Consider the following 57,671-nt stretch of genomic DNA (forward strand, 5'->3'; position numbering starts at 1 on the left):
TACAATGCGCAGGTTGGTGAGACTTACGCCATGATAAAAGCGTTAAATAAGCTGACAGGGTTAGGTATGCCTAAAACAGTAGTAATAGCCTAACAACTAGTCATTTTAGGCGCGTTTTTAACTAAAACCGAGTAAGGAAACAAAGCCTGGCTTTGTATGAAGTATGTTTGGCCGCCACTTGTTGTTCTGCTCGATGAGCGTCAAAAAGAAATCGCACAAGGGTTACGCCATACAGAAGATGCGGCTAAGGAACGTGCCTTGGCTCGCGCTAACTGTGATCAACTTATTGAACAAGCAAAAAAAGACGTCAATAAGATGATTGAACAGGGCCAAAAACGTCGAGCACAGTTAATTGAAGAGTCTGTTAAAGAAGCTGAAATCGAAAAAGCTCGTGTGATTGCTCAAGGTGAACTTGAGATCGAAAGTGAGCGTAATCGTGTGCGACAAGAGCTTAAAGCGGAAATGTCGGATCTGGTAATTCAAAGTGCTCAAAAGCTGATTAATAAGAATTTGGATACGGATACCAACCGTCAACTTATTGATCAGATGATCAAAGATATCTAACGCCTTAGGGGAGCAAAATGTCGGATATTCAAACCATTGCTTACCCATATGCCAAAGCGGCCTTTGATTTTGCCAAAGAGAATGGGTCGCTTGAAGAATGGAAAACCGCGTTGGTATTGGTTGCTGATGTTATTGAGCAACCAGCCTTAATCAACCAAGTAAAAGCGCTCGACCAAGGCGGTAAAGCCGAAGCGGATAACTTTATTCATTTATTGTTCTCTGTTTGTGAGGGGTTTATCGATGAGCATATGCAGAACTTGATCAGGGTGATGGCTGAAAACCAACGTCTTATTGTCATGCGCAGCGTCGCCGAGGCCTTCTCTGAGCTCAAAGATGAAAGTGATTTGAGACTCGATGCAATTGTGTATTCGTCTGAGCCATTGGAGTCAGACCAACTTGAAGCTCTGACCAAGTACCTTGAGAAGAAGCTGGCACGACGTATCACATTATCGAACGAGATCGACGCCGATCTTCTCGGTGGCATTGTAGTAAAAGCTGGTGAGTTGGTTATTGATGGCTCGCTTCAGAGCTCAATCCAACGTCTCGCGACCAGCTTGAACGTGTAGTAGGAATTTAAGATGCAACTAAATTCAACAGAAATTAGCGACCTAATAAAACAACGCATTGAAACCTTCAATGTAAGTACGCAAGCGCGTAATGAAGGCACCATAGTGTCTATCTGTGATGGCATTATCACCATCAACGGTTTGGTCGACGTCATGCAAGGCGAGATGATAGAGCTGCCTGATAATCGCTATGCTCTAGCACTCAACCTTGAGCGTCATTCCGTTGGGGCAGTAGTCATGGGCCCTTATGCCGACCTGAGTGAAGGAATGACAGTCATGGGCACTGGCCGTATTCTGGAAGTGCCTGTGGGTCCTGAATTACTTGGCCGTGTGGTGAATACCCTAGGCCAACCCATTGATGGTTTGGGTCAAATCGACGCAAAACAATATCACGCTGTTGAAATCATTGCCCCAGGTGTCATCGACCGTAAATCCGTTGATACGCCAATCCAAACCGGCTACAAAGCTGTCGATTCAATGGTGCCAATCGGTCGCGGTCAGCGTGAACTGGTTATTGGTGACCGTCAAACGGGTAAAACTGCACTCGCGATTGATGCGATCATCAACCAAAAAGACTCGGGCGTAAAATCGATTTATGTCGCGATAGGCCAAAAAGCGTCAACCATTGCTAACGTTGTTCGTAAACTTGCTGAACATGACGCATTGAAAAACACTATCGTGGTTGTGGCATCCGCATCAGAATCAGCGGCACTGCAATATCTTGCGCCGTACGCGGGTTGCACTATGGGTGAATACTTCCGTGACCGTGGTGAAGATGCACTGATTGTTTATGATGATCTGTCTAAACAAGCCGTTGCTTACCGTCAAATCTCATTGCTGCTCAAACGACCACCTGGCCGCGAAGCCTTTCCTGGTGATGTATTCTACCTCCATTCACGTCTGCTAGAGCGTGCTGCACGTGTAAACGAAGCGTACGTGGAGCGCTTGACTAATGGTGAAGTGAAAGGAAAAACGGGGTCACTGACTGCGTTACCTATCATCGAAACTCAAGCTGGTGATGTATCAGCGTTTGTGCCGACCAACGTTATTTCAATCACTGATGGTCAGATCTTCCTCCAGACTCAGCTATTCAACTCAGGCTTACGTCCTGCGGTTGATCCAGGTATTTCGGTATCTCGTGTTGGTGGCGCGGCGCAGACCAAGATCATTAAAAAACTCTCCGGTGGTATTCGTACCGCACTTGCTCAATACCGTGAGCTGGCAGCTTTTGCTCAGTTTTCATCGGATCTTGATGATGCTACTCGTCGTCAAATTGACCACGGTGAACGTGTGACTGAATTAATGAAGCAAAAGCAGTACGCACCAATGTCTGTTGCCAAGCAATCAGCCGTGATCTTCGCAGCAGAACGCGGTTATTTAGATGCTGTTGAGTTGGCGAAAGTCGGCGCGTTCGAAGAAGGCCTTATCGCTTACGCGAAAATGAACTTCTCTGATTTGTTAGATGAGATCAATGCAAGCGGTGATTTTAACGACCAGATTGAAGCTCAGCTTACCAAGCTTCTTGACGAGTTTATTGCTCTCAAATCTTGGTAGTGGCGTCATTCTCTAATAGTTAAAAACGGAGCTTACCATGGCCAGTACAAAAGAAATTCGCACTAAGATCGCCAGTATTAATAGTACTCAGAAGATTACTAGTGCGATGCAAATGGTAGCCGCCAGTAAGATGCGTAAGGTTCAGGAACACATGCAGAAGAACCGTCCTTATGCAGAAAGTATGCGGCGCGTAATCGGCCATATTTCGTCGGGTACGCTTGAATACAGTCACCCGTATTTAGAAGAACGCGAGGTCAAACGAGTCGCTTACATCATTATCTCGTCAGATCGGGGTTTATGTGGTGGCTTAAACAATAACCTATTTAAGCGTGTGCTTTCTGAGATGACAGAGTGGCGCGATAAAGGTGTTGAGGTTGACGCGACTTTGGTTGGCTTAAAGGCGATTAACTTCTTTCATCGAGTAACGAATGTGGTTGCTCAGGCATCGGGGTTAGGCGATCAGCCTAAAGTGGAAGATTTACTCGGCACTGTGCAAGCAATGCTTGAGCATTATAACCAAGGCCAAATTGACCGCTTGTACATCGCATTCAATGAGTTTGAAAACACCATTGTTCAGTCACCATCGATTAAGCAGCTATTGCCTTTTCCAATCGATGAGAGTGCCAAAGAGGCGAAGAAGAAGTCTCGTTGGGATTACATATACGAACAAGAACCGCGAGTCATTTTAGATGAGCTGATTCAACGTTATATCGAATCTCAAGTTTATCAAGGTACGGTTGAAAACATCGCTTGTGAACAGGCGTCGCGAATGGTGGCGATGAAAGCAGCAACAGACAATGCTTGGCAGCTTATTGATGATCTTCAGTTGGTTTACAACAAAGCAAGACAAGCGGCTATCACTCAAGAGTTGAGCGAAATTGTGTCGGGCGCGCAAGCGGTATAGTAAGAATTCTGAGGTATAGAATGAGTATTGGTAAAATTGTAAAAATCATTGGCGCTGTCGTTGACGTTGAATTCGAACATAACACGGGCCCACGCGTTTATGATGCGCTGCGTGTCGTTGATCAAGAGTTCTCTTCATTGGTTCTTGAAGTGCAACAGCAACTGGGTGGCGGCATTGTTCGTTGTATCGTAATGGGCTCATCTGACGGTCTGCGTCGCGGCTTAAGTGTTCAATCAACAGGTGAGCCAATTACGGTGCCTGTTGGTGAAGAAACCTTAGGTCGTATCATGAACGTGCTGGGTGAACCGATTGATGAATGTGGTCCCATTGGCGAGAAAATGAATTATGGTATTCACCGCTCAGCACCGAGCTATGAAGAACAATCGAACTCTTCTGAATTGCTCGAAACCGGCGTAAAAGTGATTGATTTGGTTTGTCCTTTTGCAAAAGGCGGCAAAATTGGTCTGTTTGGTGGTGCTGGAGTTGGTAAGACGGTAAACATGATGGAGCTAATCAATAACATTGCAAAAGCTCACTCAGGTTTGTCGGTTTTCACTGGTGTTGGTGAGCGAACACGTGAAGGTAACGACTTCTATTATGAGATGAAAGAAGCGGGCGTTCTCGATAAGGTTGCGATGGTTTACGGTCAAATGAACGAGCCACCGGGTAACCGTCTACGTGTCGCGCTGACTGGGCTTACCATGGCGGAGCGTTTCCGTGATGAAGGCCGTGACGTGTTGCTATTCATCGATAATATCTATCGCTACACCTTAGCTGGGACAGAAGTGTCGGCATTGCTTGGTCGTATGCCTTCTGCGGTTGGTTATCAGCCAACACTTGCCGAAGAAATGGGTGTGCTTCAAGAGCGTATTACCTCAACCAAGACAGGTTCTATTACCTCCATCCAAGCGGTATATGTACCAGCTGATGACTTGACTGACCCTTCACCGGCAACCACGTTTGCTCACTTAGATGCGACAGTTGTATTGTCGCGTAACATCGCCGCGCTCGGTCTTTATCCGGCGATTGATCCATTGGATTCGACGTCACGCCAACTTGATCCAATGATTGTTGGTCAAGAGCACTACGATGTGGCGCAAAATGTTCAAATGACGCTACAACGTTACAAAGAGCTGAAAGATATCATTGCTATTCTCGGTATGGATGAGCTGTCCGAAGAAGATAAGCAGTTAGTATCTCGTGCACGTAAAGTGGAACGTTTCCTGACTCAGCCTTATCACGTCGCGGAAGTGTTTACTGGGCAGAAAGGCGTGTTTGTGCCATTAACAGAGACCATTAAGGGCTTTAAAGGGTTACTCGCAGGTCAATATGATGACATCCCTGAGCAAGCATTTTTGTACTGTGGTTCAATTGATGAAGTGCTAGAAAAAGCGAAGTCGCTATAAGGCGCTAGGAGGTCATATGGCTATAGCCGTTAATGAAAATACCTTTGAGCTGCAAATTGTCAGTGCAGAGGGAACCCTGTTTTCAGGCCCCGCTCATGCGCTAGCGATATCGGGTGCCAGTGGTGAGTTAGGTATTCGCCCGCAGCACTCGCCGCTTATCAGCAAAATAAAACCTGGTATTGCCAGCTTTGTCTCTGACATTAAAAAAGAACCGAGCATTTTATATATCTCGGGTGGCATGGTCGAAGTACAGCCTGACGTGGTCACCGTGTTAGCTGATACGGTTTTGCATGGTGAAGATATCGATCAGGCACGGGCAGAGGCTGCGCGACAAATGGCGCTTGAAAATATCAGTAAGCATCAAGAGGGAGGCTTGAGTTTCGAGCAAGCACAGCTAGAACTGAATAAAGCACTGGCTCAATTACGAGCGGTAGAATTGGTCGGTCGTTTGAATCGTCATTGATCAGGGAGTAAGGGAGCATAACTAATCATGCTCCCTTACTTTGATTTGTGTCTAATGATCTCGCTTACCCCTCAAAAGAGATGATTTTGTCGCTTTTAGTTCTAATGTTTTTCGTTATGATGGATTCGTCGGAAATATTATTTAGGGATGAAAATGAACAAGATACTGGTCGTTTGTATGGGGAATATCTGCCGTTCTCCAACAGGGGAAGCCATTTTACGGGCTAAGTCGGAACAACTGAATATTCCAGTTGTGGTCGACTCAGCAGGGACGATTGGTTATCACCAGGGGAATCCACCGGATTCGCGTGCAAAAGCCGCTGGTGAGAAGCGCGGTTACTCGTTTAAAGGTATTCGTTCGAGAAAGGTAGTTTCCTCTGATTTTGAAGAATTTGACCTAATTTTAGCTGCAGATAGAGACAACTTATCGGACTTAGAGGCTCAGTGCCCGCAACACCTCAAGTACAAGCTAAAACTGTTTTTGGAGTTTGGTGATTCAGGCTACGACGAGATACCCGATCCCTACTACGGTGGCGATAAAGGGTTTGAACTGGTGTTGGATCTGATTGAAGAGGCATCAGAGCAAGTATTACGCTCCCTCTGATGCTAGAAAGGTCTTTAGGCTGCCATTACTCGGCCGCTGAAATAGTCATTGGAGACTATGTACTCAGTGTTGCGAATGAGTTCATCCTGAATCTCTGCCCAGTGAGTATTGTCGTGCTCTAAAGTCGGTACCACTCCGCCAACACGGATATTGAATGGTGTGAGTTCTTTGGCCCAACTTTGAGTAAATCCTGCCACCATGGAGGTTGCGTTATCAAATCCAGATAAGTCCTGATATTCAGGATGAGAAATGACATTGACGATAACGCCATTCTTCTTTTCTTTACGCATTCTCTCTGCGGTCGCCTGACCGAAGCTAAACATGGTTGCGGCCATTAAAGACAGACGCTGCGTGAAGACATCACTCGCTTGTTGATCAAAAATATTCGGCATCGCTTGCGCGGTCAGTGTATTGATCAATACGTCGGGGGAACGTTTTAAGCGTTGATCCATAAACTCAAATAAATCTTGAATCGATTGCAGTGAATGATCCGAAACTTTGAACTGATAGACTTGTTCAGAGATCTCGCGACATAGTTGATAAGTGTGCTGCAACTGTGGACTACTTTTATCACACAACACGACTGTCGCCCCTAGTGAAGCGAAGTGGTAAGCAAGTGTACTTCCTACCTGCGAACCGGCGGATGTCACTAATACTACAGCACTTTTAATATCCATTGGCTTACCCCCATAAGCTATGTCAGCGTGAAAACTTGTCCACATAGCATGGTAGATTAACTGTTATTGAGTTGTGAATAAGGTCAAATAACTGGCCGGATTGTATGACAACTTATGAATCTTTGGCCTTATTCACATTATCGAGCAGCCTTGCTAACAAAGTCCGAAAAATGAGACGGCTAAAGTGTGATCTTAAACGATCATTAGGCCTGGGTTTGGATCTGGAAAGTGCGTTGAGCTTTGATTAACTGATTATATAAATCGATCGGCATCAACTCTTTGGGCTCTTTTTCTCCCATCGCTCGACGCTGGTGGCCGGATAGGTTGTGGTAAACCTCTTCAGGAAGACCATGAGTGTCTTCTGGCAGATAGGTAAGCGCATCGGGTGTTAGATAATGGCTGAGCTTTGCACTTGGTAGGCCTGAGCTGTGAAACAAACAGGCTTGCTGCGCCGATATATCGTATGAGCTTTGATCTGAGCGTAATGGCTGAGGGGATTGGAGTTCGAATCGTTTACGAAGGGCTTGTTCTGTGGTGTCAATGTCATCGACTTTCTCGACAGGAGTATTGTCGCGAACATCATTTGAGAACATAGACAAAATTAGCGCAAAATCAGCACGACGACCTTCATGAACGGCGTGGTTAATCCCCGTGCCGAACCCAAGCTCGTTAATAATGGCTGCTTTGTCTAAAGTATGGATTTGCATATTGCCCCTCGTATGATGCTTTTATAGCGACGTATGGGCAGAAAACTTTAGATAAATCAGCAGCAGAAATGAAAAAAGCCAGCTAAGTGCTGGCTTTTTATACGACTAAATTTTAAATCCTATAGGGAAGGATTATTTAGCTAGGTTCTCTGCAACGAAGTCCCAGTTAACTAGAGCCCAGAATGCGTTCATGTAGTCTGGACGTACGTTACGGAAGTCGATGTAGTAAGCGTGTTCCCACAGGTCAACTGTTAGAAGTGGAGTAGTGCCTTCTTCAGTTAGAGGAGTTGCTGCGTTAGAAGTGTTAACGATTTCTAGAGAACCGTCAGCTTTCTTAACTAGCCAAGTCCAAGAAGAACCGAAGTTGTTGATTGCAGAATCAGTGAACTTCGCTTTGAACTCTTCGAAAGAACCGAAAGCAGCGTTGATTGCGTCTGCAACTGCACCTGTTGGCTCACCGCCAGCTTTTGGCGCTAGACAGTGCCAGTAGAAAGTGTGGTTCCAGATTTGAGCTGCGTTGTTGAATACGCCGCCAGTAGAAGTCTTAACGATCTCTTCTAGAGTTTTACCTTCAAACTCAGTACCTGGGATAAGACCGTTTAGCTTAACAACGTAAGTGTTGTGGTGCTTACCGTGGTGGAAATCTAGAGTTTCTGCCGAGATGTGTGGTTCTAGTGCGTCTTTCGCGTAAGGAAGAGCTGGTAGTTCAAATGCCATTGCTCGATTCTCCATTTATATGAAAGGGGAAGACCCTTTCGATTGCTTCCAGTGATATTTATTATTCATGGCTCGCGCAATGCCAACCATGGTCAATTTGCTGACTTGTCATCTAGTTTATCAAGTTTTTACTTTATTAAAAGCGCTGACGGTAAATTTCTATCTGAAAAGACAACAAATTCTTGATGACGGTTGCTGCCATTGCACACAAATTATAACCATACATATTATATGCTTTTTATTCTGTGCTAATGGTTTAGAATATGCAGAATATTTGCAGTAACTCCATTAAAGAGGAAGCAATGGAAACTATCGATAAAATCAAACAGCAAATCGCAGAAAACACGATCCTTCTATACATGAAAGGTTCACCAAAACTACCTAGCTGCGGTTTCTCTTCTCAAGCTGCTCAAGCACTTATGGCATGTGGCGAGAAGTTCGCTTATGTAGATATCCTACAAAACCCAGATATTCGTGCAGAGCTTCCAGCTTACGCACAGTGGCCAACATTCCCTCAACTTTGGGTTGAAGGTGAACTAATCGGCGGTTGTGACATTATCATCGAAATGTTCCAAAAGGGTGAGCTTCAGCCACTAATTAAAGAAGCTGCTGAGCGTGCAGGTTCTGACGAAGAGTAATCGTCACAAAATTTAAAGATACTGTTTAAATTTACAGTTTTTCTTGATTTCTAAGGGCCACATTCGATAATGTGGCCCTTATTGTATCTAGCTGATTTTACTTTATGTCTCGTCTATTTATTGCTGAGAAACCTAGCCTAGGCCGCGCGATTGCTGCGGCATTACCCGGACCAAAGAAAAACGACCAAGGTTTTATACGTTGCGGCAATGGTGATGTGGTGACTTGGTGTATTGGTCACTTGTTAGAGCAAGTAGAGCCTGATGTGTATGACGAGCGTTATAAAAAATGGAATCTCGCTGACCTACCGATTGTCCCACAGCAGTGGCAACTTAGACCGCGCAAGTCCGCGAGTAAACAGCTTACGGTAGTACGAAAGCTACTCAAAGAATCCAATCAAATTATTCATGCCGGAGACCCTGATAGAGAAGGGCAGCTGCTAGTGGATGAAGTTCTCGATTACTGCAAAGTCAGCAAAACCAAGAAAGAAGCCACTCAACGTCTGTTGATTAGCGACCTTAACTTACCTGCGGTGAAACGTGCGCTTAATCAGATGCGCAGCAATCGTGACTTTATCCCTTTGTCCGTTTCGGCGTTGGCTCGCTCTCGTGCTGACTGGTTATATGGCATGAACATGTCGCGTGCCTATACCTTACTGGGGCAAAAAGCAGGCTACCAAGGAGTGCTTTCGGTTGGTCGTGTGCAAACACCTGTATTGGGCTTGGTGGTTAGACGTGACGAAGAGATAGAAAACTTTATCCCACGTGACTACTTTACCTTGCATGCGCTAATCCCTTATCAAGATGGTAACAGTGCTTTTGATATCCGTGCTCGTTGGAAGCCAAGCGAAGCTTGTAAACCCTATCAAGATGAAGAGGGCAGAGTACTCAACCGCAAACTGGTCGAGAATGTGGCTAACCGCATCGCTAATCAGCCAGCGACGGTCGTTGAGTCAGAACAAAAGCAAACTAAGCAATCCGCACCTCTGCCTTACTCACTCTCTGCACTGCAAATTGATGCGGCTAAGCGTTTTGGTATGAGCGCACAACAAGTGCTAGATACTTGTCAGTCTCTGTATGAAAAACACAAGCTGATCACTTACCCGCGTTCCGATAGCCGTTATTTGCCAAAAGAGCATTTTGCTCAAGCAGGCAGCGTCTGTGAGGCGATTGCTAATAACGCCAATGAGCTAAGTCAGGCTGTGAACGGCGCTGATTTAAGTTTGAAATCGAAAGCTTGGAACGACAACAAAGTCGATGCTCACCACGCCATCATCCCGACACCGAAAAAAGCCTCGGTGAATGGATTGTCGGGTAATGAGATGAAAATCTATCAGCAGATAGCGCGCCAATACCTGATGCAGTTCTACCCTGCGGCCGTCTATGCTGAAGCGAAGTTAGTGTTTGATATTGCGGGTGGCACTTTCATCGCAAAAGGGCGACAACTTGTCTCAGCAGGCTGGAAAGAGCTAATGGGCAAGGTCGATGACGATGATGCGAGTGTTGATGCAGTTCCCCCACTGACCAAGGGTACGGTGCTGACCTGTCGTGAAGGGGAAATTAAAGATCGTAAGACGGAGCCGCCGAAACATTTCACCGAAGCAACGCTGTTACAAGCTATGACAGGTATTGCCCGATTTGTTGAAGATAAAGAGCTGAAAAAAATCTTAAAAGAAACCGATGGTTTAGGCACAGAAGCGACCAGAGCGGGTATTTTGGATACCTTATTTAAACGCCAATTATTGCAGCGCCAAGGCAAATCTATTTTAAGTAAACCAGCAGGGCGAGGCCTAATTCACGCCTTGCCGTCTGATTCAACTTACCCAGATATGACGGCTCACTGGGAGCACCAGCTACAAGGTATGGCAGAGCGCAATCAAGCGTATGCGCCGTTTATGCAAGCGTTGCAAACTCGAATCGATAATTTGATGAGGCAAGTAAAAACTGGCGATGTTCCAGAGTCGTTACGCCACCTACCAAAAGTAGAGCGACCAGCGTTCAAGAAAAAGAAAGGCGGTTATCGCAAGAAAACTTCAACCAGTTCGAGGGCAAAGAAGTCTTAACCGATTTTTCTACCACAGCGTTTGAATAGTTGTTGCCAGTAACCGACATGCTGTTTGATTGCGGCGCGAAAGGCTTGGTGGTTGCTCTCTAATGGATAGACGTAGTCATGCAGCTCAGGCTTGGAAGCAAATAGCGGCAATAGGTGGCTTAATTGCTGATAATAGCTATCGAGTGAGGCGAGGTAAGGCTGAATCGTCCCAATGTAGCGCTGTTCAAAGACATTATTGAGGTATCGGTATTTGGTGGTGTCTCGCTGTGGACCACAAATAATTCGGCTGTCATATCGGTAAAGCTGCTCAGTAATGGTTACCAGATGCCAAGTCGCTTGGACAAGCGAATAGTTAAGATTACCAACGATTGGGGTCTTTTCTAATGTTTCCTGCACTCGGGTGAGTTCTGCTGTCGACTCTGTATTTTCAAAGGTGTTTGCTACGCTTGAGAGTGCATTTTTGACCTGTTTAACCTGTGCGCCAATTCCCTCCTGCAACCACTCCGTACCACTTAATTGAGATTGCATCGCATCGCTTGCATAGAGCAAGTTCCACTGGTGCATGGGTAAATGAAGCCGTTTCTGCTGTTCTATCTGCTGAAGGGTTTGTTTGAGCTCATCAGAAATCTCGTGACTGGCAATGCATTGAGTTAGGCCAAGCAAAAGCGCATGTTGGTAATCGTAGTTGCTAAATTGATCCGCTACCTTGCCTAATACAGAGTTACGTTCAGCGATGAGTTGAAATAGACCACATTGCCTTAGTTGATAGCTGTCGAGTAACCCAAGTGAAATGGCTGGAATATCCACTGATAAGTCACGTTTTCTCGGTAGAGTTTGGTTTGGCTCGGAGTCTTCTAAAACGGGGGCGTCTTGCACACTGGCTACTCTGTCTAAATAAGTCGTAAACAGAGTAGCAGGGGAGTGGCTATCGCAACCAACGAGCAGTATGACAGCTATTGAGGTGGTAAATAAACGAATACGCATCTAATAAGCGTAGATCTAAATTACCAAGGGATTTCACTGCCATCGTAGTTAATAAACATTCCGCTGTGGGCAAGCTCCGCGCTGGTGATAACTTGTGCAAGCCCTGTCGCTGATGTCTCGGTATCAATCAGCGCATTTGGTCCACCCATCTGTGTTTGTACCCATCCTGGGTGTAGAGCCAAGACGGTAAACCCTTCAGGTGTTAAATCGTTACTTAGGCTCTTCACAACGGAATTCAGAGCGGCTTTTGATGAGCGATAAATATAGCCACCACCCGATGTGTTTTCCGCCATGCTACCAACCTTAGATGAGAGACAGGCAATCTTCTTAAGTGAACCTTGGCGTAGGTTTGATGCAAATGCTTCGACGAGTTTTAGCGGAGCAATGGTATTAATCTCGAAGACCTTTCGCCACTCTTCTACATCAGTATTACCAAAACCGTATCCTTTAGGGCCATAGTAACCGGCGTTATTGATCAATAGGTCGATGGCGGGGAGTTGAGAAGCGAGAGACGTTATGGCCGGATAATCTGTGATATCAACCTGATGGCCTTCAAGTTGTTCTGCCGACGCTAATTGTAGTAACTCAGACGAACTATCAGTATTACGATAGGTCGCATGAACGCGCCAGCCTTGTGCGAGATAGAGCTTAGCCAAACTTAAACCAATACCGCGATTTGCGCCAGTGATAAGAACGGTCTTCATCGCCAATTCCTTTTTAAATAAATAGTTAGATTAGTTTGCTAAGTCAGCGCGACAAAATCAACCAGCCACCATGAACAAAATAGCATTGCAGAGAATAAGCCAATAGCGACCAATGAGCCTGAGATAGCACCGAAGAATAAGAACAGCGTAGTTTTTGACATAGCAATAGTTAAATGAAATTGATAATTAATATCATTTAACTATTTTTGAAATCAATATACAAGCTGATACCATAACTCCATCTTAGTTTGGTCTAGTGCATTATGATCCCGTTGATTTACCATTCGATCTATTCGGAGTTACCCCTTCCAGAAGGGCATCGTTACCCCATCAATAAATATCGCTTACTCCATGAGGCGATAAACAGTGAAATAGATGCTAATGATGCGTGGAGAGAGCAGTTCATGCATGTTGTGCCGTCTATGCTGGACCGACAAACTGTGACCCAAGTGCATTGCCACGATTATATTGATTCACTGTTCTCCGGCACACTGCCTGCGCCTAAAATGAGACGAATTGGCTTTCCATGGAGCGAAACACTCATCACTAGAACTCTTACATCGGCTGGTGGTACGTGCGAAACAGTCAACCAATCGATTGAGCACGGTATTGCGATTCATCTCAGCGGTGGTTACCACCATGCACACCATGACTTTGGCAGCGGTTTTTGTTTAGTTAATGATCTAGTGTTGGCTGCGAAGAGGGCTCTGACACTTGATAACATAGATAAAGTTTTGATCGTTGATAGTGACGTCCACCATGGCGATGGTACAGCGACATTATGTGAAGAGGACGCGAGCATCGTGACCTTATCGTTCCATTGTGATAAGAATTTTCCGGCGAGAAAGCCTCACTCCGATCTTGACGTGCCATTAGCGAGAGAGACGGGTGATGATGAATTTCTAGAAACATTTACTTCTGTTGTTGAGATGGCGGTCAACCTTCATCAACCTGATCTGATTCTTTATGACGCAGGAGTCGATATTCATAAGGATGATGAGCTAGGCTATTTAAGTGTATCAAGTGAAGCGATCTATCAACGTGACGAGTTTATGTTTGAGCTAGCGAAGCGTAAGCAACTGCCTATCGCATGTGTCGTTGGTGGTGGTTATCGGAGTCAGCATGAAGCACTCGTCCCAATCCACATGCAACTGATTCGTGCTGCGCTTAAAGTCTATGGACGTTAGAAGGAAGATTCATGGAACATCGTATTCGTGCCGCGGGCATCTTAATTAGAGATGGCGCAATGCTGCTACTTCGCGTAAAGGATTTTAGCGGTGAATATTGGGTGCCGCCCGGTGGTGGAATGGAACCAGGCGATCAAAGTTCACGAGCCTGCGTGGTTCGAGAGTTTAAAGAAGAAGCGGGTATCGATGTTCAAGCTGGAGAGCTGATTTGTGTGCGAGAATTCCTTGAAACGCACACTGAACGTTACCATGCAGAGTTTTTCTATCTGATTAATAGTTTTCTCGGCACACCGCACCTTGAGAACCTAAAAGGCCTAAATGATGAAGGCTATATTCAAGCGGTAGAGTGGGTGCCAATCCCGCAGCTAGCAGACAAGAGAATCTACCCTGCTGAGCTGAAAAACAAACTGATTGATTTGATTGAGACGCAGCATTTTTCTACTCACTTAGGCAGCTATGTCCAAGGGCAGTTTGAACATATTAATCACCTTTGAGCGATTCTCTTTGCTATGTATGAAAACGAAAAAGGCCGCTAAGCAATTAGCGGCCTTTTTACTGAATGTGGGCGGAGTGCTGGGCTTGCATTCAAGGGGGGATTTGGATAAATCCCTTTCAAACCCTTAAAACGACGAAAGCCCGCAACGAGTGCGAGCTTTCTAAATGTGGCGGGCTACATGGGACGAATATGGGAACTGGGAGTTTGAATTATAACATCATGTATTAATTCGAATTACTGGGCAACATAAGCAACGCTAATCTAGGCGAAGCTTGATACTCTGAAAGATGTGATTGCTAATCAGGTGTTGTAACTCAAGTCGATGCATCCATTTTTCTGTTGTTAACAAATAGGGACTTATCAACTAATCACGCAGTGGTCAAAACTGAATGAGGTGAATGTATGCCAGAATGGGACGTGACCAGTCAAGAGCTGATCGAAATGGGAGATGTCGACGAGCAAAAAGCGCTAGCAGGCATTGTAATTGGGGCTGATGGACAAGTGCTCGTAAAATACGGTGACAATATTAAGTTTATACCGTACAACGGAAGCACCGCAGCCGAAATATCGGCAGATTTGCTGGCATTAGTAGCGAAAGTACGTAAAGGGTAACCAACCTTGAAGATGATGTAGAGGAGACCGAAGCGTCTCCTCTTTTCTATTAATCGCTGTTGAGCTTTATTTTGCACTATCATGCGTCAACGATGCACGAGTCGCGTGGATGTTTGGGACAAAAGCGAGTTGCAGAGTAGTTTGACATTTTTTGGCCATGACTTTTCGAAAATTGTCTATGGTTTTAGTAACGCCTTTGAGTGCTTTGTTATTACCTCTTTAGTTAGACTATCACTCATTTCAACACGGGCTTGGAGGGCAAGTTTTATGTCGTGATGGAGTTGTTCTAGTTTAGGTAAATAACACCCAAAAAGAATAATGAAATTGCCCCATATTATGAGGCAATAGTCTTCAACAATAATTGTTGTTACATCGGATAGTGTTCAGCTATAAGCATCCCAATGATTATCCCTTGATAAACAGCATCTTTCCATGTCATTCCTTTGGCTGAGTCCATAGCTAAGAACTCAAATAGCTGTTCATCTGTCTCAAATGAATTTAATTTATTTATCAAGCCCAAAAGAGTTTCATCATCTAGAAAAGGTTGTTCAGGAATATTTTCTAGTTTTCTGATTAACTCTATTCGCGTCATTTTTAATTCAACTACTGTTTCCATAAGGTCACTCCTTTCGAGTTTTAGCTCTAGCGTCCATGTATAGTTTAGTGCGGTATGTGGGTGAGAAATGAAAAGTAGGATGGTTATTGACTTTGATCAATGTATTCGCTTCGGAACAATAACGCCCTAGATAATTTATTCTGAATACGTGACCAATTTTAGTGAACCACTACAGCCTTCACATTTAGGGCATTGCGTGATGCTTCCTCACTTCCGCCTCGAAACTATCTGAAATCCTTAGTGCATCGTGCGCGTGCCACAGCCGTAACCAGTAACCTAACTTGATGTTATCAATTGCCATGGGTTCAAAAATTGGTTAAAAAGCCATGTGTTAAGAAAGCAATCGAAAAACTTCCTGTTAATGATGTGCAGTTGAAATCCCTACCAACTCGCCAAGCGATGGATGTTTACGAAGAACTTCTTGAGGAGGGTAAAGGTGTGAGAAGAGTTTCATTATTGAAATGCTCTCACTTGGTTTAGCTGATATAAACGGGCGACTTAATTGGCGTAAAAATGTGAATTACGTTGATGATCAAGATCATGCTGCACAACGCCAGAATGCTTCAATTACTCACAAACATTTTTCTAAAGCAGCTTAAGGTATATAAATGTGTAATGCGCATAACCACACGCAGCCGTGTTTTTGTGGTTGGGGTCAAGGTCGAAATACAAGTTTTAGCTTCAGTTCTGGTTCCAAGCCAGAATCAAAAACTGCATATACCTTGGCGTCAAGCATCGAGCCTCGACACAAAAGCTTTGTTAACCCAAACGCTTTGTGTCCTGTATGTAAGCAAGTGGTGTTCTTTTACCAAAGCCCATACGGTGGGCGAGTGTTCTTCGATGATCTTGGTAAGCCATGGCAGAAACACCCATGTACAGATAACAGTTGGCGAACAGTGTTTGTACCAGACCCAGAACAGATTAAACCTGTTAAGTATGACAAAGGAAAGTTCAGCCCAATGCTAATTCACCACGTAAAGCCATTAAACAAGGTTTTGTCGGTGTTGGATGTAGACCACGACGGCAAGCTGTTCAAGCTTTACATGCCTACGCAGCGTTTGAAATATAAGGGTGTCTCAAAGCACTCGCTTGTTATGGCTAAAGTAAAAAGCCTTGATGAAAAAGGAAGAACTTATTTGTTGTCTATTCTTGATGATCGGGGCAAACCGTTTGAACTTACCGCGACTAATTACAGATAGTTTTCTTGAGGGAAAACAAAAAACATCGCATCAGGAGGCTTACTTCCGGATGCAATGGGACATTAGCGGCTTAGTGCTTATCCCTGCTAACATCCACATATAAATCAGGGAAGTTTGGAATAAGAGTTAGTTAGCGTATAGGTGCGCCATTTAAATTTGAAAGCTCTTTTTCAAAAGTTGATTCTTTGGACTTTAGAACATGATCAACTTGTGAGTAGTACCGAATAAGATCTTCAATCACCACTCTATCCGGCGAAGATAGTTCATTTTTTCTGGTAGCATACTCAAGAATACGTTTGCTAAGTGTTTTGTTACTGGAGGCATCCAACTCATTCATTAACTCAACGATCATCTCAAGATAATAAGCATATTGACTATCGGTAAGCTTGTTCGACTTAACTAAAGTATAAAGTGTACTACCAAGCGTAGAAGCCGCCCATTTTATAGGTACACTGCTGGCATTCAGTTGAACCTTGCTATTTTCATCAGAGTCATATGTGGCTGCGCCAACCCAGTCTCTTAATGCATCTAACGATTGATAAATGAGATAATCGAAACGAGTCGGGAACTCTTTTTCTTTGTCCACATCTGGGCTAGGCATATAGTTATTAAGCATTTCATCTACATATCTTTCTATGTACATCAGCCACATATGATCTTGGTGCCCCATGTGAATGGCTCTTGATGTCATTACGGTGAAGAAGTGAATACTTACGAAGATAGGACATGTCCATTTCTCTTCTTCGTAATAGGTGTATGAGAACGGCTTGTTATAGTAATTATCTTCGCCTTTTTGTTTTTTGATAAACTCTTTGGTGTAATCGCCAATGGGTTTCCAGACACCAACTTGAGAAGCAATTTCGATATCTTTGAAGTAGAAGCTCAACAGGGGGTTAGAGTCATCAATGTAATACTCACCTGTATAAGAGCAATTTTGGTTATCTTGAAGCTCTCGGTAGAGAGGGCTTGATGTGTTGGCAATCAGTTCTTTTAAAAACAACGTAGTAAATTCGTCATCAGCACTAAAACGAACTTTTGTAAATTTCGCACAAAGCAATGGTTGTGTTTGAGCTAAGTGCCTAACAAAAAGGTGGGACTTAAATATCGCAGAAATGCTCGCGGATACATCTTCTCTGTATTTTCTATGATCAGGCAAGCAATACGACAATGTGAACGCAAAAGGCTTCATCAGATTAATAAGAGTTGTTTTGACACGACTACTCATTGAACTATCATCAGGTTCTTTGCCTAATTCCAGCTCAATTAGATCCTGAATTGAAGGACGATAAGGTGCCATTAATCTAGATCGAACTCGGTCGAACCAACGATCATGAAAGGCTAGTAAGAATTGATGATGATATTTATCTAATAAGAATGCCAATTGTTCAAACTTCTGATTTCTGAGTAAATGACTTGATGCTTTTTGCCAGTCAGCAGTTTTTGATTTAGGCAGACATTTTCCACCGAGCTTTAAAGCTAAGTAAAGTAAGATCGCAACGATAGCAGTAAAGGCAGTTATCTTCTCATCAAAACCCCATAGCCATTTGAACGGCAAAGCTAAGTCAATAGCACTCAATACAGGTAGGTAGATTGTATAGAGTAGAGCGCTGACAAGAAAGCCAACTACGGATTTATCAGCCCATGAGAACCTAAGTTTCAAGTCAATTCGCTTCTCTTCGGCGAGTAGTGTATATCCTGCGACTAATATGGCTAGCACCGTCAGGGCGTTTGCGTCCACTGTATTTCCTTTTGTAGTTTTGAACGATATAAGCAATGAGGTGACAGCGGAAAGCCACTATTGTAATAGTTTTAATTTAGCCACAGCATTACTTTGTTATAAGAATCTAAATTTGTTCACGTCTCACAACTCTCTGAAATCCTTAGCGCATCTTCAATCTCGACACCAAGGTATTCAATCGTGCTTTCGAGCTTAGCATGAGCCAGAAGTAACTGAATAGAAAAAAGATTCTTGGTATTAGCGCTTTTCAAAAAAGCCAATTCCGAGTTGTAAAATTGTAAACAGATACAACTAAATATTCACCATTATTGGATCAAATTAGCTTACGAAACCAATCTTAAACATCACCAGTTTACTTTTCCAATAACTTACTGTTTTGAATCATAAAGTGAAGATTATTATGTTCTAAATCCTAGTAAGATGAAGTAGATTATATTCATATTGTTTACTATCGTGATAACCCTATGCGTGAGATTGAAAATACTTTGGAGCTTAGTTGATGGCATACAAAAGCAAGTTTTTAAGGGTGACTGTTCATCAGCCTAGTAACTCTCCAGTATTGAGAGCTTTTTGTGTTGGCTTTGAGCAAGGAACATGGAGAGGTGAGGACTTTATTAAGCATCTTATCAAAAATCACTTAGTGTCCTTTGTGTTACCTCCAGAAGAAGCTGCCAATGTGAATGCAAGCAATGCAGGTACATACTTGGCTCGTGCGGCGCAATCAATCTATACCTCAGAGAAACCAGAAAAGCGTGGCGAGATTGGTGAGTTGATTCTTTATTCGATCATGCTAGAACACTTCAATGCTGTTCCCTTAATATCAAAGTTCTACTACAAGACACACGCTAACGATACTGTAAAAGGCTTTGATTCCGTACATGTCACGCTGACAGACGATGACTCGATTAACCTTTGGCTTGGTGAAGTAAAGTTTTACAAAAGAATTGATGGGGCTATTAGAGATGTAGTTTCTGAACTGCATGATCATTTCCAAGCAAAGTATCTTCGATCTGAGTTTATGTGGATTGAAAATAAAATTAATGATGGTAACGAGTACAAACGTAAGCTCGAACCTATGCTAGACGCTGCTAACAGTCTTGATGACATCATAGATTCGATTCATGTCCCAGTATTCCTAACGTATGAAAGTAAGCTCTACGCTGATGCCACCAAGGCGACTACTGACTTTAAAGCGCAAGTACAGGCTGAGATTCAGGATATTTACGACAAATTCACTGGAAAAGACATTCCCGATGTAAACATTCACCTGATACTTCTTCCTCTCCAAGACAAGTCTGTTTTGGTTAGTAGTTTTGACAACAAACTAAAAGCATTGCAAGAGCTATTCTAATGAGCCAGATAAGAACTATGGATAGAATCTTTGAAGATGACAACATTCGAACAAACCCATTTTCGGTTTTATCAGAAGTTTCAAAGATCGTTAATGGTAGTGATGAAAAGTTGGCAAGGGATGCCGTAATCTTCGCTATGGAAAAAAGGGAACTATTCGGTCAATACAAGCCGATCCTAGACAAGCTTACTCGTTCTGTGGGGCTATTTCCTTACGTTGATTTCGACAACCTTGATATTAACGATAAAATTGCTTATCGATTCAATCAGCCAACCGAAAACAGCGACATCGTGTTCCATCGTGAGCAGGCGGAAGTGTATAGAGCATTAATGTCTGGTGAGAATGTTGTATTGAGTGCGCCGACTAGCTTTGGTAAGAGCTTAATCATTGACAAGCTCATCGCCACGGAGCTATACGATAATATTGTAATCATTGTCCCAACGATTGCTTTGATTGACGAGCTTCGTAAGAAGTGCCTAAAGCATAACGCATACAAAATCATCACTCATTTTGGTCAAGAAAAGGCTGACAAGAATATCTTCGTTCTAACACAGGAGCGCGCTGTAGAACGTGATGATATCAAGAATGTAGATCTATTTGTTATCGATGAGTTCTACAAGTTAGACCCTGCCGCTGAGGGTGATGAAGAACGGGCGGTTGTACTCAATATTGCACTCTACTCAATTGCTAAAACTGCTAAGCAGCTTTATATGCTTGGTCCAAACATCAACGAGATCCCACCAGCGTTAGGTGAAAAGTATCGTTGTAGGTTCTTCCGTACAGACTTTAATACAGTATCTTCGAAGTTACTGACTTTAAAAGCGAAGCCAAACCGCAAGCAAGCGTTTTTGAAGCTCATTCGAACAATGAACGAACCAACGCTGATTTATGCAAAGTCTCCTGGCCAGGCAAACACCATTCTAAAATACCTCATCGATGAGCTTCCTGTAATAGACAGCAATGATGATGTCGCCGAATGGGTGGCAGATAATTATCATGAAGATTGGAACGTTGTTGATGGATACCGTAGGGGGATATCAGTTCACCATGGAAAGATTACGCGCTCAATCGGGCAGTTGAATGTAAGGTTGTTCAACGAAGGGAAGCTGAAGTTTCTTATTTGTACATCGTCATTGATTGAGGGGGTTAATACTGTCGCCAAGAATGTAGTGATTTACGAGAGCAAGGTTGCTGAAGTGGCGATGGAGTATTTCACGTTCAAGAATATTCAAGGACGTGCAGGTCGTATGTTTGAACACTTTGTTGGCCACATTTACACCTTTGATGAGCCGCCAGCGCCAGTCGACGAATCTGTTGATATTCCGGCTGTCACTATCGGAGAAAACATTCCTGAGTCGTTGGCAGTTCAACTCGATGAGCAAGATATTACAAATGAAGCCTTGAAGAACAAGCTCGAATATCTGCACACCCAAACATCAATACCGTTCGATATTTTTAAAGAGTTAAAGGGTGTACCTCCATCACACATAATTGCCTTAGCCAATGATATTTATGATCATGTTTCGGCGTATCACAAATTTCTATGCTGGAACAATAGGCCAACATATGAACAGGTGGATTTCTGTAACGAATTACTATTTAGGTATCTAACCAATGGTAAAGGAGGCATTCGCTCAAGCAAACAACTGACGTTTTGGTGGAATCGACTCAAACGTTTAGGTTCAGGTAAAGACTTCATTCTGGATGTCTATCAAAATGATACCAACATAAAGACTATGGACAAAGCCATCGAAGCATCATTTGATTTTGAGCGAAGATGGGCTAACTACATGATTCCAAGACTTTATTCTGCACTAGATAAGGTTCAGAAACATATCTTTGGCGTTTTTAATATGCCTGCGGGAGATTATAGTTCGTTCATTGCACAAGTTGAAAACTTGTATGAAGTACCTGAGTTGATCGCCTTGGATGAATACGGTTTGCCACTTCCTATCGCGAAGAAGATCCGTAAACAACTCACGCTAAGCAAAGGGTTAGATGAAACTCTTACATCTCTGAGACTGATTAAACCCAGCTCCTTGTATGTTTCGGACTTTGAGCGTAAGTTCATTGAAGATGCGATTAAGAATATATAAATAATAAGCCGCCATATTTGGCGGCTTATTATTTGTTGTAACTCATACTCGATCTTACACATCCGCTGGTTAATAACGACTAAATTCTGACAATCCCCCTACTGTTGCCACAACTCACTATTGACCAAAAAGTGAGTTAGACTTTTAATTACATTAGCAGAGGATCATTTTATTCCGTTATTTAGCACTTGAAAGTCATGCTACTGGAAACGCATCCTCAGTGCCTTTTTGTTGCAGAATACTTACATTAGCATTGTGAAATAGAGAAATACACGGTGTGGTAAGTACTACAATCCTGTTTCCATAGTCTAGGATAAGTCGCTTTGTCCCAGTTAGCAGCTTCTGTTTATCAGAGTCATCATACTGACTTGCATGAAGTGAGATTTGCTCACCAGCCTCAAACGGAATATTCCCGAAACTAAACTCAAACTGCTTCTTAAAGTCCGTTTGCACTACTCCGTATAATCCATCCTGAGTAAAGGTAAGCTTATAAATACCATCTGCTACGGTTAATTCATCAAGAGCCAACTTTAGGTCATCAGAGTATAATGAAGCTTGCACTTGACGCTCTTTTTCTTTAGGGAACTGCAACTCCATCTTATAAATATGCGCCATGAGAATATCTTTAGAAACAGGGATAGAGTCTGGTAATGCGCTCCCAAGCATAATCACCTGCTGAGCTTTTTTGCTTTTAAAGTAAGCCTGAGTGAAGTCATCTCTATCCGTAAGTAAAAATGTATCGCAAGTCTTCACTTCTGGTTTCGCCTCTATCAATGTTTCTTTGGTTATAAAGAGTACTGATTCGGCATTCCCTAAAACAAAAAAGTCAAATGGGCTGTCTATTAATGCATTGTATATCTCGTCCTGCATAAAATAGCCCAACAACCCCTCTTTGGGAAATGAGATATTATATGGATACTCTATCCACAAGCCGTTATGCTTAAAGTGTTTGTATTTCTTAAACTTCTCTGACTTTTCCTGTACAGCCCCAACGATATTCTCTATAAGGTTGCTACGTTGTTGAACTCGTAACTTTTTGAAGAACATAGGCAACTCAATGTAGTTAAAAGAGAAAGTGTCAAATTCTATTACTCGTTGGCTTTCCCTCATGACTCTATTGTATATTCGGTAAGTGTCCCCTTTTCTCTTATGTCGGAAAAACGGAGAAACCTCTGTTTGCTCTAAACCAAAGCTAATGCCTTGTATATCTGGCATTTCACTATCAACAGCAAAGCCTTTCTTGAACTCAATACTTATATCTTTAAGAAAAGTCTTTTCTATGTTCGCATAATATATATTCTTAATAGACTTCAGCTTGTCAAACTCACACTTTTTGTAGTAGTCACCTATCTTGAATGGCTCTTTTTTTGAACGTAAGTACTTTTGCAGTTGCTTACGTATTATTCTCATCCTGATCTTAGAACCAACTCGACCCATTGGCGTCACCTTTGCGTATATTCCTATGTCAAAGATACACATTTATAACTCTAATGTAGAGACCTGATAGGAAAAAGCTCAAGACGAACCGACAGCTCTTGCGGGCTACCGCACATTACTAAAATTAGCTGATTATCTGTAAACGTATGTAGAAGCCTAACAGGCTTTGAGGCAAAAATAATTTAGGACAACCTGTCAGATCTAATCACATTGAGGTTACGAAACTGACAGATTGCTTTCAGTCTATTTATATTTGTTCCATTCTTACAACCGAAACATTGTGTATTCCTAGCCCAACCAGCGTGTCATAGTGCTTTTGTTGATCGTCAGGGGCGTAGTAAGTGGCAACCCATTTTGCATTAGGCTTAACTGATTCAGCTAACTTCTGGAAGTATGGTAGATCTACTTCAGCTAATGAATGACCTAAGACGAACACTTGATCCACATTACCGAGATTTGCAAAAAATTCTTGGTTGTATTTAATTATCTGTTCCGTTCCCTTAAACGTTGCAGAGAAATATTCATTGATAGCATCTTTACCAAGCTCGTAAGAATAGTCATATTGGTCAGATTGATATTCCATCCAAAGATCTGAGTCTTCTTCACTTAATCCTACTGGCGGTTCAACTGGTTTCTCTTTGAAGTTTTCAGGATCAACACCATGACCAAGAATCAACTCATCTACATGCTCATCAGCTTTCTCGTGAATGAACAATACGTTTTCATCAGGCACGTCGTAGTATTGAGCAAGCGTATCCGTATAGTTGAATGTTAGGTAGACCGCGTCTCTATCAATGCTCAAAGCTTGGCTAGTATCAAACTGAGGAAACTGTACTGCCAAAATAAATTCTTTAAACGCTTTATACAATTCAGTAGTTAGAAGTCCAAGTATCCGCTCCATCTCAATTTGAAGCGTGTATCGGTCTCTGTCTCGAAAGTCATCTGAAGAATAGTTGGGCATTGCGTCCATGTTTGCTTCCAAGACAGAATCCTTGTCAAGCAGTGACATACTCGTTTCAAATTCAGACCATAGAGGATCTGACATTGTTACTGAAATATCTGGATTTAAGTCTGCAAACCCATAATAGTCGAGCAATAGCTCATAAGTTTCCCAGTAGTTATTTTTGAGATAAAGCCCAAAAGATGTATACCTTGTGTCCAAGCCATGGTGAACATCAAAGCCATTACCTATAACATATAGCTTCATGGTCATTCACCGTTGATATCTAGTTCTTTGAAGCTAATGACTTCGGAGTCACCATCAGTCAGCTCAAAATATGCATCTTGGAAGTAAAACTCTTCAATACATGCGTTAGCTTTTAACCCACCAGTATAGGCAAGTGTTAAGTGGGCAGTGTATGTTTCTTTGTGTTTTACGGTTGACTCATTACTCAAGACGAATACATATTGCTTATCTTCGTGATCCCAAGGTGAGCGGTCATAATCTGAGTATTGGTAACCTGCCGTAACAACCACCTCAAACTCTACTTCGTATTCTGCCCCCTCGGCATCAACACTCTGTAGGTTTTTCTTCTCAATACTCACTGAGTCGATTTCTATGGAGTTGATAATATCATCAAAAGGATCTGCATTTTCGTAGTTGAACTCACCATCTTCTAGAGCTTGCAGGGCATTCGCCTTGATGTGTTCTAGAAACTGCTCAAATATTTCATCAGCAAATTTGGCTGGTTCTTCGTAAGCTTTGTCACTTCGAACAATCAAGTCAATAAGGTCATCGATGTTTTCAAGATGAATGAAGTTACCTTCATTCTCACAAAATGATTTCATGTCGCCATCATCGCTTACGATGTACGTTGAATGTCCTCTAGCCAAACTTACTTGTTTAATGGCCTGTAGTGCAAATGCATCCGGGAATTCATGTTTTTTTGATTCTTTGCCAAAAGGAGGGAGGTTGTTGAAGTACGCATCAAATACAACTTGAGGATTAACAGCACTCACATCAATTGTTTCGACATAACCGTTTTCAACGAAATCATCAAATTTTTCACTGATAACAGCATATATATCATCACTTGTAACTTTGGTGAAAATGCCATGGCAATCAAGGTCAGGAGTGTTTCTTAGGAACATCGCATCTTTTTGCATCTTCTTTATCATTGAAGCAGCTTCTTCAGATTTGCGTTTGAGATGAGAATCGATCTCTGTCCTTGTGACATCAGTAATGAGCAAGTGGATTTTCTCGTCCTCAATTAGTTCTTGAAGACGACCAAGAGCATATTGTCCAAATTGATAGTTTTTCTTTTCAAAAGCGTTTGTATCGATAAACACTAATCTTGTTTGTAATTCCATAATTAGTACCTCATGCAAAATAGTCATTCTATGATTATGGATTTACTAATATGCAACAAGTTCAATTTAGTGCATTAGTGACGTTTACTATCAAAACATGACTCAAATCAATATTGAACATGATGTGGCTGCTTCCGGCTGTAAGTGAGCGTTGATAGCAGCAGAACGCTCATTATTGTATCGACTAATTTAATGACGGTGGCATTCACGCCATGAAGTACGTTACTCAAAATGTGTCATCACATGCTGGTTTGGTCATCTAGCGCGCATCATAATAAAAGGAAACTAGAAATCACTCACGTTTAGTATGAGTGTGATTATATTTTCTTATCATATTAATCAATAAAATCACTCAGAAAAGCTATAAAAACTCACTAACAAAGATTTGAAACAATTATTTTAAATATTTATTTTATAGCAATATAAAGACAACTAAATCTGTAAGCAAGTGATTAAAATATATATTGTCAATTAAAAAAATCGCGCTAAAAAGGCGTTAAGAGTTTACTAGTCTTTATATTACCATTATCGCCAATTCATGACTGGGCTAACTATCCGTCAAAGAGTTTGCAAAAATTAAAAACCTAACCTTTAATTATAACCAAACATAACTCAATACAAGGTTAAGATATGAAAAACGAACAACAAAATGTTTATATAAGAATTAACTTTCTATCCCAATTTAAACCTGAATATATAAACACAATCGAATTGATATTAATTAATATGATTTATACAGAGGGGAGTTAAATATGAATTGCATTGCTTACCTACGGGTTTCATCCCATAGCCAGTTAGAAAAAGGTGATTCAATTGATGGACAAAAAAATTACATTGAGTCATGGGCGAGGAATAATGGTCACAATATAGAAAAGTGGTATATTGATGATGGAAGAAGTGCCTTTAATGGAAAAAGAAAGCAATTCGAATTGATGCTATATGAGTTAGATAATGATGTCTTTCAAACAGAAGCAATCGTCGTATACTCACTATCAAGATTTAGTAGAAATTTGCGTTCACAATTGTCCTCTTTGGAAAAATTAAACTCTCTTGGAATCAAGCTAATATCAACTACAGAAAGTCTTCCCGAAGCAGAAGATGACAATTATATGATGTCAACAATATTGGGCTTGATGAACGAGCAGTATAGTCGACAAAACGCAAAAGTCGTGAGCCATAGATTAAGAGATACGGCAAACAAAGGGTATTTTACTGGAGGTTCTATTCCTTTTGGCTACAAATCAGTTGAGGTCAATGGCGATACATCAAAACATAGAAAAGTATTACAATTACTAGATGAAGAATCCGTTGTAGCTGAAGACATTTTCCAAATGTCTGATCACGGAGAATCAGGTCTAGGTATCGGTGTAAAAAATATCGCAAAAATACTAAATCAAAGAGGTGATAAAAGAAGAGGCAATCTATGGAATCGAAATTCAGTTTACAGGATATTAATCAACCCTGCTTACTACGGAAATTTTATTTTTGGTAAAAACACTTCAGAACCAATTTCTGTTTCTATACCTCCAATTATATCTAAAGAACTATTTATGAGGGTTCAAGAGGGTTTAAAGCAAAGAGATTTTACCTCCTTAGAAAATAAAAAGTTTCGCTCTAACAGCCTCCTCACCGGTATTCTTCTTTGTCCCCAATGTGGAAACCATATGGTGGTAACCTCGGGAAAGAGCGGAAGATATAAATATTATCAATGTAGCCTTCAAGTCCGGCAATCTCCAGATAAATGTAGTTCAAAAAGAATCCGAAAAGACATCATTGAACCTATAGTAAAGGAAAAGTTCTGCAATCAATTACTGACGGAAGAACGATTAAAAACCATTTGTAAGCTTGCGCGTGAAGTTCATAGCATTGCGGCTAAGGAACTGGTATCAGAAAAACTCAAATTGACCAAGAACATTAGCCAGACTAAAGAGAAATCACATCGTTTGATATCTTTAATTGCACAAGGGACCTTAGAACCTAGTAAACAAATTAACAACCAAATAAATGACTACACTATAGGTTTAGAAAGGTTTGAGCTTGAGTTACAGGAAGTGCAACGAAAACTAACTCTTCCAGTCAAGAACTTTGGTAGCCGTCGAGTTGAAGAGTTTGCAATAGAGCTTAAACAGCACCTTAAAGAAATTGATGATACATCACTAAAGCAATTGATGCTTGCCACGCTAAACTCGATAGAAGGTGACGTAAGCGAAAAAAAGATGCGCTTCAAAGGAAGTAACATGGCTATGCTTTATATCATTGCAAATGCAAAAACGGGAACTGATTTCTCAGTTCCCGTTTTCGTCACAAAGTGGCGGAGAGATAGGGATTTGAACCCTAGATACGCTATTAACGTATGCCGGTTTTCAAGACCGGTGCTTTCAACCACTCAGCCATCTCTCCGTTGTTGAAGCGAATAATATAGAGGTTCACAAACCTTGTAAACCCCTAAAATTACTCTTTGCTTTATTTATATACACTTCGTGATAAAAATCAGTTTAAGTGGGTGTTTTTACACCATAATCAACGACTTCTAAGCGAGTTTAGCGCTGAATAGAGTGTCATTATTAACTAAAGACGACACCTAAGCTGAGTAGAATCATCACCATGGTGGTTAATACGGCCAATAGAGGGCCGATAAACTTAAGCCAGATTGGGTAGGCAACGCGCCCGATGGCTAAACCACCCATTACGACACCTGAAGTCGGGGTAACTAAGTTAGGTAGCCCAGATGCTGATTGGTAGGCGGTGACTACTAGCTCACGGCTAACACCAGCAAAGTCTGCTAAAGGTGCCAAGATTGGCATTGATAACACCGCTAGGCCTGATGATGATGGCACGACTAAACACATTACCGCTTCAATCCAGTAAATCGCATTGATAAAGGCAACTTGGTGCAAGCCAACCAACAGCCCTTCGGCGTAGTTAAGAATGGTGTGAGTTATATTGCCGTTATCCATCACCACCACTAAGCCGCGAGCAATTGCAATGATCAACGCCACTCCGAGCAGATCACGAGCACCATCGACAAAACTTTCAGTTATCTCAGCTTCTGACATACGTGCGACTAAGCCAACAACAATACTAGAGCCAATAAACAGTGCCGAAAGCTCTGCCATCCACCAACCAGCAATAGATACCCCCCACATCATAATGGCAAAGGTGATACCGAAAATGGCCAAGATGACTTTACGTGTGGTAGTAAAGTCCGGTGTTTGTTTCTGCTTGCTGTGTAAAAAGTGGTTGAGGTTAGATTCGCGTTGATGCGCGACCAATGACAGCTCGGGATTCTGTTTTACCTTTTCAGCGTAGCGCATCACATAAATCACACACACTAACCAGCCTAAAACCAGAATGGTTGCGCGTAGAGCAAAGCCTTCCATAAAGTTTATTTCAGCAGCATTGGATGCAATAACCGTTGCGAATGGGTTGATAGTAGAACCCAAACAGCCGATTCCTGCGCCAACCATGATGATGGCGACGCCGACGATGCTGTCGTAGCCTGCGGCAATCATCACGGGTATTAGTAAGGCATAAAAGGGGATGGTCTCTTCGGCCATGCCATACACAGTGCCGCCTAGTGCGAATAAGCCCATTAGGATCGGAATCATCCACTTTTCGCGTCCATCAAGGCGCTGCATCGTACCAGCGATGCCTGCGTCAATGGCTCCAGTGTTGGTTACTACGGCGAGAAAGCCGCCGATTACTAACACAAACAGGGCAACGTCGACCGCGCGGGCGGTGTAGCTTAGTGGGTCATAGAAGCCTTGAATCGGCGCCATTAAAATATCGACCACACCTTGCGGGTTTGCAGCGATGGAGTGGTAAGTGCCGACCATAGGCACCATGCGACCGAGGGTTTCGTTGTTTTCCATCTGGTACTGACCGCCAGGTATGGTCCAAGTTAGAATCGCCATAACAACGGTGAGTAGCATTAAGATGGTGTATGCCGAAGGAAACTTAATTTTAGTCATAGGGGAGTCCTTTTGTATTATGAGCCATCAGCACGCTCAATCGCATCTGATGGCTCATGGCGCTTAGCTAACGAAGTCCATGATTTCTTGAGCAGACTTGTTGTCTAACCCCATTAACTTTAATGTTCTACCTTGTTCGAAGTAGTTGGTATCGTTGTAGGCGTTATCAATATGCAAGCAAGAGGTGATGATAGGTGTCTCGATGTTGAGCAGCTTAGCGAACTCATAGCATGGCACTAATAGATAGGCTGCATCCTCAGTGATATAGCGATTGCTGGCTGAATTAGGTGCGCTGTTGAGCTTACCGTGGGTTTCTGAAGTTCGATTGACCTCATAGACACTTTGACAATCCATATCGTAAAGCGCATTCATCGCGATTAACTCAGGCTTAAGCTCAAGCCCAAAAGCAGCACCAATCGAAAGACGTTCTGTTTCCATCACCGCGGCCGCTTTCGCAGTAGAAACCGAGCAGCAATCTTTGTAGTAGTTAAACTGTCCATCAAAGTTTTCTAACAGTCCCATATTGAGCGTAGTCAGCAGCGGGTGACCGCCAAAATTGATGTTTTCTAATCCCGCTTCGATAACATTTTTTAGCGGAGTGAGCCGCAATGGCATAACGGGCTGTAATGCATCCACTGCTTTATCAACATCGGTTGCAGGGAAAGCGGCAATAGGGAGAAACTTTTTCATACCTAATATGGCGATTTCTGCTGGGCCGATAATTCGGGTTGCCCAAGGGATTGAAATCGCATCAACGAAAGTCAGTTTCAGATCTTGATAGCCCTTTTCCTGCTTAATACGGTTGAGCACCAAAGAGCCATAGTTGCCCGGCATCAACATGATGATTTGGCCATCACGCAGATGCGGTAGCATGTTGACAAACAGAGGCTCTTGAGCAAAAGAGGGCACAGGTAGAATGAGGATATCACTGTAGGCGATGGTCTCGGCCAAATCACGACTTACCTTATCGCAGGCCTCAAATCCAGCGTAGCTGAGTGAGGTGTTATTAAACTCGGCTAAAGCGCGAATACCACCACACTGTTCGATATCGGTGAGCGCTTGATCAAAGCCAGGAGCGCCATATAAACAAACATCTGCACCATGCAAAGTAAAGTGGTATGCCGCGGTTAAGCCCGCATTGCCAGAGCCGATTACTGAGACACGAGGTTTCATATCTCTATCCTTCTTATTGTTTGATTGAGTACCCAACCAGACTAAGGAAGAGTGGTGTCAGCTCGCCAATGACAAAGGTGATGACTAGTATGCAAAAAGGTAATGATCACTCAAGTTTTGTTGGTTAACCATTTGAAATGTAAGTTTTTATTACGTGCGCGCCGCAACGGGTAGTGCTGCGGCTAAATGTGAGCTCACGCTTTTATCGTTTCACTAAGATCGCGCATTGGACCGATTTTGAGCAAGATGCCCATCTGGTCAGCGAGGAGCATAAAGTGTTCGATAAATTGCTCAGCATGGCGATGGATTGGCTTAAGGGCAGGGTAAAGAATGTCAAATTCGAACGGTAAGCTAAACACCAGAGGACGCATCACAACCTTACCATGCTCAACTTCCATGTGAGCGGTAAATGGATCTGTGATCGCAATGCCAACTCCTTCACTGACTAATACGGCAGCACTACTGGCCAGGGAAACTTCGATTTGCTCGATAGTGGTAAGATCGTAGCGGCGTAGCAGTGTATCTATCCGGCGTTGAGTAGTATCACGTTCATGGCGGATCAAGACTTGATCCGCAATATCATAAAGATCGATAACTGTTCGATGTGCTAAAGGAGAAGTGGTAGGAACCAAACAGACACATTCACACTCAACTTTTTGTGCTTTGACTCCCGCTAAATGTTGATCGACAAAAGCAAAACCGATGTCGGTGGTTTGGCTTTGAATACGGTGCACCACCTCTTCAGAGCGATAGGTTTTAAAACCTATCTTCATTTTGGCTGACTGTTTAAGGAATGTGGCAAGGGTACGGGGCAAAAAGGTATTTGACAGCAGTGGCATCGCGGCAATGTTAAGGCTACCAAAATGACGTGAGCGAATCGAATTGGCGGACTGGCTAAGCCCAGATACCGCATCAAACACCTTGGCGACTTCAAGGTAAAAAGCTTCTCCTTCGCAGCTCAGTTCTAGACGGTTGCCTTTGCGTTGAAAGAGCTGAAACCCGATATGTTGCTCTAAGCCTGAAATTAAGCGACTGACCGCAGGTTGACTTAGACTAAGGCGCTCTGAGGCTGCAGTAACCGTTTGGCATTCGACGACGGCTTTAAAAGCGTTGAGTTGAGTGAGCTTCATTTACTAAATAATCCACTATTTCAATAATGCTGCCACCCTAGCAGGTATCTGATTTGTATACTTTGATGGCGTTTTCATTATTAATTATTTTGTTGCTAGTGGAAGACTCTGAGTTAAAAAGAAAAAAGAGAGCCTTAGCTCTCTTTTTATCGATTAATTGTCAGTCGTAATAATATGAATTAGTTACTCTTAACGTAGAATCGTTGCAGCTCAGTCAACCCTTGCATCAATACTGGAAGCGTTGGGTTTTGATCTTTTAAGCGGTGATAGTCTTGGTCGTACAGCTTGTAGTTACCAAATTTATCAATCACAGTCGTATTCTTGGTAGTAATCAGCGCAAGCTCACGAGCATCACCTGCTAGAATCCAGCGGCGTTTGCTTTCATCAAATAGGTTTCGGCCACTGCTAAAGTCAGAAGGGTTTGAAGACACACCCAATAGATCTTGAAGTAATGTAACAGAGAGATCCAAATGACTAGTGCGATGCTGATATTCGCCAGCTACGGTACCTGGCCAATGAATAATCATCGGCACTTGCAGCTGATAGCGGCTGTAGTTGGTGTTTGAACCCCAGCTGTTGGTCTTACTCTCATTGAATTCAGTCGCGTGATTTGAAGTGATCACAATTACTGTTGATTCAGAAAGCTCAAGCTCTTCGATTTTAGTGAGGAGTTGCGCGACTTCGTTATCGGCTTCACCCACAGATTCGAAGTAACCTTCTTTAAGCTTCTCAGCAGCCGTTTGACCCTTAGTTGAAGGGTAAGCGCTAAAGTTGTCTACTGTCGTAAGCTCAATGTAGCTAAACCAAGGTTTTTTGCCTTGCTCTGCGGCCCAAGTAGCCCAAGTGTCAATCGCTTGTGAATCTGTAGATGTGCGATCGTTAAAGGCAATACCAGTAAAGTTCATACCGCGGAAGACGGTTTCGCCGTAAAGCGGTTCATCGAAGTTGTCACCGCTAAATAGACCAAATTGGTACTTTTTCTCTTTCAAGGTGTCGATAAGAATAGGACGAGAACCTTGAGTTTGAATGCTAGAAGAGTAGCTGCTTGGTAAACCATAGAACAAGCCAAATACACCGTAGGAGTCGTTGCTCGAACTAAAGTGATTATTAAAGCTGAGGTTGTTTTGCGCGAATTGATATGTCGCTGGCATCGACTCGGCATTCAGTGCATCAGAGCGCAAGTTGTTGATGCTGACAATAAGAATGTTCAGTGGATTAGAGCGTCGGTCAAACTCAATACGTTCTAGTGGGTATTGCACTAGGTCAGTTTCACCTTTACTTTGCTCTAAGCGTTCTAGGTACTCATCACGATCCAGCAGGCCGTGTCTTTCCATAAATGACTTAGCGGTCATTGGGTAAGAGAGTGGGAAATTCGCTTTTTGTGCCGTAATTGGGCTGTAAAAGTGCGCGTCAGCCCAAACATAAATTAAGTGGCTGGTAATAAAGCTGACGAAGAACAGAGCCGCAATTGGGCGACCTACGTGTTTATGCGACAGTTTACGTTGCTTTCTCCATACCCACTCAGACAGCGCAAGCTGAAGTAGGAAAATAAGAGGAAGCACAATGAATAGGTGCTGTAAGTCAGCGCTAATGTTTGAGCTTTCATCACTAAACAGCACTTCCCAGACCACTGGGGTTAAGTGCAAGTTGATGGTTTGGTACGCCTGAGTATCAATCAGAAGTACGGTCAGCCCAACGGTAGCAAAACAGACCGCCACCAAACGGAATAGCTTGCGTGACGGTATGACAAAGGTGAGCGGGAATAGAACCAGTAGGTAAAGTGCAAATACAAGGAAGCCAAAGTGACCAACCCAAGACGCGGCTAAATAGAATTGTCCCAAAAGGGTTTCTGGCCACGGAGACTGAGTGATATAGCGGGTTCCGATCAACATCGCCGCTATAATGTTGAAGAAGGAAAACCAATGTCCCCAACCTACTAAGCGTGATACGCGTTCGCCGTATGTATTTACGTTATCGACCATGTAATTGTTCTATTATCCGTTATTATTTTTTAGTGTTTTTTGTCTTCAATTGAAGATACAAGCGCTTCTGCAAATTTTTCAGCAATTGCCTTACGTTGTGAAGCGGCAACGTCATGATTTAAGACATTGGTTGCGATATTGCCAGCAATCATTAATGCAAGTTCAGGACCAGCTGAATGTTTTTCAAGTACTGCGGCTACTTCAGTAAGGATTTGTTCTACTTGTTCGTCGCTGTATTTAGATGTAATCGGCATAAAGACTCTAATGATGATAGTAAAGCGGCTTATGATAACCTACAATGCCACGCAACTGAAACCTACGCAGCGATAAATTTCATCATGAGCCTACACCTTTCTAATGTTATCTTGCATCAACTGCAAAAAAACGATTCAGAGGAACTGGTTGTAAATTTCCGTTCCGAGTCTCTGACCAACGATGCTTCTACTGAAAATCTGGTGGCAGAGCTTCACCGTGTATTCAATTCCAAAGCGGGTAAGGGCTTTGGTTCTTTCAAGTCTGACAGTGAATTCCAACACTGGTTGCAAGATTTACGTCAAGGAAATAAGAATTTCTATGACTTCTCACAATCTAGTGCAAATCGCCTGAAAGACGAGCTAGCAAAATACCCATTTGCCGATGAAGGCATTCTTGTTATCGCCGAGTATCAGTCACTGGCTACAGATTACCTATTCGTTGCGATCATTCCATCGAACCAAAGTTTGAAAGTGACAGAAGGTCTGGATATCAGTGCGACTGATTACCTTGATCTAAGCAAGATGGATATTGCTGCTCGAATCGATTTAACAAGCTTTGAAACAGACAAAGAGTCTAATCGTTACCTTGCATACATCAAAGGACGCGTAGGGCGTAAAGTTGCTGATTTCTTCTTAGACTTCTTACAAGCTGAAGTAGGCTTAGATACTAAGCAGCAAAACCAAGTGCTGATGCAAGCGGTAGAAGACTTCTGTGCTGATTCAAAATTAGAAAAAGACGAAGTGCTTAACTACAAAAAGCAAGTGGCTAGCTACTGTAATGAGCAGATTAAATCGGGTGATGAAGTTCAAGTACGTGAACTTTCTGGTGAGCTTCCTCCTGCGCAAGATGGCACCAGCTTCTTAGATTACACTCAAGAGCAAGGCTACGAGCTAGAAGAGAGTTTTCCGGGTGACCGAACCGCTGTGCGCAAGCTGACTAAATACGTTGGCGCTGGTGGTGGTCTTAATGTGAGCTTTGATAGCATGCTGCTTGGTGAGCGTATCTTCTACGATCCAGAAACAGATACACTGACTATTAAAGGTACGCCGCCAAACCTGAAAGACCAGCTTACTCGCAATAAGTAAGTCTCTCTAGAATCGGACTAACTGCAACATTTTCGCAGTTAGTCCTGCACTTCTTGAATATTGTGTATATGCTTGTATTACAGGGATTTATTGAATACAGGCAGGACAATGGAAGGCAGAGCTCTCAAATTTGGCTGGTTGCTACTTAGCCTATGGTTGATTTGTATCGCTTTACTTGCGAGTAGCTACCGTTCGACCAGTGAAACCAAAGAGCAAATCTACGAATTAGGCAGCGGAATTCAAGAGCTGCGCGAAACCCTTACCTTCGATTCTCCTTATCGAACCCACATGGCCGATACTCAGGCTCTGAACATCCAATTGATTTACGCTTTGCGCTTACAAATCGATACCCATTATAAAAAAAGCTGGTTCCTACCTGATATACATCAGTTGTTGTTTACGACTGACCGCTTCATTGAACAAACTCAAATTTACCTCGATAACAACTTAGACCTGCTAAATCTAGTTGAACAGATCCGTGTCATGCGAGATGACTATAAGGGACAGCAGGGGGTATCAGAGCTCTACCTACGTCTTAGTGCCAACGTTTTAGATGCTATGTACAGCGACAACGGTTCTAGCCCAGCAATCTATCGAGAGCTCGATCAAGTCTATTTTCTATCGACCAAATTACCTTCTGAGCAACAACAAGACTTACAGCAAGTACTTGCGCAGATTTCTACTGTGTTAGGAGGGTATGCTCAAGGGCAATATATTGTCGATAAACTGATCACTCATGATGTCCATGCTCAAATAGCACTGCAACGAAATGAGTTCAATCAGCTACTGACTCGACATATTTGGCTTGGCATTTTCGTCAGCTTTTTCACTATGGCAGGCTACCTTTGGTTAATTAGTGTTGCGGCTGGCTCTGTCTCTGCCAACTCAGCAGAGTTATCGAACAGTGAGTCACAAGATACTGAAGACGATGAAAGCAACAATGAGCAGCCCTATGCACCTGTTGCTGAATCACCGGTCGAGGCTGGTCTGGGGGAACCAGAGATTGATTTTGCCAAGATGTTGGACTCGTTGAATCAAGATGTAGAGTCTGTCTGTATGCTGTTGGAAGTCTTTATTGAAGACCACACTGGAGATGTAGACCGGATCACTAGCTTGCTTACCGACTCTCCAGAAGAAGCACAGCGAAAAGCGCATAGTTTGAAGGGGGTGGGAGGCAACCTGGGTGCTTCAAAATTGAGAGAATCGGCAAGTAAAGTTGAAGTCGCGATAAAAGAAGATATCACTGCGGTGCCTGATCTCCTTGATGAACTCAAGGCACGATTGGACAATGCCCTTGAAGAAGCAAGAATTTTCCTAAAAGAGAATGCTAAAGTAGAGAGTTGACTTCGTCCTGACTTAAGGATTGTATAGTGCTTGGCTTTTTTTAATTCTGCATGTGAGGTTATATGCTGCTTCGCCGCCTACCTGTTCTATGGCTGTTGGCTTTCGTCCTTCCAATTTCGGGCTGTTCACTACTTGAAGTGAAAATCGATAGCCAGACAACACCTTTGACACAACAAGAACTCAATATGCGTTTAATGACGCGTGAGTATACCCAACAGTTTTTTGCCCAAGTAGAGCAAGCTGCGGATGCCACAGCTGAACAATACGACCCTCAAGACAAGCTGTATCAATCTTACGTATTGCTGTGGAAAATCAATGCAGAAGAAGGCTTACAACGCTCTTCTTATCAAGTCTCTCCAATGGCTGCGCTTATTGATAGTTGGGTCTTTACTGAGCAGATGAATCAGTTTTTTAATACTGGTGCCGGACAGGAGCTATTTGTTAATGATGACGCAAAGCGCGTTTCTACAGAGTTAGCGGCTGACATCAATAAGCTTGCGAAGTCGCTACTTAAAGGTGCTAGCTATTCTCAAACCCAGAAGTTTGTCAGTGAATTTGCCAGTGCTCATCCATTTGAAGACTTAAGTTTTATTAGAACACCCGCTTACCGAGCATGGCTTGAGGCAAACCAGATCAGTGAAGATGAAGCAGTCTCGACGTTAGGTACTATGCCAGAAGCATTAGGCGACGTGTCTGACCGACTCAGCTTAGTGTCTGAGCAAACGCCAAAACTGATGACATGGAAAGCACAACTTATCGCATTAAATAGCTCTATTAGTGGCGAACAGTTAACTCAGACGCTTCAGAGCTTGCAAGCAACGTCTGAGTCATTCCAAGACTTTGTTGAGAATAACCCTCAATATATGGAAGATCTTGCCCGTCAAATGTCGATTCAACTTGAACCTTTAGTGCAAGAGATCGATCAACGAACCACTCAGCGTATTGAGCAATTGAGCTTAGAGCGTGAAGCGCTAGAAAAAATGGTGGCAAGAGAGCGCGCGGAAATAGCGTTAATCATTAGCGCCGAACGCGAGCGGTTTACTCAAGATATCGATAAGGTTTCACAAGATGTGGTTACCTTAGCAGTCGATAAGTTAGTTGAGCTCATTAAGAGTACGATTATTTACTTTATCCTCTTTATCGTTGCGATTTTCTTTGCACCGCTTGGATTGGGTTACTTGCTAGGGCGACGTAGTGCAGCAAAGAACAGTCAATAATCTCGCTTGATAGATACAAAAAAACGCCTCAATAGAGGCGTTTTTTTATGTCCAGACTCTGAGTTATGCGGTCTGCTTTGCCAACTCAGCTTCTGTTTCCGTATCAGCTGCAGGTGCTGTTGGTTCGCATTTATCAACAAACCAGCCCATGTATGAGGTAATGATTGTCACGATAATACACACGAAGCTTAACCACATGAATGGCGCGTAAGAGAGGGTTGCTACACCAAGGATACTTGCCATGTAGATACCGTTATCACTCCAAGGCACCATACCTGATGTTAGCGTACCGCCGAACTCTGCGTTACGAGATAGGTTCTTACGTTTGTAACCTAAACGGTCGTAGTTCTTAGCACAGATTTTTGGTGTCAGGATTAAAGACACGTACATTGCAGAGCCAAAAACGTTACCCATGAATGCAGTACCGATGGTGCTGGTTGCTAGTGAACCGGCACTTTGAACACGGCGTTCAAACAGTTTCGCGATGGTCTCTAGTACGCCCACTTTATCCAGTAGACCACCAAAACCTAGACCAAAGACGATAACCGCAACCGAGCCAAGCATTGATGACATACCACCACGGTTAAGGATTGAATCGATAAAGCTAACGCCAGACTCGATTTCAAACGGTGCCCAAGCAGTGTTAAATGCTTGCAAGAAGTCAACATCCTGAATCATTACAGCCCAGATGATACCTAGCAGAGAACCAAAGCTGATCACTGGGAACGAAGGCATACGCATCGCCAGTAGGCCCAGTACGATAATTACAGGGACAAACGAATAAGGCGTGATGTAGAACTGCTCTTCCATCGCTTGAATCACTGACTGCACCTGAGACATATCAACGTTACCTGCGTAGTGGAAACCAAATGCCGTGAACATAATGCCAGTAATGATGTAGCTGATCAGAGCGATAGGTAGCATGCCCTTGATGTGTTCAACCACTTCAACGTTAGACATTGAAGACGCAAGGATCACTGAGTCAGACAGCGGCGACATCTTATCACCGAAGTAACAGCCTGATAGCACAGCACCAGCCGTAATTGGCGCAGGAACACCTAAGCCTTGGCCGATCCCCATCATTGCAATACCTGCCGTACCTGCTGCACCCCAAGAAGTGCCGGTAGCAAGCGCGGTCAATGAACAGATGATCATCGTAGCAAGAAGGAAAATAGAAGGGTGGATTGCCTTTAGACCATAGTAAATGATAGTCGGTACGATACCGCCAGAGATCCAAGTACCAACTAAGGCACCGACCGCTAGAAGAATTAGAACTGCACCAAGTCCGTTAGAAATTCCGTTAAGAGCTGCTTTTTCTAAGTCTTTATATTGGTGGCCTAAACGGATACCAAGGAACATGATGATAAACCAGCCGATGTACAGCGCCAGCTGGATAGGTAAATCGAGTTGTGCTGTAAACGAAAATGCCAGTAGTAGAAATAACCCTAAGGAAATTACAACCTGCATCAAGCTTGGCAGACGGGGGGTAAGTTGCGTCATACAGAGCCTCTTATTAGAGTAATTAGCGGAGTGAAAGTAGTGTGCTTAGCACCACTTCTCGAAGGAGCGCTAACTCCTATTAGGTATGAAGTGCACTTTATCTTAGTTGGAATAATATTTCGAGATAATGTCGTTATGCTGTGATTTATATCTGAGTTGGTGTTCTTTTGTGGTTAAATGTAGTGTTAAAGTTTAATTTTAATGATCTGAAATGTTTTGAAATGTAAATTTTCTGTGGCACGTAAGGTGTGTATTTGTTCTTGTTGTGGGTGGTTTTTGTCGTCTTTATAACAACTGGGTGAAAACCAACCAAAACGCGCGTCTAAGTGTGTTTTTTGAAAATAAGAAATAAAAGTTACAGATTTGATGCAAATTTCCCTTGAGATTTTGCTGTGAAAATTGAATATTGAACCATTCCCTTTTTAAAATTGATTACACGGAGAGTTGAGAATGAGAGTAGGTTTAGTCGGTTGGCGTGGCATGGTTGGCTCTGTGCTAATGCAACGTATGGTGGAAGAGAAAGACTTCGACCTTATTGAACCCGTATTTTACAGCACGTCTCAAGTAGGTATCCCAGCACCAAACCTAGGTAAAGATGCAGGCATGCTGCAAGATGCGTTTGATATCGAAAGCCTTAAGCAGCTAGACGCTGTTGTTACCTGTCAGGGCGGTAGCTACACCGAAAAAGTATACCCAGCACTTCGTCAAGCGGGTTGGAAAGGCTACTGGATTGATGCAGCGTCTACTTTGCGTATGGCGCAAGACTCTATTATTACATTAGACCCTGTTAACTTAGCGCAAATCCAACAAGGCATTCATGGTGGCACTAACACGTTCGTTGGTGGTAACTGTACCGTGAGCTTGATGCTAATGGGCCTAGGTGGTCTATTTGAGAAAGGTCTGGTTGAGTGGACAAGTGCGATGACTTACCAAGCGGCTTCGGGTGCTGGCGCGCAAAATATGCGCGAGCTTATCTCTCAAATGGGTGTAATCAATGATTCAGTGAGCTCAGAGCTTGCTAATCCATCAAGCTCAATTCTCGACATCGACAAGAAAGTGGCAGACGCCATGCGTTCTCCATCTTTCCCAACCGATAAATTTGGCGTACCACTATCAGGTTCTCTGATCCCATGGATCGATGTAAAGCGTGATAATGGCCAGAGCAAAGAAGAGTGGAAAGCGGGCGTTGAAGCGAACAAGATTCTTGGCTTCCAAGATGCACCTGTGCCAATCGATGGTACCTGTGTACGTATCGGTGCAATGCGTTGTCACTCTCAAGCATTGACTATCAAGCTAAAACAGAATGTCCCTATGGATGAGATCGAAGAGATGATCGCAACCCATAATGATTGGGTTAAAGTGATTCCAAATGATCGTGATATTACTGCGCAAGAACTGACTCCAGCAAAAGTGACAGGGACGCTTTCTATCCCAGTTGGCCGTCTACGTAAGATGGCAATGGGTGATGACTTCCTAAATGCGTTCACTGTTGGTGACCAGCTTCTATGGGGTGCTGCAGAACCACTACGCCGCACGCTGCGTATTATCCTTGCTGAAAAGTAACATGTAAGAAAGCTCTGAAAAGCGTCCTAATGGGCGCTTTTTTTGTGTCTGTTAATCGCCCACTGACATTTCTTTTTTAACCTTGCGTCAGCAAATGTAGTGGGGTTGATATGAAAGCAAAAGGTTTTACGTTAATTGAGTTAGTGGTAGTGATCGTGATTTTGGGTGTTCTTGCCGTTGTCGCTGCACCTAGATTTTTAAACTACAGTCATGATGCGAGAGCGGCGAGTATTCAAGGGATGAAAGCGGCAGTAGATGGCGCAGCACAATTAGCATACTCAAAAACGGCGATTGATGGCGAAGAAGCTAACCCGAGTTATCATATTGACCTCGGTTCACAGACGGGTCATGTCGCATTTGGCTATCCGACCGTAGAGCGTGGGGGGCTGGAAAACTTCCTTAATGCAGATGCTGAATATCATGATTTAGATGCAGAATGGGTATGGGCTGCACACAATAATGGTAGCGTGGCTGATCCAGACTATTGGCTAGTGACTCAGTCTTCGATCCTTGGTGATTTCAGCGGAAGCGACTTTAACACCGCGATTGAACAAACCCAGTGCTATGTCAAGTACACCGCTGCAATGGAAGAGGGCGCCATGTTTCAATCAGAAGCGTTCACCACTGGCTGTTAGCAGATTCGATAACACAAGATAATAAAAAGGCTCCTAGATAGGAGCCTTTTTATTTATGGCTTTAAATCTTCATCTTGTCTGACGACCCGCAAGTCTGGATCGGCCAGTTCACTGCCACAGTGTTTACAATGCATAGCATCAGAGTCGTGACCGGAACGATTGCAGTTAGGGCATTTTACTAGCTCTTTGTGCGCGTTCATCTCGTTACTTAACTCTGCGGTAATGATACCCGTGGGAACGGCAAGTATTGAATAACCGAGCAGCATGGTTAAAGAGGCGATCGCCTTACCTATATGGGTTTGCGGCACCATGTCACCATAGCCAACGGTTGTTATTGTCACAATGGCCCAGTAGATACTCTTCGGAATACTGGTAAAGCCATTATCAGGGCCCTCAATTACAAAGATCAAAGCACCGAAAATGGTGACCAAAATACCGACCGTGCTAAAGAATATTAGGATTTTTCTGCGTGCCATAAGTAAAGAACGCAAAAGAATATTCGAATCTTGCAAATAGCGCACAAGTTTAAGGACACGGAAAATTCGCATTACACGGAGTAAGCGAATCACCCCCATAAACGAAGCACCAGGGAAGATTAGAGCCAAGTAGGTCGGCAGAATTGCCAATAGATCGACCACGCCGTAAAAGCTGGTCGCGTAGGATTTTGGCTTAGGTGAGCAATAAAGCCTTAATAAATATTCGATAGTGAATAGGGCGGTAAAGCTGTACTCAATGTAGCGTAATTCTTGTGACCATCGAGACATCACATTTGGCAGCGATTCTAAGATGAGAACCAATAACGAGGCGATGATGGCAACAATCAGGGCAATGTCGAATGCTCGACCCGCTTTGGTATGTGTACCAAAGATGATGACGTATAAATGATGGCGTAGTGAATTGCGAGGCATGATAAAGCGGACCTATTAAACAGTCGCTCTATCATACCTATATTCTGATAATCAGGCTAATCCTGGGAACAGGTTACGTAATCCGTTTGCGATAAACTCGATACCAAGCGCACCAAGTATCAGACCCATGATACGAGTAATGACGTTAATCCCCGTTTGACCTAAGAAACGTACGATCAGTGGTGCCGAACGGAACAGTAGCCAAGTACATAGGCAGAAAGCGACGATCGTCACAATGATGCCAAATGTATCAAGCATTGCTGGATAGCGAGAACCATAGACAATCGTTGAACTGATCGCGCCGGGACCAGCCATAAGTGGCATTGCCAAAGGTACGACACCAATTTGTTCACGGCTGACATACTCAGATTTCTCTTGTTTGTTCTGCTTATCTTCACCGAGCTTACCGCTCATCATCGAGAACGCGATACTCAACAGCAGCAAACCACCCGCAACACGGAATGAATCTAAAGAGATGCTAAACATGTCGAGCAGCATCTGACCTGCCAGTAAAGAGACAATCAAAATGATCGCGACGGCAATGTTGGCTGTTACTGCGGTTTTGTTCTTTTCTTCCTGGGTCATGTGCCCGGTTAAAGAAACGAATACCGGCATAATGCCTACAGGGTTAACTGCTGCGACTAAACCCAAGAAAAACTGCAAAAAAATAGCGATTTCGAACGTTTGCATTCGGCGTGCCTACACAAATAAAAGGGGGAACAGGGATACATGCGCGAATATAGTCCAATTTGTGCTTACGAACGAATGAAAAAAACTAAAGCTAAAGCCATTTCATAACTGAGAAAATCTAATTATTGAATGATTGGTAAACAGTAATGACACACTTTGTTACGTAGAATGGTGGTCAAGAAGTGCTCAAATGACACAAACGTTAACATTCGCACATTTTTCACATAAAACGAGGCAAAAAATAGAGAGAAAATACGTTTTGCATATACTCTCAGTAGCACAAGGTTTATGGATTACATGTAAGTTTGTGGTCAAAAAATGAAACTTTTTTACAGAATGTGGCCACTTTTCAAATTTGATGGTTTGTTCGCTGCTTTTTTGCTCGAATAAGAAATGTGATTTAAGTCTATTTAAATCATATGTTTATGTCTCATTTTGAGAATTAAGTACCACTAATTGGTTAATTCTTTTTGGGTAACTGATCTGGGTCAATTTTTTTCACAACCTGAAATAATATACTCAGCCCTGAAAGCAATTTACTAAGACATCTGTCCTGAGAGCAGTGAGCTTAATAAAAAGTTTTTAATATTTATCTATTTTAGGAGATTCACTATGCCTGTAACTAATTTGGCTGAACTAGACGCTCTAGTAGCTCGCGTAAAAGCGGCTCAAGAAGAGTTTGCAACGTTCTCACAAGAGAAAGTAGACGCAATCTTCCGTGCAGCTTCTCTAGCAGCTAACCACGCTCGTATCCCGCTAGCTCAACAAGCGGTAGCAGAGTCTGGCATGGGTATTGTTGAAGACAAAGTAATCAAAAACCACTTTGCTTCAGAATTTATCTACAACAAATACAAAGACGAAAAGACGTGTGGCATCCTAGAAGAAGATGACAACCTAGGCACAATGACTATCGCAGAACCTGTAGGTATCATTTGTGGTATCGTTCCAACGACTAACCCAACGTCTACAGCAATCTTCAAATCTCTAATTTCTCTTAAAACTCGTAACGGCATCATCTTCTCGCCACACCCACGCGCGAAGAACTCAACTAACGATGCAGCGAAACTTGTTCTAGATGCAGCAGTAGCAGCTGGTGCACCAAAAGACATCATCGGTTGGATTGACCAGCCATCTGTAGAGCTTTCTAACGCTCTTATGAAGCACGATGGTATCGCACTTATCCTTGCAACTGGTGGTCCAGGCATGGTTAAAGCAGCATACTCTTCAGGTAAGCCAGCAATCGGTGTAGGTGCAGGTAACGTTCCTGTAGTTATCGACGAAACTGCTGACATCAAACGTGCTGTAGCTTCTATCCTTATGTCTAAAACATTCGATAACGGCGTAGTATGTGCTTCTGAGCAAGCAGCTATCGTAGTTAGCGAAGTATATGATGAAGTGAAAGAGCGTTTCGCTTCTCATAAAGCTCACGTTCTATCTAAAGCTGACGCAGATAAAGTACGTAAAGTACTGCTTATCGACGGCAACCTAAACGCAAAAATTGTAGGTCAACCTGCTCCTGCAATCGCTGAAATGGCGGGCGTTAAAGTTCCTGCAGACACTAAAGTTCTAGTTGGTGAAGGTCTTGGTAAAGTTTCTTACGACGACGAATTCGCACACGAGAAACTATCTCCGACTCTAGGCCTATTCCGCGCAGACGACTTCGAAGACGCAGTGGCTCAAGCGGTAACTATGGTTGAAATCGGTGGTATCGGTCACACATCTGGTCTTTACACTAACCAAGACGTTAACGCAGACCGTATTCGTTACTTCGGTGACAAGATGAAGACTGCACGTATCCTTGTAAACATCCCAACTACTCACGGTGGTATCGGTGACCTTTACAACTTCAACGTAGCACCTTCTCTAACTCTAGGTTGTGGTTCATGGGGTGGTAACTCTATCTCTGAAAACGTTGGTCCTAAGCACCTTATCAACAAGAAAACTGTAGCTAAGCGAGCTGAAAACATGTTGTGGCACAAACTACCTAAGTCTATCTACTTCCGTCGTGGTAGCCTTCCAATCGCAATGAGCGACCTAGAAGGTAAGAAACGCGCATTCCTAGTAACTGACCGTTTCCTATTCAACAATGGTTACGCTGATGAAGTAGTAAAACTACTGAAAGAGCAAGGCATCGAAGTTCAAACATTCTTCGACGTAGAAGCGGATCCAACACTATCTGTAGTTGAGAAAGGCGCAGAAGCAATGAAGAGCTTCCAGCCAGACGTAATCCTAGCTCTAGGTGGTGGTTCACCAATGGATGCTGCGAAGATTATGTGGGTAATGTACGAGCACCCAGAAACTCACTTCGAAGAACTAGCAATGCGCTTTATGGACATCCGTAAACGTATCTACAAGTTCCCTAAAATGGGTAAGAAAGCTGAGCTTGTATGTATCACTACAACTTCAGGTACTGGTTCAGAAGTTACTCCATTCGCGGTTGTTACTGACGACAAAACTGGTGCTAAGTACCCACTAGCTGACTACGAAATCACGCCAAACATGGCTATCGTTGATGCTAACCTAGTAATGAACATGCCTAAGTCTCTAACAGCATTCGGTGGTTACGATGCAGTAACTCACGCACTAGAAGCTTACGTATCTGTTCTTGCTAACGAATACTCTGACGGTCAGGCTCTACAAGCACTTAAGATGCTAAAAGAGTACCTACCTTCAAGCTACGCGAACGGCGCTAATGACCCAATCGCTCGTGAGAAAGTACACAATGCTGCGACTATCGCTGGTATCGCGTTTGCTAACGCATTCCTAGGTGTATGTCACTCTATGGCGCATAAGATTGGTGCTGAGTTCCACCTACCACACGGTCTGGCGAACGCACTACTAATCTCTAACGTTGTACGTTACAACGCGAACGACAACCCAACTAAGCAGACTGCATTCTCTCAATACGACCGTCCACAAGCACGTCGTCGTTACGCTGAGGTTGCTGACCACCTAGGCCTAAGCCAAGAAGGTGACCGTACTGCTCAGAAGATTGAACGTCTACTAGCATGGCTTGAAGAGCTGAAAGGCGACCTAGACATTCCACTGTCTATCCAAGCAGCTGGCGTTTCTGAAGCAGACTTCATCGCTAAACTAGAAGAACTTGCTGTTGAAGCGTTCGATGACCAGTGTACAGGTGCTAACCCACGTTACCCTCTAATCACTGAGCTGAAAGAAGTTCTACTAGCGTCATACTACGGTAAAGCGTTCGTTGAAGGTGAAACTTTCGAAGGTACTACAGTAATCCTTAAGAAAGCTGACCAGAAACCAGCAGAAGCGAAAGCGCCTAAAGCTAAGAAAGAAAAAGCTGAAGCATAAGCAAGACTTTAGTTATGAGATAAGTTTTCGCTAGCACGACACTTATCTATCGGGAAAAGTTAAAGCCCCAGTCGACGGACTGGGGCTTTTTTTTGATCAGAACAGTTGTCATTCCATAGAGTGATGAAGAGTTTGGGCACGCCGTCATTCCATAGAACGACGAAGGAGTGAGTAGGGAATCTCTGTGAGTTAGCGACCCACTTTAAGAGATCCCCAATTCGTTCGTACCTCATTCTTGAGGATGACGCAGTGCTGGTTGTTGGGCCTTCGTGTCATTCCATAGAGCGACGAAGGAGTGGGTAGGGAATCCTGTTAGCTGACTACCAACCTTAAGAGATCCCCAACTCATTCGTACCTCATTCTTGAGGATGACGCAGTGCTGGTGGTTGGGCCTTCGTGTCATTCCATAGAACGGCGAAGGAGTGAGTAGGGAATCTCTGTGAGTTGGCGACCCACCTTAAGAGATCCCCAACTCGTTCGTACCTCATTCTTGAGGATGACGGTAGATACAAAAAAGGCCGATGCTTTCACATCGGCCTTTTAATAATTGAATCACTTCAGACTTACTTCTCGTCTTCAGGCAATTTCACATTCAGCTCAAGCACTGAAATATCATCATCTTTGTGCTCAAAAGAGAGATCAACCATCGATGGGTCAATGGCGACATACTTACTGATCACCTTAAGAATATCTTCCTTAAGCTGCGGTAAGTATGAAGGCGCTGGATCACCTTGGCTACGGCGTTCAGCGACAATAATTTGTAGACGCTCTTTGGCTAGATTCGCAGAGCTCTTTTTCTGCGGGCGGAAAAACTCAAGTAATGACATGCCGATTTAGCCTCCGAATAGACGTTTAAAGATTCCTTTCTTCTGTTCAGTCAGGAAGCGGAAATCCACTTGCTGGCCAAGCAGGCGCTCAACTGTGTCATCGTAAGCCATACCGGCATCTGACTGATCATCAAAGATCACCGGTACGCCTTTGTTTGAAGCGTTCAGAACAGCTTGGCTTTCAGGGATAACACCCAGTAGAGAAATATGTAGAATTTCTTCCACGTCTTCAACGCTCAGCATATCACCTTGCGTTACACGTGTTGGGTTGTAACGTGTTAGTAGCAGGTGCTGTCTTACTGGCTCAAGGCCTTCTTCTGCGCGGCGAGACTTAGAGTCAAGAATGCCAAGGATACGGTCAGAATCGCGTACAGAAGAGACTTCAGGGTTTGTCGTTACGATGGCTTCATCTGCAAAGTATAGTGCCATTAGCGCGCCTTGCTCGATGCCTGCTGGAGAATCACAGATAACAAAGTCGAAGCCCATTTCGTCAAGTTCATCAAGCACACGACGAACGCCTTCTTTAGTTAACGCGTCTTTATCACGAGTCTGAGAAGCTGGCAGGATGAATAGGTTTTCTGTGCGCTTGTCTTTGATCATCGCTTGGTTAAGCGTTGCTTCACCATTGATAACGTTAACGAAATCGTAAACCACGCGGCGCTCACAACCCATGATCAAATCAAGGTTACGCAGGCCAATATCAAAGTCGATCACTGCCGTCTTATTACCCTTCACCGCAAGGCCAGACGCGATAGCTGCGCTTGATGTTGTTTTACCAACACCGCCTTTGCCTGACGTTACAACAATAATGCGTGCCATTATGTGTTCCTTATAATTCTTAAATTGTTAATAACTCGAATTTGAGCGAGTCATTGTCCAAACTAAACATGACTTTTTGTTGCCAATACTCTTCGGCAAATTGTTCTGTTAGCCAATAATGACCAGCGATAGACATTAATTCAGCATTGAGCTTATTGCAGATAATGACTGCATCTTTGTTGCCATTAGCACCAGCAATCGCTCGGCCACGTAATGTGCCGTGAATATGGATTGAGCCATCAGCGATGACTTCAGCGCCTTCGCTAACATGGTTAAGTACCACTAAGTCAGCGTCTTTCGCATAAATCTGTTGACCTGAACGTACGGGTGAGCGAACGATTTTGGTCGGTTGCATCTTTGCTGGAGCTTGCGTTGGCGATTTACTTGCAGACATCACGGCAAATTTAGCCTCTGATGCCGAGTTTTCAGTTCGTTTGTCTTTACAACCTGTTACGCCAACGGGAATCATTCCAGCCAGAGAAATGCCTTCTTTTAGCCTCGAAAAGTCGATGTCACCATCCACTTTAGATATATTAATAACAACTGGCGCTTGGGCGAAAAACGCAGGTGCCTGAGTAACCTTTTCTTGTAGGAAATGAATTGATTTTTCTACATCGTTGTCAGAAAGGTGTAAAACTGACAAAGTAAAGCTACTGCCTTTTAGGTCTGGGGTATGCGACATCTTTACTTACAACCTCTTAAGGGCGTTGCCTGAGACTAGGGGTATCATGTTATATTCCTAAAATAAGCACAGCAAGCTATCTTGCAATCAATTGACTGTTTTGCTCTCAAAAATGGCAAAACGCTAACGTTCCATGAATCAAACGGACAAAGGTTTCCCATGCTTTGTGCAATTTACAAAAGTTCTAAAAAAGAAGGCGCTTACTTATATATCCCTAAAAAGGATGATTTTTCACAAGTTCCTGACACATTAATGCAGATGTTTGGCAAACCTACTATGGTCATGGTGGTGAAACTTGAAGGGCGTAGCCTGGCACAAGTGGATGTAGAAAAAGTTAAACAATCGCTTGAAGATGATGGCTTTTTCCTACAATTACCGCCGCCACCAAAGAATTTACTAGAAGAATACAAAGAGCAAAAACAAGCTCGTCAGCAATCCGAAGACGAATAACGACTTAAACTCGGATTGTTGCTTACTTTGCTCAAGGAGGGCAAAAGTGAAGAAATTATTGTCAGTTGCACTAGGTCTGGCCATTGCATCCACGGCTTATGCTAACGAAGTTAGTTTTGAGCAGTACATCGAAGGGCTGAAAAAAGAAGCCCGTGAAAAAGGCATCTCCGAGCAAGTCGTCAAACAAGCTTTTGCCAATGTAGAACACAAACCTCGCGCAGTTAAAGCCGATAATAACCAGCCAGAGAAGCGTTTAACGTTGGATGAATACATTCCGCGCGCGGTACCTGATTGGAAAGTGAAGCAAGCCAAGTCGCTCTATAAAGAGCATTACGCAGAGCTGAGCAAAATTGGTGAAGAATACGGGGTACAGCCAAGATTCATCGTTGCTCTGTGGGGAATTGAAAGTAACTTTGGTCGATTTACCGGTAACTACCCAGTGATCGATGCACTTTCTACCATGGCTTATGATGGTCGCCGAGAAGCTTTCTTCCGTAAAGAGACCATGGCGGCATTACAGATCTTAGATGAAGGCCATATCCCTTACGAAGACTTTAAAGGGTCTTGGGCTGGTGCGATGGGTCAATGCCAATTTATGCCGAGCTCGTTCCTCTCTTTTGCCGCTGATGGTAACGGAGATGGCAAGAAAGATATTTGGAACAGCGAAGCGGATGTGTTCGCTTCAGCGGCTAACTATTTGAGTCAGTATGGTTGGAATGACAAGTTCACTTGGGGGCGTCAGGTGAAATTGCCAGCTGGTTTCGACATGAATCTAGAAGGACGTGTCGAAGGTAAAGAGAAAACTTTAGCTCAGTGGAACCAACTTGGTATCACTCGTTATGATGGCAGCTCATTGCCGCAGGTCGATGTTGATGCCTGGTTGACGGCGCCAGACAATGCGAACGGTCGAGTCTATCTGGTTTACAACAACTACAATGTTCTTATGAAGTGGAATCGCTCTTACTACTTCGCACTAGCAGTTAGTCATTTAGCTGATAGAATCACACTATAAGAACCAAACAACGTATTCTGAAGGAGCTCAATTGAGCTCCTTTCTTTTTTGGGAAACGATTTTGCTGTCAGAACGCGCGTCACAAATGGTGGTTTTTGCTGCCTTGCTCAAACATAAAAACTTCACTCTTGCAGCGAAAAGCTTAGGAGTGTCGGTTTCACATGTCAGTAAGCAGCTTGCTTCGCTAGAGTCTTCGCTGGGGATTCAATTGGTGCAACGAACCACTCGTAGCTTTACCCCAACTGAAGCTGGGCAAGATTATTATGAGCACTGCGCCAAGATGGTTGAGATCATCGGCGAAGCTCAGCGCGAGGTAGAGTGCCAAAGAGATGAAGTGGCGGGCTTGGTTAAACTAGGTCTGTCGCAGTCGTTTGGCACCTTGCATATTATCCCGGCCATTAATGAGTTAAGGGAGCGTTTCCCAAAGCTGCAAGTAGAGCTTCACTTATTTGATTACAAAGTCGATATGTTGGAGGAGGGGCTCGATCTGTGGATTACCAACAACGAACATCTTCCCGAAGGGTACGTGGCGCAAAGAATTGCGGATTCTCACTTTGTGGTTGCAGCTTCTCCGGATTATTTAGTCAAGAATACCACCCCCACGCACCCTAATGATCTTGCTGAGCATAACTGTCTTATCTACCGCAGTTGGGAGCGAGATTACACCCGATGGGCTTTTTCAAATCATGATGAGCAACTGAACGTTAAAGTGTCTGGTAACTATTCGGTGGATCTGGCTGAAGCTGTGAGAGACGCCGCTGTATCAGGGTGGGGGATTGCCTACCTCGCGACTTACTTAATCAGAGATGAGTTTAAAAGCGGTCAACTGATTCAGCTTTTTCCTGATTGGTGCGCTTCTCAGGTGATGCCATTTTATGCGGTTTACCCAAGTCGTCGTTACTTGCCAAAAAAGACCGCGGCTGTGATTGAGTTTATTAAGCAAACCATTGGCACGCCGTGCTACTGGGACAAGCGATTGAGTCCCTATATTCAGCGCCCGTGATCTTAGTGGCAAGCGAAGCGATTATTTCCAAATCCAGAAACATCTTTTCCAATTGGAAATAATGCCAATAAGCAAACGTTTATATTCAATAAAATCAGTCACTTGATTGCGTGGTTGATTTTTGTTCAATCGAAGATCGCATGAAATTAACAAATGTGATTTGCATCTCATTTTTGATTCTATACACTCCGTCGCCACTCTTGTTCCCCCTTTTGTCGGATTCATTTTATGAACTCAATTCTTGGTATTGTGGCCATCCTGTTTGTTGCATGGCTGCTGTCGACTAACCGTAAAAGCATCAACCTAAAAACGGTATCTTTAGCATTTGCTTTGCAGATCTCTTTTGCACTGCTTGTTCTATATGTACCAGCAGGTAAAGAAGTGCTGAACAGTGTGACTGGCGCTGTATCTAACTTGATCAACTATGGCCAAGAAGGTATTGCATTTCTGTTTGGTGGCCTAGCGACTGGCGGCTTTACCTTCGCGATCAATGTGTTAGGTATCATCATCTTCTTCTCTGCACTGATTTCAGGTTTGTATCATATTGGTTTAATGCCAAAGGTGATCAATGTGATCGGTGGTGGTTTGCAAAGGCTACTAGGCATTGGCCGCGCAGAGTCACTGTCTGCAACTGCGAATATTTTCGTTGGTATGATTGAAGCGCCATTGGTTGTAAAGCCATACCTAAAACACATGACGGACTCTCAGTTCTTTGCTGTGATGGTAGGCGGTCTTGCTTCTGTAGCTGGTGGCACGCTGGTGGGTTACGCGTCGTTGGGTGTTGACCTTAACTTCCTAATTGCCGCGGCATTTATGTCGGCGCCAGCTGGCCTGTTGATGGCGAAAATCATGGTGCCAGAAACCGAAGAGATTGACACAACTACTGAGCTAGATAACGTTGAAATGCCACGTGCAACCAACGTAGTTGAAGCGATGGCTGATGGTGCAATGTCTGGTCTGCGTATTGCCGTAGCGGTAGGCGCAACACTGCTAGCGTTTATCAGTGTGATTGCGATGCTAAACGGCATGCTCGGTTGGCTAGGTAGTCTAATGGGGATGGAGCTGAGCTTTGAGCTTATCCTAGGTTACCTTTTTGCTCCTGTTGCATGGCTACTGGGTATCCCTTGGTCTGAAGCGATTACTGCGGGTTCTCTGATTGGTAACAAGATCGTTGTGAATGAATTTGTTGCCTTCATTCAATTGATGGATGTGAAAGCTCAGCTAAGCACTCACTCGCAAGCGATTGTTACTTTTGCACTGTGTGGTTTCGCTAACATCTCCACTATGGCTATGCTGATTGGCGGTCTAGGTAGCGTTGTTCCTGAAAAGCGCCCATTCATCTCTAAATATGGCTTCCGCGCTATTGCAGCAGGTGTTATGGCGAACCTGATGAGCGCATCTATTGCTGGTGTAATCCTTAGTCTGTAAGAATTCTCAAACTGTCACTCCATAGAGCGACGAAGGAGAGAGTAGGGAATCTCATAAAGTAAAAGGCTCGCTTTAAGGGATCCCCAATTCATTCGTTCCTCATTCTTGAGGATGACAGTGCGTTTACTGAAAACTAAAAAGGGTTGATGTCTTTAAACATCAACCTTTTTTATTGGTGCGAAGCGTTGTGAGTTCTACTTGTTAGTATGGAACTGCTCACAAGCTAGCATAGTGTTTTCAATCAAGCTCGCGACTGTCATTGGGCCTACACCGCCCGGTACAGGAGTAATGAAGCTTGCGTTCTCTTTTGCTACTTCGTAGTCCACATCACCGACCAGCTTGCCTGACTCTAAGCGGTTAATACCTACATCGACTACAACTGCGCCTTTCTTAATCCAGTTACCTGGAATAAAGTTTGGTTTACCAACCGCGACAACCACAAGGTCTGCTTGGCGTACGTGGCCTTCTAGATCTTTAGTAAAGCGGTGGCACGTTGTGGTTGTACAACCAGCTAGCAGAAGCTCAAGTGTCATAGGGCGACCAACAATGTTAGAAGCGCCAACGACCACTGCGTGTTTACCACGAAGGTCAATGTTGTAACGATCAAGTAGTGTGATAATACCCTTTGGCGTGCATGAACGTAGCTTTGGAATACGCTGCGCTAGGCGGCCAACGTTGTATGGGTGGAAACCATCAACGTCTTTTTCTGGGTGGATACGCTCTAGTACGTGTGTTGCATCGATGCCCGCAGGAAGCGGTAACTGAACTAAAATACCGTCAATTTCATCATCGTTATTGAGTTCATCAATAAGAGCAAGCAGCGTCTCTTCTGTTGTGTCCGCTGGAAGATCAAATGACTTTGAAATAAAGCCCACTTCCTCACAAGCGCGTCGCTTACTTCCTACATACACCTGAGATGCAGGGTCTTCACCAACTAAAACAACCGCAAGTCCCGGAGCGCGAAGTCCCGCTTCTTTACGAGCTTTAACGCGTGCTGCTACTTCTGAACGAACGGTTTGGGAAATAAGAGTTCCGTCAATATTTTGAGCTGTCATGACATACCTTAAGAATTTATAGCGACTTATTTGCAGCGCATTGTCGCAAATTATTTGACGAACATCTATAAGCAAACGTTTGCTTTGTGGTGTTTTTAATCAAAATAGAGTTCTGTGACCTTTTTTTAGTCAATCAGATCATAATGTTAAACAAAGCCCTTGTTTTAACGGCTCATCCTCGTATAATCCTGTCCCTGTAGCGCGCCCTTAGCTCAGCTGGATAGAGCACGTCCCTTCTAAGGATGTGGTCATAGGTTCGAATCCTATAGGGCGTGCCATTTTTTTAGAAAGCCCCGGTAACTCTTAGAGTTGCCGGGGTTTTTGCTTTTCTGCTGCTCTCCCGAGCATTCCATTTAGCTTGCCCCTGTCTGTTTTATGAACAAAATGGTCGCGTTTTCTTTATGTCTTTCTTTTTAGTATTCTCAGTGTGAATTTTTTCAGGGTCGTGAAATTGATTTTAACTATATGAATATAAAGGAATAGTTATCTTTTTATATTGATTGATTTGTAAACTCCTTCTCTCTTGTGTATCTAGAACATCGAACAGATAAGGCTGTTGGCGATTGGCTTTCACCTTGTCTCACTCTTAGAGAAGGCGATAGATACAAATAGATGGCTGGCAATTTAGATTTAAGAAATAAGCGAATATTGATCGTTGAAGAAAACAGCATGCTTTCTTCGTCAATTAAAAACATGCTGAAAAAAATGGGTGGCGCAGAGGACAAAGTGCATAAGGCACAAAACGTCGTTACCTACCGACAGTTGATTAACCAATATTCGTTTGACGTGATCATTTGCTCATACATGAGCCAGAAACGTGTCGTGGGCGCTAAGTATTTCTTCCTCTATCAGCAAAGCCGATCATTTTCGCGTGATTGCTCGTTTGTCATGATCGCTAACAGCAGTGATGAAGCGCAGCTCAAAGAAGTGCAGGAGCTTGAACCTGACAACATTCTTGGTCATCCCTTCAACTATATTCAGCTTAAGCAGACCGTGTCAGTCAGTTTGCTGAAACGCGATATTCTGACTGCGGTGCATAAACATCTGGTCTTGGGTTACTTTGAGAGCGTGATGAATATTTGCGATGCTCAATTAAAGCGTAAAGGGGAGAAATGGTTCGGCTGTCATAAAGTCGTGGTTGATTACTATGCCGAGCAAAACAATTACGGTGCTGCGTTTGAAGTTTTAGAACGTCTTCATCAGCAAGTTAAGCACCCTTGGCCCTTGATAAAGCAAATCACCCTTCACCTTCAGATAGGAAATGATGATAAAGCGCTGGCTTTGGCTCATGAGTATGAGCTATTAGGCTACCCTGAAGATCCTATCGTCTCACAGATTACGGCATACCAATCGCTGCTTGATAGCAATGTGGAGCGTGCGGTCACTGTGATGAGCAATTTATGTCAGCGTTTCCCTCATAGGGTAGAACTTACGATTAACTGCTCAATGCTTCATGTAGGAGTAGGAGAGTATCATAAAGCGCTGTGCTGCCTTGCGAAGGCTGACGACGACGCGATTGTGAGTGATGCTCAGCGGATTGAAATTGAAGAGCTGCGACTGTTTCTCGATCTTATCATTGCTTTTCAAATAAAAGGCAAGCTGAACCCTGCTAGCTTGAAAGCGACGCTCAATCAGATCCTCGTGCTTGCACAGCCATCGGTCATTGATTCACGTAAGGTGACGAAAGGGCTTTATCAGCTGTTGCTGCAGATGAACAGTTGTAACCCAGTATACTCTCCAAAACGCCTCGATGTTTTGTATGCACAGACACATTGGCAACATCGTAAATTAATCCTTATTGCGGTTGCGCTGCACATTGGATGTTTGGGTTTAGTTCAGCAATGGGTGCCAGGGTTGCAGCAACAAAATGTCTCAAAGAAGAGTCTAGCAGCGGCGGTTAATGGGTTGATCTTAAAACGGGTTGATGCACGTCTTGCGAGTAAGTTGGATGCGATAAAGATTGCGCGTGCTAAGGAGTCATCTGGCAGTATGGTGGATTCATTGGCGATCAAAGCGAAAGAAGCGCCATATTATATTAATCACCATTCGCATTTTATTAATGCAATGCTTAAATATAACGTTGCGGACCACCCAGACCGTCAGTCTCTTGAACAGCAGTTTACGGCTAGCATTGATATTGTTATCGCGAACTTAATGAAACAGGACCCAATGCACCCTAAGGTCAATAAAATCCTCCAAGCGAAGCAGATAGTGGAACAACGATTGGCGAGTTTTGCATAAATTAATTATAGATTTGAGCTCTAGATAGCAGAGTTAGTGAATATGCGGTTGCTTGATGGCTGTACTTAAAGGCTGCTTTTCGGTAGCATGTCGTTCCCCGATCGAATGTGATTTGACCAAGTTCTTACCGAGTACCCATCTTTAGTAAATATGCGCAGTATCCATACTAAAATTAAACCTGAGTTTGAACCTCTACTGGCTGAACTCGCTCTTCATGCTTTGCTCCATTTGCGCACCAATCATACTGGTAAAGTACTGTCGAGAAAGTCTCGCTCAGATGTTAACGATATCCTGTCTGCTTGGTTAAACAAGGCAGCCAACAGTAAAAAATACAAGCCATTTAAGAAGAAAGTGCGTTCGCTGGTGAGTCACGCTCGAGCGCAGAGCTTAGACATTGAGTCAATGCTGGACAATCTTCTCACACCTGTTGAAGGTGATGAGCTGCCGCATTTGGACAGTTTTTTACTCTTGGTCAATATGCTTGAAAAAGAGTTAAACACGACCGTCTTGGTATCAAGCCCAGAAAAAGTCGATTTGCAGCATAACAGCAAAGGGTGTTTATTGTGTGTCTTGTCGCAAGACTTAAACGCGCACTTTAACAACCGTAATCGTCTTGTTGCCGATATTTCGATGCTATTTCGCGGCACGCACGGTGAAAGGCATAGTTTCTTACGCACAATTTACTCTTCTTCGCTTTTTGATCACAAGGTTGAATTTGAAGATGGCGATTTTGTTCGAATCTCACTGGGTCTGCGAAAATAACGTGATTCAGCAGAAATAAAAAAAGTGGCGCAAGGCCACTTTTTTCGTTTTAGGAGAGTTTGAACTCTTGCAGTTGTTGGTTGACCTCTGATACTTCCACTCGGTAGCTCGATACAATGTCATTCATTGTGTTCGCTAGCTGCCCAGTTGTCTGGGCGATTTCCGCCAACACATCGACATCTTTATCTACCGCTTCACTGGCTTTCGACTGCTCAACAGTCGAGTTAGCAATACTGGTAATGTGCAGGTTTACCGTCTCAATCAAACTTTCTAGCTGAGTAATGCTGCTATTGACGTCAGAGACTGAGCTAAAGGTTGCGTCGGTCGCTTCGCGGCTCTTATTCATGTTGCTGACAGCCGTTTGAGTATTGTTGGTGATGTTAGTCAGCAGTTGAGAGATGTCTTCTGTCGCTTCTTTACTTCTTTGTGCCAAATCCCTGACTTCAGAAGAAACGACGGCAAAGCCTCGGCCATGCTCGCCCGCGCGGGCCGCTTCAATAGCCGCGTTTAGTGCGAGTAGGTTGGTCTGCTCTGAAATACCGTTAATCGTCTCAACGATTTTGCTGACACTTTGCGCATCCGTTTCTAGCTGCAACATGCACGACTGCGTTTGTTCGATTTGAGACACCAAGGCTTCAACCATGTGGTAAGACTCTTGGCTTTGTTGTTGGCAAGTCATTACTTTATTCGTCATTTGCTCGGTCTCTTCTAGCGAACGTTCTGACGAAGATGCTATTTCCAAACTGGATTGCGAAAGCTCGGTCATTGCAGCAGCAATATTGCCACATTTAGCGGCGGTTGCTTGGCTACTTGCACCTAAATCTGTGGCGCCTTGTACCATCTGCTCAAGTCTATGGTTGCTGTGTTGATTACTTTCCGTGACGTTGAGCAAAAGATTCTTAATGCTGGTAATGAGTCCATTTACGCTACGCGAAATCTGAGAAAGCTCATTTTTACCATCTGATTGGAGTACCACACTGAGATTGTTGGTTTCTGACATGTGCGAAAGGTTAGTGGTTAAGTCACCCACGCGGCGTTTTAG

The 57,671-nt window shown here is 43.5% G+C and carries 50 protein-coding genes, 2 tRNA genes and 3 pseudogenes (1 of these 55 running past the window's edge); 29 read left to right on the forward strand and 26 right to left on the reverse strand.

All coding sequences use genetic code 11. The features are described from left to right. Positions 1-147: 147 nt before the first annotated feature. The 7 genes and pseudogenes from atpF to ELS82_RS09585 all read left to right on the forward strand — a co-directional run. Positions 148-564 (forward strand): annotated as a pseudogene (atpF, locus tag ELS82_RS09555) (F0F1 ATP synthase subunit B); the annotation flags it as partial. A 17-nt stretch (positions 565-581) separates the two neighbouring features. Next, complete coding sequence (locus ELS82_RS09560) at positions 582-1,130, forward strand: F0F1 ATP synthase subunit delta (protein WP_134835285.1); 549 nt, start codon at positions 582-584, stop codon at positions 1,128-1,130. A 12-nt stretch (positions 1,131-1,142) separates the two neighbouring features. Continuing rightward, positions 1,143-2,684: a F0F1 ATP synthase subunit alpha gene (gene atpA / locus ELS82_RS09565; protein WP_134835286.1), complete on the forward strand. Its 1,542-nt coding sequence runs from the start codon at positions 1,143-1,145 to the stop codon at positions 2,682-2,684. Positions 2,685-2,721: 37 nt separating this feature from the next. Next, a complete protein-coding gene (gene atpG / locus ELS82_RS09570) occupies positions 2,722-3,588 on the forward strand; it encodes a F0F1 ATP synthase subunit gamma (protein ID WP_134835287.1) in 867 nt (288 codons plus the stop codon). A 20-nt stretch (positions 3,589-3,608) separates the two neighbouring features. Then, a complete protein-coding gene (gene atpD, locus ELS82_RS09575) occupies positions 3,609-4,994 on the forward strand; it encodes a F0F1 ATP synthase subunit beta (RefSeq protein WP_053440289.1) in 1,386 nt (461 codons plus the stop codon). Positions 4,995-5,010: 16 nt separating this feature from the next. Next, positions 5,011-5,457 (forward strand): F0F1 ATP synthase subunit epsilon, encoded by a 447-nt coding sequence (locus tag ELS82_RS09580; protein ID WP_134835288.1) that lies wholly within the window; start codon positions 5,011-5,013, stop codon positions 5,455-5,457. A 153-nt stretch (positions 5,458-5,610) separates the two neighbouring features. Beyond that, complete coding sequence (locus tag ELS82_RS09585) at positions 5,611-6,060, forward strand: low molecular weight protein-tyrosine-phosphatase (RefSeq protein WP_134835289.1); 450 nt, start codon at positions 5,611-5,613, stop codon at positions 6,058-6,060. 14 nt (positions 6,061-6,074) lie between these two features. Here the strand turns inward: ELS82_RS09585 and ELS82_RS09590 are convergent, their stop codons facing one another. From ELS82_RS09590 to sodB, 3 genes are all read right to left on the reverse strand, one after another. Then, on the reverse strand, positions 6,075-6,737 hold the full coding sequence (locus ELS82_RS09590; protein WP_134835290.1) for an SDR family oxidoreductase: 663 nt from the start codon (positions 6,735-6,737) through the stop codon (positions 6,075-6,077). 203 nt (positions 6,738-6,940) lie between these two features. Further along, entirely contained in the window at positions 6,941-7,444 is a 504-nt protein-coding gene (locus tag ELS82_RS09595; protein ID WP_134835291.1) for a VC2046/SO_2500 family protein, read from the reverse strand. Positions 7,445-7,576: 132 nt separating this feature from the next. Continuing rightward, positions 7,577-8,161, reverse strand: coding sequence for a superoxide dismutase [Fe] (gene sodB, locus ELS82_RS09600; protein ID WP_134835292.1), 585 nt, complete (start codon positions 8,159-8,161; stop codon positions 7,577-7,579). A gap of 302 nt (positions 8,162-8,463) precedes the next feature. On the opposite strand from sodB, the gene ELS82_RS09605 reads away from it, so the two are divergent. Continuing rightward, on the forward strand, positions 8,464-8,799 hold the full coding sequence (locus ELS82_RS09605; protein ID WP_053440283.1) for a Grx4 family monothiol glutaredoxin: 336 nt from the start codon (positions 8,464-8,466) through the stop codon (positions 8,797-8,799). Between the two features lie 104 nt (positions 8,800-8,903). Further along, positions 8,904-10,859, forward strand: a complete 1,956-nt coding sequence (locus ELS82_RS09610) for a DNA topoisomerase III (RefSeq protein ID WP_134835293.1) — start codon at positions 8,904-8,906, stop codon at positions 10,857-10,859. Here ELS82_RS09610 and ELS82_RS09615 read toward each other — a convergent pair. From ELS82_RS09615 to ELS82_RS27345, 3 genes are read right to left on the reverse strand one after another with little or no spacing between them, the layout of a single operon-like run. After that, complete coding sequence (locus ELS82_RS09615) at positions 10,856-11,833, reverse strand: DUF3080 domain-containing protein (protein ID WP_134835294.1); 978 nt, start codon at positions 11,831-11,833, stop codon at positions 10,856-10,858. The genes ELS82_RS09610 and ELS82_RS09615 overlap by 4 nt on opposite strands. A gap of 20 nt (positions 11,834-11,853) precedes the next feature. Next, entirely contained in the window at positions 11,854-12,537 is a 684-nt protein-coding gene (locus ELS82_RS09620; RefSeq protein ID WP_134835295.1) for an SDR family oxidoreductase, read from the reverse strand. Between the two features lie 38 nt (positions 12,538-12,575). Then, on the reverse strand, positions 12,576-12,698 hold the full coding sequence (locus tag ELS82_RS27345; RefSeq protein WP_279630704.1) for a hypothetical protein: 123 nt from the start codon (positions 12,696-12,698) through the stop codon (positions 12,576-12,578). A gap of 102 nt (positions 12,699-12,800) precedes the next feature. On the opposite strand from ELS82_RS27345, the gene ELS82_RS09625 reads away from it, so the two are divergent. The 3 genes from ELS82_RS09625 to ELS82_RS09635 all read left to right on the forward strand — a co-directional run bounded on the left by ELS82_RS09625 (position 12,801) and on the right by ELS82_RS09635 (position 14,832). After that, the gene (locus ELS82_RS09625) at positions 12,801-13,724 is read left to right on the forward strand and encodes a histone deacetylase family protein (RefSeq protein ID WP_134835296.1); all 924 of its coding nucleotides are present in this window, start codon (positions 12,801-12,803) and stop codon (positions 13,722-13,724) included. A gap of 11 nt (positions 13,725-13,735) precedes the next feature. Further along, a complete protein-coding gene (locus ELS82_RS09630) occupies positions 13,736-14,218 on the forward strand; it encodes an NUDIX domain-containing protein (protein WP_134835297.1) in 483 nt (160 codons plus the stop codon). 404 nt (positions 14,219-14,622) lie between these two features. After that, positions 14,623-14,832, forward strand: a complete 210-nt coding sequence (locus ELS82_RS09635) for a hypothetical protein (RefSeq protein ID WP_134835298.1) — start codon at positions 14,623-14,625, stop codon at positions 14,830-14,832. Positions 14,833-15,199: 367 nt separating this feature from the next. On the opposite strand, the gene ELS82_RS09640 is transcribed toward ELS82_RS09635, so the two are convergent. Next, positions 15,200-15,448 (reverse strand): hypothetical protein, encoded by a 249-nt coding sequence (locus ELS82_RS09640; RefSeq protein ID WP_134835299.1) that lies wholly within the window; start codon positions 15,446-15,448, stop codon positions 15,200-15,202. A 608-nt stretch (positions 15,449-16,056) separates the two neighbouring features. Here ELS82_RS09640 and ELS82_RS09645 point away from each other — a divergent pair. After that, positions 16,057-16,647, forward strand: a complete 591-nt coding sequence (locus tag ELS82_RS09645; RefSeq protein ID WP_134835300.1) for a hypothetical protein — start codon at positions 16,057-16,059, stop codon at positions 16,645-16,647. A 130-nt stretch (positions 16,648-16,777) separates the two neighbouring features. Here the strand turns inward: ELS82_RS09645 and ELS82_RS09650 are convergent, their stop codons facing one another. Together ELS82_RS09650 and ELS82_RS26900 are read right to left on the reverse strand one after the other, a co-directional pair. Continuing rightward, positions 16,778-18,385, reverse strand: coding sequence for a hypothetical protein (locus ELS82_RS09650; RefSeq protein WP_134835301.1), 1,608 nt, complete (start codon positions 18,383-18,385; stop codon positions 16,778-16,780). 116 nt (positions 18,386-18,501) lie between these two features. After that, positions 18,502-18,642: pseudogene (locus ELS82_RS26900) on the reverse strand (integrase); the annotation flags it as partial. Between the two features lie 242 nt (positions 18,643-18,884). Here ELS82_RS26900 and ELS82_RS09660 point away from each other — a divergent pair. Then, on the forward strand, positions 18,885-19,736 hold the full coding sequence (locus ELS82_RS09660; protein WP_134835302.1) for a HamA C-terminal domain-containing protein: 852 nt from the start codon (positions 18,885-18,887) through the stop codon (positions 19,734-19,736). Beyond that, positions 19,736-21,832, forward strand: a complete 2,097-nt coding sequence (locus ELS82_RS09665) for a DEAD/DEAH box helicase (RefSeq protein ID WP_134835303.1) — start codon at positions 19,736-19,738, stop codon at positions 21,830-21,832. Before ELS82_RS09660 ends, ELS82_RS09665 begins: the two co-directional genes overlap by 1 nt. Positions 21,833-22,027: 195 nt before the next feature. Here ELS82_RS09665 and ELS82_RS09670 read toward each other — a convergent pair whose 3' ends face one another. The 3 genes from ELS82_RS09670 to ELS82_RS09680 all read right to left on the reverse strand — a co-directional run bounded on the left by ELS82_RS09670 (position 22,028) and on the right by ELS82_RS09680 (position 25,606). Then, the gene (locus tag ELS82_RS09670) at positions 22,028-23,269 is read right to left on the reverse strand and encodes a hypothetical protein (protein WP_134835304.1); all 1,242 of its coding nucleotides are present in this window, start codon (positions 23,267-23,269) and stop codon (positions 22,028-22,030) included. A gap of 247 nt (positions 23,270-23,516) precedes the next feature. Next, positions 23,517-24,476, reverse strand: coding sequence for a bacteriophage abortive infection AbiH family protein (locus tag ELS82_RS09675; RefSeq protein ID WP_134835305.1), 960 nt, complete (start codon positions 24,474-24,476; stop codon positions 23,517-23,519). A 2-nt stretch (positions 24,477-24,478) separates the two neighbouring features. Further along, positions 24,479-25,606 carry a PIN domain-containing protein gene (locus ELS82_RS09680; protein ID WP_244230773.1) on the reverse strand — a complete coding sequence of 376 codons (1,128 nt, stop codon included), beginning with the start codon at positions 25,604-25,606 and terminating at the stop codon, positions 24,479-24,481. 725 nt (positions 25,607-26,331) lie between these two features. On the opposite strand from ELS82_RS09680, the pseudogene ELS82_RS27485 reads away from it, so the two are divergent. Beyond that, positions 26,332-27,366: pseudogene (locus ELS82_RS27485) on the forward strand (recombinase family protein); the annotation flags it as partial. Between the two features lie 522 nt (positions 27,367-27,888). Here ELS82_RS27485 and ELS82_RS09695 read toward each other — a convergent pair. From ELS82_RS09695 to ELS82_RS09720, 6 genes are all read right to left on the reverse strand, one after another. Then, a tRNA-Ser gene (locus ELS82_RS09695) sits at positions 27,889-27,979 on the reverse strand. A gap of 164 nt (positions 27,980-28,143) precedes the next feature. Further along, positions 28,144-29,550 (reverse strand): YfcC family protein, encoded by a 1,407-nt coding sequence (locus ELS82_RS09700; protein ID WP_134835306.1) that lies wholly within the window; start codon positions 29,548-29,550, stop codon positions 28,144-28,146. Positions 29,551-29,613: 63 nt separating this feature from the next. Next, positions 29,614-30,723, reverse strand: coding sequence for an NAD/NADP octopine/nopaline dehydrogenase family protein (locus ELS82_RS09705; protein WP_134835307.1), 1,110 nt, complete (start codon positions 30,721-30,723; stop codon positions 29,614-29,616). A 194-nt stretch (positions 30,724-30,917) separates the two neighbouring features. Then, positions 30,918-31,853, reverse strand: coding sequence for a LysR family transcriptional regulator (locus ELS82_RS09710; RefSeq protein ID WP_134835308.1), 936 nt, complete (start codon positions 31,851-31,853; stop codon positions 30,918-30,920). 179 nt (positions 31,854-32,032) lie between these two features. Then, complete coding sequence (locus tag ELS82_RS09715; protein ID WP_134835309.1) at positions 32,033-33,835, reverse strand: DUF3413 domain-containing protein; 1,803 nt, start codon at positions 33,833-33,835, stop codon at positions 32,033-32,035. A gap of 29 nt (positions 33,836-33,864) precedes the next feature. Further along, positions 33,865-34,089 (reverse strand): YejL family protein, encoded by a 225-nt coding sequence (locus tag ELS82_RS09720; protein ID WP_134835310.1) that lies wholly within the window; start codon positions 34,087-34,089, stop codon positions 33,865-33,867. 84 nt (positions 34,090-34,173) lie between these two features. On the opposite strand from ELS82_RS09720, the gene yejK reads away from it, so the two are divergent. From yejK to ELS82_RS09735, 3 genes are all read left to right on the forward strand, one after another. Then, the gene (gene yejK, locus ELS82_RS09725; RefSeq protein ID WP_053440353.1) at positions 34,174-35,175 is read left to right on the forward strand and encodes a nucleoid-associated protein YejK; all 1,002 of its coding nucleotides are present in this window, start codon (positions 34,174-34,176) and stop codon (positions 35,173-35,175) included. A 108-nt stretch (positions 35,176-35,283) separates the two neighbouring features. Further along, the gene (locus ELS82_RS09730) at positions 35,284-36,519 is read left to right on the forward strand and encodes an Hpt domain-containing protein (protein WP_134835311.1); all 1,236 of its coding nucleotides are present in this window, start codon (positions 35,284-35,286) and stop codon (positions 36,517-36,519) included. Between the two features lie 62 nt (positions 36,520-36,581). Next, positions 36,582-37,736: a chemotaxis protein gene (locus tag ELS82_RS09735; RefSeq protein WP_134835312.1), complete on the forward strand. Its 1,155-nt coding sequence runs from the start codon at positions 36,582-36,584 to the stop codon at positions 37,734-37,736. Between the two features lie 63 nt (positions 37,737-37,799). Here ELS82_RS09735 and nhaC read toward each other — a convergent pair whose 3' ends face one another. Next, entirely contained in the window at positions 37,800-39,236 is a 1,437-nt protein-coding gene (nhaC, locus tag ELS82_RS09740) for a Na+/H+ antiporter NhaC (RefSeq protein WP_134835313.1), read from the reverse strand. A 450-nt stretch (positions 39,237-39,686) separates the two neighbouring features. Here nhaC and asd point away from each other — a divergent pair, with 450 nt between their 5' ends. Further along, positions 39,687-40,799 (forward strand): aspartate-semialdehyde dehydrogenase, encoded by a 1,113-nt coding sequence (gene asd / locus ELS82_RS09745; RefSeq protein WP_134835314.1) that lies wholly within the window; start codon positions 39,687-39,689, stop codon positions 40,797-40,799. 110 nt (positions 40,800-40,909) lie between these two features. Then, on the forward strand, positions 40,910-41,434 hold the full coding sequence (locus tag ELS82_RS09750; protein WP_134835315.1) for a prepilin-type N-terminal cleavage/methylation domain-containing protein: 525 nt from the start codon (positions 40,910-40,912) through the stop codon (positions 41,432-41,434). Between the two features lie 53 nt (positions 41,435-41,487). Here ELS82_RS09750 and ELS82_RS09755 read toward each other — a convergent pair whose 3' ends face one another. Together ELS82_RS09755 and ELS82_RS09760 are read right to left on the reverse strand one after the other, a co-directional pair. Then, positions 41,488-42,342 carry an ion transporter gene (locus tag ELS82_RS09755; RefSeq protein WP_134835316.1) on the reverse strand — a complete coding sequence of 285 codons (855 nt, stop codon included), beginning with the start codon at positions 42,340-42,342 and terminating at the stop codon, positions 41,488-41,490. 51 nt (positions 42,343-42,393) lie between these two features. Further along, positions 42,394-43,032 (reverse strand): YchE family NAAT transporter, encoded by a 639-nt coding sequence (locus ELS82_RS09760; RefSeq protein WP_134835317.1) that lies wholly within the window; start codon positions 43,030-43,032, stop codon positions 42,394-42,396. 612 nt (positions 43,033-43,644) lie between these two features. On the opposite strand from ELS82_RS09760, the gene adhE reads away from it, so the two are divergent. Beyond that, positions 43,645-46,350 (forward strand): bifunctional acetaldehyde-CoA/alcohol dehydrogenase, encoded by a 2,706-nt coding sequence (gene adhE, locus ELS82_RS09765; protein ID WP_134835318.1) that lies wholly within the window; start codon positions 43,645-43,647, stop codon positions 46,348-46,350. A gap of 563 nt (positions 46,351-46,913) precedes the next feature. On the opposite strand, the gene minE is transcribed toward adhE, so the two are convergent. The 3 genes from minE to minC are packed head-to-tail and all read right to left on the reverse strand — an operon-like array spanning position 46,914 to position 48,678. Continuing rightward, positions 46,914-47,177 (reverse strand): cell division topological specificity factor MinE, encoded by a 264-nt coding sequence (gene minE / locus ELS82_RS09770; RefSeq protein ID WP_126574534.1) that lies wholly within the window; start codon positions 47,175-47,177, stop codon positions 46,914-46,916. A 6-nt stretch (positions 47,178-47,183) separates the two neighbouring features. Continuing rightward, positions 47,184-47,996: a septum site-determining protein MinD gene (minD, locus tag ELS82_RS09775; protein WP_134835319.1), complete on the reverse strand. Its 813-nt coding sequence runs from the start codon at positions 47,994-47,996 to the stop codon at positions 47,184-47,186. Positions 47,997-48,015: 19 nt separating this feature from the next. After that, complete coding sequence (minC, locus tag ELS82_RS09780; protein WP_134835320.1) at positions 48,016-48,678, reverse strand: septum site-determining protein MinC; 663 nt, start codon at positions 48,676-48,678, stop codon at positions 48,016-48,018. 159 nt (positions 48,679-48,837) lie between these two features. Between minC and ELS82_RS09785 the strand changes: the two genes are divergently transcribed. From ELS82_RS09785 to ELS82_RS09800, 4 genes are all read left to right on the forward strand, one after another. Continuing rightward, on the forward strand, positions 48,838-49,128 hold the full coding sequence (locus ELS82_RS09785; protein ID WP_053440266.1) for a YcgL domain-containing protein: 291 nt from the start codon (positions 48,838-48,840) through the stop codon (positions 49,126-49,128). Between the two features lie 46 nt (positions 49,129-49,174). Beyond that, a complete protein-coding gene (locus ELS82_RS09790; RefSeq protein WP_134835321.1) occupies positions 49,175-50,140 on the forward strand; it encodes a lytic murein transglycosylase in 966 nt (321 codons plus the stop codon). A 61-nt stretch (positions 50,141-50,201) separates the two neighbouring features. Next, complete coding sequence (locus tag ELS82_RS09795) at positions 50,202-51,143, forward strand: LysR family transcriptional regulator (RefSeq protein ID WP_134835371.1); 942 nt, start codon at positions 50,202-50,204, stop codon at positions 51,141-51,143. 228 nt (positions 51,144-51,371) lie between these two features. Beyond that, a complete protein-coding gene (locus ELS82_RS09800; protein ID WP_134835322.1) occupies positions 51,372-52,571 on the forward strand; it encodes a NupC/NupG family nucleoside CNT transporter in 1,200 nt (399 codons plus the stop codon). Between the two features lie 194 nt (positions 52,572-52,765). Here ELS82_RS09800 and folD read toward each other — a convergent pair whose 3' ends face one another. Beyond that, positions 52,766-53,626, reverse strand: a complete 861-nt coding sequence (gene folD, locus ELS82_RS09805) for a bifunctional methylenetetrahydrofolate dehydrogenase/methenyltetrahydrofolate cyclohydrolase FolD (protein ID WP_134835323.1) — start codon at positions 53,624-53,626, stop codon at positions 52,766-52,768. A 201-nt stretch (positions 53,627-53,827) separates the two neighbouring features. Between folD and ELS82_RS09810 the strand changes: the two genes are divergently transcribed. The 3 genes from ELS82_RS09810 (at position 53,828) to ELS82_RS09820 (ending at position 56,629) form a co-directional block, all read left to right on the forward strand. Then, positions 53,828-53,904 (forward strand) — tRNA-Arg (locus tag ELS82_RS09810). A gap of 334 nt (positions 53,905-54,238) precedes the next feature. After that, the gene (locus ELS82_RS09815) at positions 54,239-55,867 is read left to right on the forward strand and encodes a response regulator (RefSeq protein WP_134835324.1); all 1,629 of its coding nucleotides are present in this window, start codon (positions 54,239-54,241) and stop codon (positions 55,865-55,867) included. A 150-nt stretch (positions 55,868-56,017) separates the two neighbouring features. Continuing rightward, positions 56,018-56,629, forward strand: a complete 612-nt coding sequence (locus ELS82_RS09820) for a DUF2913 family protein (RefSeq protein WP_134835325.1) — start codon at positions 56,018-56,020, stop codon at positions 56,627-56,629. Between the two features lie 49 nt (positions 56,630-56,678). Here the strand turns inward: ELS82_RS09820 and ELS82_RS09825 are convergent, their stop codons facing one another. Next, positions 56,679-57,671, reverse strand: the end of a protein-coding gene (locus ELS82_RS09825) for a methyl-accepting chemotaxis protein (RefSeq protein WP_134835326.1). 1,005 nt of this gene lie beyond the right edge of the window; 993 of the gene's 1,998 nt are visible here — the last part of the coding sequence; its start codon lies off the right edge, out of view — the gene reads right to left on this strand; it ends in the stop codon at positions 56,679-56,681.

It is taken from the genome of Vibrio ouci, from assembly GCF_004551525.1.
GTDB classification, from domain to species: domain Bacteria; phylum Pseudomonadota; class Gammaproteobacteria; order Enterobacterales; family Vibrionaceae; genus Vibrio; species Vibrio ouci.

Coding starts and splice junctions, on each gene's coding strand:
- ELS82_RS09560 (WP_134835285.1), top strand. CDS start 582: ATGTCGGATATTCAAACCATTGCTTACCCATATGCCAAAGCGGCCTTT.
- atpA (WP_134835286.1), top strand. CDS start 1,143: ATGCAACTAAATTCAACAGAAATTAGCGACCTAATAAAACAACGCATT.
- atpG (WP_134835287.1), top strand. CDS start 2,722: ATGGCCAGTACAAAAGAAATTCGCACTAAGATCGCCAGTATTAATAGT.
- atpD (WP_053440289.1), top strand. CDS start 3,609: ATGAGTATTGGTAAAATTGTAAAAATCATTGGCGCTGTCGTTGACGTT.
- ELS82_RS09580 (WP_134835288.1), top strand. CDS start 5,011: ATGGCTATAGCCGTTAATGAAAATACCTTTGAGCTGCAAATTGTCAGT.
- ELS82_RS09585 (WP_134835289.1), top strand. CDS start 5,611: ATGAACAAGATACTGGTCGTTTGTATGGGGAATATCTGCCGTTCTCCA.
- ELS82_RS09590 (WP_134835290.1), bottom strand. CDS start 6,737: ATGGATATTAAAAGTGCTGTAGTATTAGTGACATCCGCCGGTTCGCAG.
- ELS82_RS09595 (WP_134835291.1), bottom strand. CDS start 7,444: ATGCAAATCCATACTTTAGACAAAGCAGCCATTATTAACGAGCTTGGG.
- sodB (WP_134835292.1), bottom strand. CDS start 8,161: ATGGCATTTGAACTACCAGCTCTTCCTTACGCGAAAGACGCACTAGAA.
- ELS82_RS09605 (WP_053440283.1), top strand. CDS start 8,464: ATGGAAACTATCGATAAAATCAAACAGCAAATCGCAGAAAACACGATC.
- ELS82_RS09610 (WP_134835293.1), top strand. CDS start 8,904: ATGTCTCGTCTATTTATTGCTGAGAAACCTAGCCTAGGCCGCGCGATT.
- ELS82_RS09615 (WP_134835294.1), bottom strand. CDS start 11,833: ATGCGTATTCGTTTATTTACCACCTCAATAGCTGTCATACTGCTCGTT.
- ELS82_RS09620 (WP_134835295.1), bottom strand. CDS start 12,537: ATGAAGACCGTTCTTATCACTGGCGCAAATCGCGGTATTGGTTTAAGT.
- ELS82_RS27345 (WP_279630704.1), bottom strand. CDS start 12,698: ATGTCAAAAACTACGCTGTTCTTATTCTTCGGTGCTATCTCAGGCTCA.
- ELS82_RS09625 (WP_134835296.1), top strand. CDS start 12,801: ATGATCCCGTTGATTTACCATTCGATCTATTCGGAGTTACCCCTTCCA.
- ELS82_RS09630 (WP_134835297.1), top strand. CDS start 13,736: ATGGAACATCGTATTCGTGCCGCGGGCATCTTAATTAGAGATGGCGCA.
- ELS82_RS09635 (WP_134835298.1), top strand. CDS start 14,623: ATGCCAGAATGGGACGTGACCAGTCAAGAGCTGATCGAAATGGGAGAT.
- ELS82_RS09640 (WP_134835299.1), bottom strand. CDS start 15,448: ATGGAAACAGTAGTTGAATTAAAAATGACGCGAATAGAGTTAATCAGA.
- ELS82_RS09645 (WP_134835300.1), top strand. CDS start 16,057: ATGTGTAATGCGCATAACCACACGCAGCCGTGTTTTTGTGGTTGGGGT.
- ELS82_RS09660 (WP_134835302.1), top strand. CDS start 18,885: ATGGCATACAAAAGCAAGTTTTTAAGGGTGACTGTTCATCAGCCTAGT.
- ELS82_RS09665 (WP_134835303.1), top strand. CDS start 19,736: ATGAGCCAGATAAGAACTATGGATAGAATCTTTGAAGATGACAACATT.
- ELS82_RS09670 (WP_134835304.1), bottom strand. CDS start 23,269: ATGGGTCGAGTTGGTTCTAAGATCAGGATGAGAATAATACGTAAGCAA.
- ELS82_RS09675 (WP_134835305.1), bottom strand. CDS start 24,476: ATGAAGCTATATGTTATAGGTAATGGCTTTGATGTTCACCATGGCTTG.
- ELS82_RS09680 (WP_244230773.1), bottom strand. CDS start 25,606: ATGACTATTTTGCATGAGGTACTAATTATGGAATTACAAACAAGATTA.
- ELS82_RS09700 (WP_134835306.1), bottom strand. CDS start 29,550: ATGACTAAAATTAAGTTTCCTTCGGCATACACCATCTTAATGCTACTC.
- ELS82_RS09705 (WP_134835307.1), bottom strand. CDS start 30,723: ATGAAACCTCGTGTCTCAGTAATCGGCTCTGGCAATGCGGGCTTAACC.
- ELS82_RS09710 (WP_134835308.1), bottom strand. CDS start 31,853: ATGAAGCTCACTCAACTCAACGCTTTTAAAGCCGTCGTCGAATGCCAA.
- ELS82_RS09715 (WP_134835309.1), bottom strand. CDS start 33,835: ATGGTCGATAACGTAAATACATACGGCGAACGCGTATCACGCTTAGTA.
- ELS82_RS09720 (WP_134835310.1), bottom strand. CDS start 34,089: ATGCCGATTACATCTAAATACAGCGACGAACAAGTAGAACAAATCCTT.
- yejK (WP_053440353.1), top strand. CDS start 34,174: ATGAGCCTACACCTTTCTAATGTTATCTTGCATCAACTGCAAAAAAAC.
- ELS82_RS09730 (WP_134835311.1), top strand. CDS start 35,284: ATGGAAGGCAGAGCTCTCAAATTTGGCTGGTTGCTACTTAGCCTATGG.
- ELS82_RS09735 (WP_134835312.1), top strand. CDS start 36,582: ATGCTGCTTCGCCGCCTACCTGTTCTATGGCTGTTGGCTTTCGTCCTT.
- nhaC (WP_134835313.1), bottom strand. CDS start 39,236: ATGACGCAACTTACCCCCCGTCTGCCAAGCTTGATGCAGGTTGTAATT.
- asd (WP_134835314.1), top strand. CDS start 39,687: ATGAGAGTAGGTTTAGTCGGTTGGCGTGGCATGGTTGGCTCTGTGCTA.
- ELS82_RS09750 (WP_134835315.1), top strand. CDS start 40,910: ATGAAAGCAAAAGGTTTTACGTTAATTGAGTTAGTGGTAGTGATCGTG.
- ELS82_RS09755 (WP_134835316.1), bottom strand. CDS start 42,342: ATGCCTCGCAATTCACTACGCCATCATTTATACGTCATCATCTTTGGT.
- ELS82_RS09760 (WP_134835317.1), bottom strand. CDS start 43,032: ATGCAAACGTTCGAAATCGCTATTTTTTTGCAGTTTTTCTTGGGTTTA.
- adhE (WP_134835318.1), top strand. CDS start 43,645: ATGCCTGTAACTAATTTGGCTGAACTAGACGCTCTAGTAGCTCGCGTA.
- minE (WP_126574534.1), bottom strand. CDS start 47,177: ATGTCATTACTTGAGTTTTTCCGCCCGCAGAAAAAGAGCTCTGCGAAT.
- minD (WP_134835319.1), bottom strand. CDS start 47,996: ATGGCACGCATTATTGTTGTAACGTCAGGCAAAGGCGGTGTTGGTAAA.
- minC (WP_134835320.1), bottom strand. CDS start 48,678: ATGTCGCATACCCCAGACCTAAAAGGCAGTAGCTTTACTTTGTCAGTT.
- ELS82_RS09785 (WP_053440266.1), top strand. CDS start 48,838: ATGCTTTGTGCAATTTACAAAAGTTCTAAAAAAGAAGGCGCTTACTTA.
- ELS82_RS09800 (WP_134835322.1), top strand. CDS start 51,372: ATGAACTCAATTCTTGGTATTGTGGCCATCCTGTTTGTTGCATGGCTG.
- folD (WP_134835323.1), bottom strand. CDS start 53,626: ATGACAGCTCAAAATATTGACGGAACTCTTATTTCCCAAACCGTTCGT.
- ELS82_RS09815 (WP_134835324.1), top strand. CDS start 54,239: ATGGCTGGCAATTTAGATTTAAGAAATAAGCGAATATTGATCGTTGAA.
- ELS82_RS09820 (WP_134835325.1), top strand. CDS start 56,018: ATGCGCAGTATCCATACTAAAATTAAACCTGAGTTTGAACCTCTACTG.